We start from the raw sequence: 55654 nt of genomic DNA, 5'->3' as shown, positions 1-55654 counted from the left end.
TTTTTGTTGGTCAGTCAGGGGTAGGAAAATCCTCTTTAGTAAATAACCTGTTGCCGGATATTTCCGCCGAAACCCGCGAAGTGTCGGAGAATTCTGGTTTAGGCCAACATACCACCACTACGGCTCGTTTGTACCACCTGCCTGACGGCGGCGATCTGATTGATTCGCCCGGTATCCGCGAATTTGCCTTGTGGCATTTGGAGCCTGAGCAAATAGCTTTAGGTTATCCTGAGTTTAAAGACTGGCTTGGCCGCTGCAAATTCCGTGATTGTAAGCATTTAAACGATCCGGGCTGTGCCTTACAGCACGCTGTCAGTATCGGTGAAATTCACCCGGAACGTTTTGCTAATTACCATAAAATCTTGCTGAGTATGGCGCAGGATAAACCGAATTATTTTCAACCCTGAGGTTTAAATCCACTATGGATCAAGTCAAAATCGCATTGCAATACGTAATGCCAAAGCATTTACTGTCCCGTCTTGTTGGCTATTTGGCAGCAGCACGTTTAGGTTTTATCAGCCATGCGCTGATTAATCTGTTTATCAAAGCCTATAAAATTAATATGGCTGAAGCTAAATTTGAAAAGGCTTCGGATTACGCCAGCTTTAACGAGTTTTTTACCCGTCCGTTAAAAGATGGCTTACGTCCTGTCGATACCGACGATGATGTGGTTTGCCAGCCGGTAGACGGTGCGATCAGTCAGTTAGGTGATATCGTCGATGGTAAGTTAATTCAGGCGAAGAACCACAATTATTCATTGCAAGCCTTATTAGGCGGTGATGCGGCGACGTCAGCGCCTTACGCCGGCGGTAAATTCGCTACTATTTATTTAGCCCCTAAAGATTATCACCGTATTCATATGCCTATCAAAGGCACCTTACGTGAAATGATTTATGTACCGGGAGAGTTGTTTTCAGTGAATCCGCTGACAGCCGAAAACGTGCCGGATTTATTCGCTCGCAACGAACGAGTAGTCACGATTTTTGATACTGAACTGGGCCCTATGGCTTTGGTATTAGTAGGCGCGACTATAGTGGCCAGTATTGAAACCGTCTGGGCCGGCACTGTAACTCCACCTGCTGGTAAAGATGTCTTCCGCTGGATTTATCCCGCCGCAGGACCACAAGCTGTTACTTTAGACAAAGGTGCTGAAATGGGTCGCTTTAAATTAGGATCCACAGTGATCCTGGCGTTCCAGGCCGGTCAAATTGAGTTTACAGACAAGCAATACCCAACAGCGGTGACACGCATGGGCGAGCCTTTTGCCGAGATAGTCTCTAAAGGTTAGATGATAGAAAGCAGAGCCCGGTCTCTGCTTTTTTTATTCCTCAGAGTTTTGTGTCTGGCGACGGAGAATATTAATGCAAATTTTTGCCCATCGTGGGGCCAGTGGCTCTTATCCGGAAAATACCTTGCTGGCGATAGAGCAAGCTCTGTTGGCAAAAGCGGATGGCATTGAAATTGACGTGTTTTGTGTCGAAAACGAGCTGGTGGTGATCCACGACGAAGATGTCAGCCGCACCACCAATGGTACAGGCTTACTGCACAATTTTACGTTGCAACAATTACAACAACTGGATGCTGGTTCAGGCCAACAAGTTCCTACCTTATGGCAGGTACTGCAACTAGTGAACAACCAGGCCTTATTGAATATTGAGCTGAAAGGTGCAGACACAGCTGAGCCATTAGTAGCCCTGCTTAAAAAAGCGGAAACAGAACTTGGCACAAAGCCGGACAAACTGCTGATTTCTTCTTTTAACCATCATCTGCTGAAACAGATTCAAAACCACAGACCAGATTTAAAACTTGGCGCCTTAACGGCCTCATTACCTCTGGATTATGCCGCCTTTGCATCAGAGCTCGGTGCCTGGTCAGTGCATTGTGATAAAGGTTTTATCAACCAGCAGATGGTACAGGATGCGCATCAACGTGGCTTAAAAGTGCTGGTCTATACAGTGAACGACGCCTGCACAGCGAAAAAACTGCAGCAGTTGGGTGTAGACGGGATTTTTTGTAACTATCCACTGCAAGCCAGAAACTGGTAGCAGGTGATTAAGCTTAATGCTTGTGGCTGTCGCAGCTATGGCATTTATTGCACAGGCGGATATTTAAGATATGCGCCAGTACAACAAAAGAGGCCCCCACAATCAAAATATAGTGCTCGTAGTCGTGGCCAAAAATGTCTTTTTGCCAGTAAATAAAACCACCTAAAAACAGCGAATAAAAAGGGTAAATCTTTTTATGGTAGCGATGAAAACCGGCAAATAGAGTAATAAAACCCAACACCATAGTGATCAATAAAATAATCCGCTCAAAGGCATGGTTGTGCCAGGCACTCAATCCCAATAAAGGCAACACAGGCAATAACACAGGTAGCATAATGCAATGAATAGCACACAAAGACGTGATGGCTATACCTACTTTATCTAATGTATTACGAACCTGACTCAGCACGAATTAACACTCCGATTTTAAAGGAGTGAGATAATATAACAAATCAAAACAAAAACAAACCGCTCTGAGTAATCTTTTCGAACCCTAAGTAAAAAGCTCAGCGACTCAATCGGCATCAGGCGTTGGCTGTGGCATAATGCGGAAAATTTTGGGGAGACACAATCATGGATCAATTACTGGAACAACTGGATCAAAACTTAAAAGATCTGTATCGCCAAGCTTTGGACGCAGACGCGATTTTGGATGACATCCAGCAACAAGGTCATGGCAAGTATCAGACCATTTTTGTTAACGACAAAAGCTTTCAGGTCAGCAGTAACAGATTTATGCCTTATTTAAGTGAAGCAGCTGAGCAAGTAGCAGCTATGCGCCAAACACAGCAGTTTAATACAGCCACTTTACAACGTGTGGTCAAACAAATTCAGTTGCTACACAAAACTCTGGCAGAGTTTCGTCAAGCAATCACAAAATAGCCTGTTTTTTAACTCGCTTATAAAAAATTATTCTAACGACACCAGGCCATTGCACTACTCTAACTTGGTAGAAGGAGTACGCCATGGCCAGCTTAACCACTTCAGTAGACAATATAAAACTGGAAGCACGACAATTTGCGCTTTCCGGCGGTCAAACTCGTTCTAATCCAGGCACTGCTTTAGCCAGACAATTAGAACCCTCGGTACAACAACTTAAACAGCAACAGCTGGCAGAAATTTTGCCTGAGCCACAGCAGCAAAAAGAAGAACCTCGGCAAGACTCAATACGGGTAAGCAGCACGCTGGGAAAAGCGGCTTCCAGTGGTCAATTAAGTCGTGAGGAAGCCATCGCTATTTACAGAGAAATAGCTAACCTTTTGTAGTCGTATTTTGTTGATAAGAAGCAACTACAGGCATTAGAGTCTCTTTAAACCAACGTTCCAGCATCACCCTTTCATGTTCCAACGGACGATCGGCACGTACATTGCTGATCCGGTTCATAAAGCCCATGTCTTTGAGCTTTACATCTTTTTCTTCTGCCACTACAACCTTGTTTTGGTCAAGCAATGTGTAGCTAAAATTGACTCTTGGGATAAAAATATCCTTGATCACGCGGATCTGTTGCCCTGTCTGAGTCATCATATGATTCACGTCTCCCGCCAAATCTATATCGGTGACCACGACAGTCCAGCTGAAACCTTCAGGTAATTGTTTAGCCAAATCAGCAAATATTTTATCGAAGCTAGCCATAGTGCGTTTTTCATAGCTACCCCGAGGTTCGTTGGCTGGTTTCATGTCCGTAAACTTTTTATAGTCCTTGTATTCAACCTTTACTTCTGCGGCTGCAGCGGCTGTGATAACCAGCATAGAAAGCATCAATACACCAGATTTAATAAAACGCATAACTCACCTCTTTTCGTTTCTGGCAACCACTGATCAATCCCACCTATTGCGAGAGGGCAGTGACGCTAAATCTACTGCTACCAATATAGCTCAGTATCTTAGTTTGCCGAAGTGATTAATTGTGCGTAAAAGTGTTCAGATGTAACAGCTTACTGACATCAGCTGAGGTTCAACGTCCGCTTCCCCTCAAACAAAAAAACCGCCTTGTGGCGGTTTTTTTACTCTTAAACGACGTTATTAACCGGCACGGCCAGCACGTTTACGGTCGTTTTCCGTTAAGTGACGTTTACGGATACGAATAGATAATGGCGTTACTTCCACCAGTTCATCGTCATCAATAAATTCCAGAGCCTGTTCCAAAGCGTAACGGATTGGTGGAACCAGGTTGATGGCTTCGTCAGTACCAGAAGCACGTACGTTAGTTAACTGTTTGCCTTTTAAGCAGTTTACAGTTAAATCGTTGCTACGGCTGTGGATACCAATGACCTGACCTTCGTACACTTCTTCGGCGTGACCGATAAACATACGACCACGTTCCTGCAAAGAGAAAATGGCGTAACCAGCAGCTTTACCCGTCGCGTTAGAAATCAACACGCCGTTCATACGCTGGCCGATAGTACCGCCTTTGTATGGACCGTAGCAGTCGAAGCTGTGGTACATCAGACCAGTACCAGAAGTTAAAGTCATAAATTCTGTACGGAAACCAATTAAACCGCGGCTTGGCATATTAAAGTCCATACGGATACGGCCTTTACCATCCGGTTGCATATTGGTCAGGTCAGCTTTACGCTCACCCATTTTTTCCATGATAGAACCCTGGTGCTGTTCTTCCACGTCAATGGTGACGTTTTCCATTGGTTCGGTTTTCACACCGTCTTCGACGCGCATGATCACTTCTGGACGAGATACGGCCAGTTCAAAACCTTCACGACGCATGTTTTCGATTAACACGCCTAAGTGCAATTCACCACGGCCTGATACTTTGAACTTGTCACCGTCTTCTGTTTCTTCAACACGTAAAGCTACGTTGTGTTTCAGTTCAGCATTCAAGCGATCCAAAATCTGACGTGAAGTAACAAACTTACCTTCTTTACCTGCAAATGGAGAGGTATTGACCTGGAAGGTCATAGTCACTGTCGGCTCGTCAACTTGCAGCGCTGGTAATGGTTCCAGATTGTTTGGAGCACAAATGGTATCGGAGATTTTTAACTCGCCTAAACCAGTGAACGCAACTATGTCACCCGCGTTGGCTTCAGTGGCTTCAATACGCTCCAGTCCTAAGTAACCAAAAACCTGACCTACTTTCGCATTACGCTTAGTACCATCGGCACCCAAAACTGTCACTTGCTGGTTTGGCTTTAAAGTACCGCGCTTGATACGACCGATACCGATGATGCCTAAGTAGCTTGAGTAATCCAGCTGAGAGACCTGAATTTGAGTATCACCATCCAGCTCAACAGCTGGTGGAGCTACGTGCTCAACAATAGCGGCGAACAAATCGTTGATATCTGTTTTTGGCTCGTTGTAATCAAGAGTCGCCCAACCATTGATAGCTGATGCGTAAACGATAGGGAAATCTAACTGCTCGTCAGTTGCGCCTAAGTTGTCAAACAGGTCAAATACCTGGTCAATAACCCAATCAGGACGTGCACCCGGACGGTCAATTTTATTCACAACTACAATAGGCTTTAAACCGTGAGCGAAGGCTTTTTGAGTAACGAAACGCGTTTGTGGCATCGGGCCTTCAACAGCGTCAACTAATAACAATACAGAGTCAGCCATAGACAATACACGCTCAACCTCACCACCGAAATCGGCGTGGCCCGGTGTGTCCAGAATGTTGATGTGGTAGCCATTCCAGCGTACTGAGGTATTTTTTGCCAAAATGGTTATTCCACGCTCAGATTCCTGGGCGTTGGAGTCCATCACGCGTTCTTGTAATTTAGCTCTGGAGTCAAAAGTGCCTGATTGTTGTAGTAACTTGTCAACTAAAGTTGTTTTACCATGGTCAACGTGCGCGATAATGGCGATATTACGCAGTTTTTCTATTGCTGAAGCGGTTCCGCTCATTGATATTTCCTCTGTGGCACTAGCTGACCATAAACCTGATTACTAGGCATTGACTAAAAGTTGTTCGAATTCAAGGGCGCGTATTCTACTCTGTTTTTGTACAGAAAGAAAAAAATAACTTTGATCTTCGGTAGCTTTTTTTAAAACTATGTAACCAAACGAGTTATTTCAACGCTTTTAGGTGACAGTGCGATGAAACTTGCTATTTTAAGTCAAAGCACCAAGCTGGGGCTCTTGCTTCACAATGAGGCAACATTGCACCAAATTAATGCAAACCCTAATTTAGGCCTGAACAAAAAATAATAAAAGACTATAAAAATCAACACCATAAATATATGGCACAAGAATAGCATCTCATTATGCAAAGCTTTGGCCTAAGCCAGCATTATAAAAACAGGTGCTCGATCGCACCCGTCAACAGCACAAACCGGAGGAATGCATGTCTGCATCTAAAGTACTGAGTTTTATCAAAGAGAACGACGTAAGATTTGTTGATTTACGCTTTACAGATACCAAAGGTAAAGAGCAACACGTTACTATTCCTGCCAGCCAGATCAACGAAGATTTCTTTGAAGACGGCAAAATGTTTGACGGCTCTTCCATTGCAGGCTGGAAAGGCATTAATGACTCAGACATGATCCTGATGCCTCAGGCAGACACCATGTTACTGGACCCGTTCTCTGAAGAAACCACAATAAACATTACCTGTGACGTGATCGAACCAAGCACTATGCAAGGTTACGAACGCTGCCCGCGTTCTATTGCTAAACGTGCCGAAGAGTACCTGAAGTCTACCGGTATTGCTGACACTGTCTTGTTTGGACCTGAACCAGAATGGTTTATGTTTGACGACGTACGTTTCAAAAATACGATGTCTACAGCTTTCTTCGCTATCGATTCTGCTGAAGCTGCATGGAACTCGGATAAAGTATACGAAGGCGGTAACAAAGCGCACCGTCCTGGCGTAAAAGGCGGTTACTTCCCGGTACCACCAGTAGACCAACACCACGATATCCGTAGCGCCATGTGTGTGGTACTGGAAGAAATGGGCCAGACTGTTGAAGCACACCACCATGAAGTTGCTACTGCTGGTCAGAACGAAATCGCAACTCGTTTCAATACGTTAACTAAAAAAGCTGACGAAACTCAGGTTTTAAAATACGTGATTCACAACGTTGCTAACCTGTACGGTAAAACTGTGACCTTTATGCCAAAACCTCTGGTTGGTGATAACGGTTCAGGTATGCACTGCCACCAGTCATTAGCAAAAGACGGTGTAAACCTGTTTGCTGGTGATAAATATGCGGGTTTATCAGAAACTGCCCTGTACTACATTGGCGGTATCATCAAGCACGCGAAAGCAATCAATGCCTTCACTAACCCTTCTACGAACTCGTACAAGCGTTTAGTGCCACATTTCGAAGCACCAGTAATGCTGGCTTACTCAGCCCGTAACCGTTCAGCGTCCATCCGTATTCCACTGGTACCAAGTGCGAAAGCACGTCGTATTGAAGTGCGTTTCCCGGATCCGGCGGCTAACCCGTACCTGGCATTTGTTGCTCAGTTAATGGCTGGTTTAGATGGTATTCAGAACAAGATCCACCCAGGCGATGCCATGGATAAAGACTTGTATGACCTGCCACCAGAAGAAGAAGCACTGATCCCTCAGGTCTGTGGTTCTTTAGACGAAGCTCTGGATGCACTGGATGCAAACCGCGCTATCTTCACTAAAGGCGGCGTCATGTCTGACGCAATGATCGATGCGTACATCGAACTGAAACGCGCTGAAGCTAAACGTGTTTCTGTCGCAGTTCACCCACTGGAATACGAACTGTACTACAGCGTTTAATACCGCTTGTAAGATGCCTGAAAACCCGCGCCTGTCGCGGGTTTTTCTTTTTCAGCTATTTGAGATCCTATTAAGGACAGATTAGAGTGAAGAAAGGCCTCTCTATCACTCTAAGGTAGATATGAACAAGCTGATGTGTTGTTTTGTGTTTTTCTGCAGCTCGCTGCAGGCACAGCAGGTGTATCTCAGCGTCGATAAAAACGGAGTACCGCTGTACTCAGACCAAGCAGTGGCCGGCTCCAAAAAGCTGGAGCTGAAAGTATCATTGCCAAGTCAACCTACGCAACCAGTCGCTCAAATTACTCCTCTAGCCTCGTTAACCGAGAACGTAGCCTCTTATCAACTGACTATACTAACCCCAGCCATGGAAGCGACTGTGATCTCCAATCAAGGTGAAGTGCTAGTGCAAACAGAAGTACAGCCAACCTTAGCGGATCAGCATAAGTTACGGTTAGTACTGGATAACATTCAACACAGTCCACTGCAACAAAGTAGTAATTTCCGAATGCTCGGGGTGGAGCGAGGAGAACATCAGCTTCAGTTACAAGCAATCGATCAAAACGGCAAGCTAATTGCAGAAAGTACTATCACAACCTTTTATTTACGTAAAACAACAATAGCGTCACCAAAATAGTGCATTTTGACGGTTAGCCGTCCTATTTTACAGTACACTGTGAAATCAGAGCACCATTTTGGTGCAAAAGGTAAACACAGTGACCCAAGAACAAAAGACGATGGATTTTTCCACCACCGACTTTACCGACCAGCTCAGCACCGCCATTTTGGTGCTCGATAGCCAGCTACAGGTGCAGTATTTTAATACCGCCAGTTCGGCTATGTTTGGTGTGGGCGAAAAACGGCTGGCGCAGCAGTATTTTTTTACCTTATTTCAGTACACGGATCTAACCTCCAGTTTCTTTTTAACCGCATTGCAAAACCGGCAAGGTTTTGGCATCAGTGATGTACAGGCCGTATTACTGGATGGCCGACATATTTTGCTGGACGTGACAGTCAATCTGATTGAACAGCCCCATTTAGCCTTGATGCTGGAATTACGTCAGGTCGATCAACAGCGCAAAATCAGCCTGGAAAGTTTGCAACAGCACCAGCATTTAGCTGCGCGAGAGCTGATCCGCGGTTTGGCTCACGAAATTAAAAACCCTTTAGGCGGTTTACGTGGCGCAGCTCAGTTGCTGGAAGAGTCATTAAATGACGATCAGAAAGAATACACTCAGCTGATTATTGCCCAGGCAGACCGACTGCGAAATTTGGTAGACCGTTTACTCGGCCCCTACAAAGCTCCGAATAAAAAGCCATCCAACGTACATCAGGTGCTGGAACGAGTCAGCCAGCTGGCGCAAATGGACAACCCTACTCATGTGCAATTTCAGCGGGATTATGATCCCAGCATTCCGGATTTTTCCTTCGACCCTGAACTGATAGAGCAAGCTCTGCTAAACATAGTGGGTAATGCACAGCAGGTGTTGACTGAAGGCGGGCAAATCACCTTACAAACCCGGATCCTCAATCAGCATACCATTCACGGCCGCCGCCACCGTTTAGTCGCAGCCGTTAAAGTGATAGACAACGGCCCTGGTATTCCCGCTGAAATTAAAGACACTTTATTTTTCCCTATGGTCACAGGCAAACCCGGCGGTACAGGCTTAGGTTTGTCGATCGCTCAAACCTTAATTCACCAGCACGGTGGCTGGATTGATTGCGAAAGCTGGCCGGGGCAAACCGCTTTTACTTTGTATTTACCGCTCAATAACTCTGGAGAAGAACAATGCAGCAAGTAGTCTGGATTATTGATGATGACAATTCGATCCGCTGGGTGTTAGAGAAGGCACTGGCCAGGGCTGATATTGCCTGTGAAAGTTATGCGTCGGCCGATTTAATGTTGCAACGCTTGCAGTATGAACAACCTACCGTAGTGGTATCCGACATTCGGATGCCGGGCACAGATGGCATGGCATTACTGACTAAATTGCAGGAGTTATCGCCTGAACTGCCCGTCATTATTATGACGGCGCATTCGGATCTGGACAGCGCCGTCAATGCCTTTAAAAAAGGCGCCTTTGAGTACCTGCCTAAACCTTTTGATGTCAACGAAGCTGTGTCGCTGATACAACGCGCTTTGGCTCATAGCCAGGCCAAACAGCCAAAACAGCAGGCTGTGGCACAAACTGAAGTACCGGAAATTATCGGCGAAGCTCCGGCTATGCAGGAAGTATTTCGCGCTATAGGCCGCTTATCACGCTCCAGTATCAGTGTACTGATCAACGGTCAGTCAGGTACGGGTAAAGAGTTAGTGGCTCATGCGCTACATAAACATAGCCCACGAGCGGAGCAGCCTTTTATCGCATTGAACATGGCCGCTATTCCAAAAGATTTAATAGAGTCTGAGCTGTTTGGTCATGAAAAAGGCGCTTTTACCGGCGCAGCCAATTTGCGCAAGGGCCGTTTTGAACAGGCCGATGGCGGCACTTTATTCCTCGATGAAATTGGTGATATGCCATTGGATGTGCAAACCCGTTTGTTGAGGGTTTTAGCAGATGGCCAGTTTTATCGGGTCGGTGGTCATCAGGGCATTAGTGTGGATGTGCGTATTATCGCGGCAACGCACCAGAATCTGGAGATTTTAGTGGCTGAAGGCAAATTCCGTGAGGATTTGTTTCACCGCCTGAACGTGATCCGTATTCAAATTCCGGCATTGAAGGACCGCAAACAGGATATCCCGAAACTGGCACAGCATTTCCTGCAGCAGGCGGCCCGCGAACTGAATGTCGAAGCGAAAAATCTCGCTCCTGAGACCGAAAAATTTTTAGCTCAGCTCGACTGGCCAGGTAACGTACGTCAACTGGAAAATAGCTGTCGTTGGCTGACAGTTATGGCCAGCGGTAAGCAGGTGTTGTTATCCGACTTACCGCCCGAGCTGACTACTGCACCTAAAGTGGTGGTTAACTCTACGGCTGGTGGTCAACAAAGCTGGCAAGATGCCTTAGCGGCCTGGGTTAGTCAAAAGCTCAATGCAGGTGAAGAAAATATACTGGCAGAAGCAGGACCGGAGTTTGAAAAGATTGTGCTGCAACAAGCACTGCATTACACCCACGGTCATAAACAGGACGCGGCTAAACGTTTAGGCTGGGGTCGTAATACGCTGACCCGTAAGCTGAAAGAGTTGAATATGGAATAGGGATGAGTTGTTCATCCCTTGTTCGACTGGATAAAAAACCGGTCAAATGCCACATCAATACATCTGACCGGCAGGAAATTGGTCTTTCGCGTTAAAAAGGCTCGAGCGCAATTTCTATGCTGGTGTAATACAACGAAGTTAAGCCTTCATAGCCAGAATCTGTACCCACAAAAACCCAAACCCGCCCCTGCCCGTCACTGTACAAAGGAATTCGTTCCTTGGTGGTGGTTTGTACTGTCTTTGCAGCAAATGTCGAGCCATCACAAGCCGCATCTTTGGCTGCCACATTACCTATAACTTTGGCGTGACTGCCAGACTGTGATTGCTGTCCTTTATCCAAATTCAGGTAATAACCTTCCTGCCTGGGCTCTTTATCACCATAACCAAACTTCAGGTACACGCTTTCGCCAGGTGCGCCTCCTACTCCGGCGCAGTCCACACCAGCATTGGATAAAAATGTCAGCCGTACTCTGGCGTAATATTTAGTTGAAGGTTCGAGTCCGGAAAACTGATTCTTTAAATACATAAACAGATCGTCGCTGCGATTCATGCCTGACAGGTAAAATCCCTTTTTAGCCGACTCGCCCGGTAAAGCGCGAAGCCCGGACTCCAACTGATAAATTGTTGCGTTATCCGCAGGATAATCTGAAAAGCCGGCAGTCCAGCCATGACTGCCTGTATTGAAATCAAAATTAAAAGCCTTGTCTGCGCCGAGCAATTCCATATTGCATCCAGACAGCTTCAAACAACCCAAACCTACCAGTAAAGCCCAGTGCTTCATCACAGATCTCCTTCAGTTAGCTCTAGTCTAAGAACAACCAGGAAAAACCCTGTGACCATTTGTAATGGTTCGGTTGGCAAAAGTTACTGAATATCAGCAAAAGGTAAAACCAGCCACTCAAAGCAGCTGGTTCGAATACGACTGAGCCGCGCTGAATTAAAGCGGAAAAGGTTGCTCAATACTGATGGCTGGTTCAGTAAACCAACGTGGACCTGAGGCTGTCATATAAAAATGATCTTCAAGCCGTACGCCAAATTCACCTGGTACGCAGATCATAGGTTCGTTACTAAAGCACATCCCTACAGCCAGTGGCGTGTGTTCATTGCGCACCAGATAAGGCCCTTCGTGAATGTCCATGCCGATACCATGACCTGTTCTGTGTGGTAAACCGGGTAAAGCATAATCCGGTCCTAAGCCATGAGACTCCAATACTTCACGGGCTGCGGCATCCACCAGCCCACAAGCCAAACCCAACTTTGCCGCCGCAAAAGCTGCCGCCTGAGCAGCCTTTTCTGCAGACCAGATATCACGCTGACGAGCTGTAGGCTGACCAAAGACATAACTGCGGGTGATGTCAGAGACATAGCCCAATAAACGACAGCCTGTATCAATCAATACCATATCGCCCTTTTCAAGGTTTTTTGGCGTTTTCACCCCATGCGGGTACGCCGAATCTGGCCCAAATAACACGATGCAAAAGTACGAACCACTGGCCCCGACTTTACGGTGGGCGTCATCGATAAAAGCTTCCACTTCCGCTGTACTGATGCCTTCATACAAAATACTGGCCACAGCTTTGTGTACAGCTAAGGTCATATCCATAGCTCGCTGCATAATGGCTATTTCTGCTGCCGACTTCTGCGCTCTGCAACCTTGTGTAATGGCTTTAGCACTGACGACCTGCTGCTTTGGATCAGCCTGACGTAAACCTTCGAAGATAAAAAACGCACTGCTGTCATCCAGCGCCAGCACTGGTTCAGCTTTAGCACAGCGTTGCTTTAAGGTGCTCAGCAACAGCTCGTACGGATTTTCATGCTCATGCCAACCCAAAACCTCGCCTTTCATCACCTGAAAACCTGCCAGAGTCGGAATTTCAAATACAGGACTGATGTAGACCAGCTCCCCACTAGCTGGCAGCAAAGCACCAACCAAACGCTCACTGGCGTACCAAAGGGTACCAGTAAAGTAACTTAAATTAGTACCCGCATTCAGGAATAAAGCATCTATACCCTGCTGCTGCATTAGCTGCTGTGCCTTGTGAATACGGGCCTTATACTCAGCGGCGCTGATGGCTTCGACGCCCACGATCATAGGTTCTAAGCTGTCCAGCGCTTGTTGTTTGGTTTTCCCGCCTATCTGACTCATTCTCTGCTCCGCTATTCTGTTGATAGTTCAAAGTATGCAGCTGTGATTACATGAATTAAAATGATATAAATTCAACATATCATGAATTGGATTCATCCATGTTACCTCCACTGAAAGCACTGCAAGCCTTTGAAGCCACAGCACGACTAAAAAGTTTTAGCAAAGCGGCAGAACAACTTTATGTTACTCAAAGTGCAGTCAGTCATCAGGTGAAACTGTTGGAAGACTTTATTGGCCAGCCTTTGCTGCTGAGGCAAAATAAGAGTGTCGAGCTGACCCAGTCCGGCGATATGTTGTATTCAGTGGTGCGGGACTGTTTTGTCCGGCTAAATTCTGTGACTCAGCATTTACTCAATCAGCCGCCTGTCCAACTCAAAATTCTGGCACAAACCTCCATAGCTGTAGAGTGGCTGGCTCCCCGTCTGGAGTTGTTTAAACAACAACATCCGGAGTTGGATACCTTGTTGGATATGGCTTCGATGGCAAATAACGCCGATCCTGAGCTATACGATATTATCCTGGGCACCTGGCCTGCTCCGGCTGGTTTCGTCAGCCGGCAACTACGAACTGAGTTCTGGTATCCGGTGTGTGCTCCGGCTCAGTTTCAACTATTAAAGACGGACAACGCAGCTGAATTACTGCATTACCCGCTTTACAGTTCAGAAACCGGGGAAGACTGGCAATTATGGTGTCAACATCAGCAGCTACGCAGCCCAGCGGCTATGCAACTGCGTTATGTCAATCTGGCATTATTGGCGACAAAAGCTGTCACAGCGGGTAGTGGCTTTGCCTTGTCGAATGACTTTATCGCTGGCACAGCTTTAGCCAGCGGTCAGTTGGTGGCATTACGCCAGTTCAGCTATCAGCTGCCCTGGGGCCAATATCAGTTGCATTACAAAACCGACAGCATACAAAGCACCGCTGTAGCTCACTTTATTCAGTGGCTGACAGAACAACTACGGCCAGTAGCTGCTTAAAACTCAGTACGCTGCGCATAAGCTCGCCAAAACATCACGCCACAGACAAAGAAGACGAATGCCAGTACCAGCGGCAGACTGTTCCACTTGTTCATTACGATGATGTTGTTTTCCGGCCACAGCAGTTTTTTGTTGGTCGCCGAAGTGCGCACACCGTGAATTAAGAAGTCTCCGACTTTGTTTTCAATAAAAAATATCAGCTGATTTTCCCTGTTTAAAAAGCCATACAACTGCTGGGTATTGTCACAATCCTGTCGGCCTTGCAGCGGTAACCACTCCGTCGACAAGCTGCTTTTTAGATAAATAATGCCTTTACCAGCTAAATCAGCATCACAGTTCATGCCGCTGAGCACCGCGGGTACCTGCAATAAATCTGAGCCATCACTTTGCACTGTGTATTTTGGAAAAAAAACAAACACAGCCACTGCAGCCGCCGCCAACACAAAACTGCCCAGGCTGGTACACTTTAACTGCGCAAGGCTCCAGTTCAAATACGACAGACTTTTTTTCATAACTCACCCCAAAACGCAAAAAGCGATAAGTTAGCAGTGTCAAGCTGGTAAGGAAAGCACGGTGTGATGATCGTGAAAGAGTAAGTGCAGCTTTATCAATAAAAAAACGGCAGCCTGCATCAGCAGACCGCCGTTTCTCAGCTGTTTAAATTAAGACTTAGCTTCTGCTCTGGCCTTAGCTTTTTCCTGCCATTTTTGCTGACGCTCTGCTAATTTAGCTTTTTGCTCCACTGTCAGCACCTTATTGATCTCAAACTGTAATTTAGCGCGGGCCACTTCGTGATCCAGTTTGTCTTTCTGCCTGGACTCCAATAAAGCCCGCACCGCCGCCTCGTCAAAAGTATCTGCCTGCACCAGGGCTTTGAGCTGCTCCATTTCTGGTTTTAGTTCATCGCGTTTTGGCATGCTAGCGCGGTGTTGTTCCATTAGAGTTTTAATCTGATCTTTTTGTGCCTCTGTTAAATCCAGCCCTTTAGCTTTCATATGAAAACCAGCTGCCGGGCCGTGGCCTTCATGACCACGGTCAGGGCCTGCAAAACTGCTGATGCTGGTGGCAGCTAATAAACCACTGAATACCAATGCAATCACTGTAGAATGTTTCATAGTGTCTTTCCTCATTTGCCTTGTTTGGCTCTTATTGCGACAGTGATAGCTTACGATACCCAATGCAAAGCAGCGCAAAGCCAACGTAAAGGTTGTGTAAAGGACTGCAACAAGTTTACGCTGTCTTTTACACTGGCAAAAAATGCTCTGGAGCCAGAATGACTTCTATATTAATGATTGATGACGATGTAGCGCTGACCCAACTGGTTGCGGAGTATCTGCAACTGGACGGTTATGAGTTTAAAGCTGTGCATCAGGGAGCTGAAGGTCTGGAACTGGCCAGATCCAACGCTTTTCAATTGGTGCTGCTGGATATTATGTTACCGGGTATGGATGGCCTGACGGTATTAAAACAGCTACGCCAATATAGTTATTGTCCTGTACTGATGCTGACCGCTCGGGGGGATGAAATAGACAGGGTGGTTGGGCTTGAACTCGGTGCAGATGATTATCTGGCCAAACCTTTTAGTCCCCGTGAGCTGGTGGCACGCATCAAGGCGATTTTGCGCCGGGTTGAACTGATCCAGCAACAGCAGCAACCTCAACTGGCGTCATTGCAAGTGAATAGTCTTAGACTGGATAGCGCCAAACGCCAGATTTTTGTGGAGGACAATGTGCTGGTACTGACCGCCACTGAATACCAAATTCTTGAACTGTTGATGCGCCATGCAGGCGATGTAGTCAGTAAAGAAGATTTAAGTCAGCTGGCTCTGGGGAAAAGATTGCAACTGTACGATCGCAGTCTGGACATGCATATCAGTAATATCCGCAAAAAAATTGCTCACTACGATGAGGCTGAGAAAATTCAGACCTTAAGAGGCTTAGGTTATGTCTTGCTGGAAGGCGAATAGCGATGAACTGGTCCCGCTGTAATCCGGTGAACTATCTGGCTGGCCGAATTTTTTTGTGGTTTTGGCTGGTGCTGTCTGTAGCCGTGGCTGGCGCAATTTTACTCGCCAGAGGCTGGCCTGAACAAACTGAAATACGGCGTTTACCTCACCCTGTCGCAGAGCAATTCAGGCACCTGAAAGAACACTTTCAGCCTTTTGCCAACCTGACGACCTTACAACGCGATTTGGAACGTAAATACAAAGGGCGTTGGCTGATGGTCGATGTGGACAGCAATCAGTTACTCAATCCGGACGCTTTGCCCTCAAACTTTGATCCGAATTGGCTGACTGAACTGTCGCAACTGAACCGTCCGCGTTTACTGGTGCACAAAAATACCTATGTGGCCGGTCCCTTACTGACCGTAATTTCAGACAAAAATATTGCGTTGTTTCAGTTAAAACAACGACCTGAACAAGCCTGGTGGCAACTGCATGCACTGCCGGAAGGCTCATTACTGACCTTGCTGCTGGCCGTATCGGCGGTGGCCAGCCTCATTCTGGCCTTGTCGATCACCCGGCCTTTGCGTGAACTCAGCAGCAGCCATTTAAAGTTTGCTCAAGGAGAACTGGATAACAGGGTGACCGCCCTGGCTGCCCGTAAAGATGAACTGGGTGATTTAGGTCGGGGCTTTAATACCATGGCGGCCCAGATAGAGAACCTGATCCACAATCAGCAGCGCTTACTGCGGGATGTGTCGCATGAATTACGTTCTCCACTGACCCGCTCGCAATTAGCCCTGGCATTGCAACAACGTCAAGGTGACCATCCGCAATTGCAGCGTATAGAAATGGAGTTGAAACTTTTGGATCAACTGCTGGATGAGTTATTAACCTTCAGTCGCCTCGATGCAGGTCAGTACCCGTTGGAAAAACAGCAGTTGGACTTAACAGAACTGCTCAGCGCTATTATTGAGTTAAATCAACTGGAGGCCGACGCAAAACAACAACAGGTACAGCTCAATGCGCCTGAACAGTGCTGGTTGGCCGCAGATCAACGTTTATTGGGCCGTGCTATTGAAAATGTGCTGCGAAACGCTATTAAATACAGCCCAGCAGAAAGCTTGATTTTATGCACGCTGAAGCAACACGAACAACAGCTCGAATTGCTGATACAGGATCAGGGGCCTGGTGTACCGGAAGAAAGTTTATCGCAAATTTTTGCGCCTTTCTATCGGGTATCGACAGTACGCGAACATCAAAATGGTACGGGCCTTGGCCTGGCGATCGCGGCCTCAGCCATACGGCAACATCAGGGCAGTATCGAAGCTTCTGTACCTGCAACCGGCGGTTTATTAATACGGATTCTGTTACCTCTGAGCCATTAAGGATCTTTGATTGTCTGCACCATCACATAAACCTTTGACTGCCAGTTTTACCGAACAGCAACTGGCACAGGCTCAGCCTGAATTACAAAAGTTCTGGCAACAAGGTCTGCATCAATCCTTTTTAAGTGTTGACCAGACGCAGATTTGTTACAGCTGCTTCCGTCACCCTGCGCCACGCGCTGAAATAGTGCTGTCTCCCGGCCGTATTGAGGCAGCTCAGAAGTATCAGGAATTTTGCTTTGATTTGTATCAGGCAGGTTTTACTGTGCATTTGATTGATCACAGAGGCCAGGGGTTGTCGGACAGGATCAATGCAGATAGGCATTTAGGTGATGTGGCTGATTTTCAGCATTATGTGCAGGACTTCGCACTGTGGCTAGAGCAGCACATAGTGCCAACACAACAAGCTCCGCTCCTGGGATTAGCGCACTCCATGGGTAGTGCCATTTTGTGCCGTTATTTGCAGCAATACCGTCAGCATGGTTTTATCGGGGCAGTATATTGTTCCCCAATGTTTGGCATTCAAAGCAAGCCGTTGCCAAAAACAGTAGCAACAATACTGGTGAGCCTTATTACAACACTGAATAATTTATGCGGCAGACAAAGCAGCTACTTTCCGGGGCAAAAGCCTTATCAGGATAAAGCTTTTGCCGGCAATCATCTGACTCACAGCCCTGTGCGTTATCAGCTGTTTCGCCAGCTGTATCAGGCACAGCCACAATTACAACTAGGCGGAGTATCCTGTCAATGGTTACAACAATCCCTGCTTGCCATCAAGGCGTTGCAACAGGCGGCCGCTCTGACCTTGCCTCAATTGATCCTGCAGGCAACAGAGGATCCTGTGGTAGACAATCAAATGCAGCAGCTGTATCAGCAGAAACACTCAGAGCAAGGCCAGCCTTGTGAATTGGTGCAAATTCAGGGCGCTTTGCATGAAATTATTTTTGAAACCGACCCGCTACGTAACCAGTTATTTGCGGCTCTGAACCGTTTTGTGCTTCAGCTCGGACTCTGAATAAGGCTCTGCATGAATAATAACTTCGGCTTGTTTGTATAAAGCCATCAGCTGCTGCTCGGCCTTATCCACTATGCTATGAGAGGCCAATAAAGATAAATCATCCTTAAGCACCAGACGTAATTGAATAAATACATGGGGCCCAGCCTGACGGGTTTTTAGTTGCTCTACAGCAAGCACTTCAGGCTGAGTCATTAAAGATTGCTCTATTAGTAACAACTGCTCTTCAGGTAATTGTTCGTCCAGTAAATGCTGTAGCGCCTCTTTTGCCAGTTCGTATGCGCTGTAGAGTAAATAACCACAGATCAGTATGGCCACCAGGTTATCCACCCAAAGTAAGTTCTGACTGGCGAAAAACAGCGCCACTATGACCAGCAGATTCATTAATAAATCACTGCGATAATGCAGTAGATCAGCCTTGACCGCTAAAGAGCCAGTGCGCTGAATGATCCAGCGCTGAGCCATAACCAGAGTCAGGGTTAACAATGCACAAAGCAGTGTTATGCCCATCCCAAATTCCAATTGCTGTACAACTTCTGTCTGGTGAAAACGACTGAACGCCTGAGTTAACAACAACACCGCTGCGCCAGTTAAAAAAGCAGCCTGTAACAAGGCCATCACAGCCTCCGCTTTGCCATGACCAAAACCATGATTGTCATCGGCAGGACGCAGCGCATACCTGAGCACAGCGAAATTCAATACTGAGACCAACAAATCCATAGAAGCATCGGTAAAAGAGGCCAGCACCGAACTGGAATTGGTTGCCAGTACTGCGCTGAACTTCAGCAACAGAATAGTAAGAGCTATGATTAACGTTAGGTAGCCTGAACGTTTTACCCACAGTTGGTAATCTGTAGTCCTTGTTTTCTTCGTATTTAAACTATCCATATACGCCTCTTTCGTCATCAGCATCCATAGGCATTGTACGCCAATTTTGTTACACTCACAGCGCTTAAGAATTTGGAAATCATCATGCTGGACATAGTGTTATATGAACCTGAAATCCCGCCTAATACAGGCAACATTATTCGTCTTTGTGCCAACACTGGCTTTCGTCTGCATTTAATTGAGCCATTAGGGTTTGCCTGGGATGATAAACGTATTAAAAGAGCGGGTCTTGATTATCACGAATTTGCGGATGTGAAACGTCATGCAAACTTTGCGGCATTTTTAACGGACGTTCAACCAGCCCGGGTCTTTGCCTGCACTACTAAAGGCAGTCATCACCATAGTGATGCGGTTTATCAACTAGGTGATGCCTTGGTCTTTGGCCCTGAGAGCCGTGGTTTGCCTGCGGATCTGCTGGCGACCTTACCTAAAGAACAGTGGCTGCGCATTCCAATGACGCCTGATAGTCGTTCGATGAATCTTTCCAATGCAGTGTCAGTATTTGTCTATGAATCCTGGCGTCAATTGGGTTATCCAGGCGCAAGGCCTTGAGTTTGCCAGGCTGAAAAGCATCAAGCTATAGTGTGACTTAGCTTGCTGGTGTATCAATATAGTTAATAAAGATGATCCGGAGAATGAATTCAGATGCTGCTGCGTTGCTTTAAATTTTATCTGGCACTTTGGTTAATCTTTTGCAGCAGCGGTCTTCAAGCCTATTTGCAAGTGCAACCCGTGGTGAACTCCCGTCAATCACAGCATCTGGCCATAGAGCTGTTTACTCAGGATAACTCTGGTTTGTTATGGTGGAGTACCAGTACTCAGCTGCATCGTTTTGATGGCCATGAGCACCAGTCTTATAACTTACCCAAGGAACTACAGACTCAGGCTTTAGTGCAATTATTGACGCTGAATCAACAGCAGTTATGGCTGGCGAGTATGGATCAACTCTGGCTGTTTGAACAAAACACAAGTCAGTTCCGTCAAATTTGGCAAAGCAAGCAGCCTATTAAAGCTTTATTTCTATCCGACAGTGCCGTACCGCTGATTTTAACTGAGCAGGAAATCTGGCAATGGTCTGCAGCGACTGATCATGCAACTCTGCTGTGGCGCAACAGCTCAGCATCAGCTTGGGTGCAAGGTGTCAGTGATGGTCGCTCGTTGTGGTTATGGTCCAAAGACGCCCAATTAACCCGTTATGACCTGGCTAACCAAAGCTGGCAACAATATCCGCTGAAGCTGCCACAGCAAACAGATTTAGCTTTAGGTCCGGATCAGCAGCTCTGGTTATTGGTACAGAACAAGCAACTCTATCAGTTAAAAGACCAACAACTTCAGGAGCTTACCCCGCCAGATCATTTTTATGCGACAGATCTGGAAGTCGATCCATTGGGACAAGTCTGGCTGCTGTCTCCTCAACATTTGTATTTGTACCAGCCAGCTGAAAAAACCTGGCAGACCCAACCATTGGTCCAAGCCTGGACTGAGTTATTTGCCGACCGCCATCAGAATATTTGGCTGGCTGACACGGCCGGAACTTTAGCTTTAGCGCACGTTTCAACTCTGAGCATGCAGGCGATTGAAAAAGTACAAATCTGGGATAATAAAAACCAACTCTGGCAGATAGCACAGCACCAATTAACTTTGCAGTCAGCAGGTTCTGATCCAGCACTCAGTCTGATTTTTCCTTTCGCTCCTGAACAGGTCAGAAAGTTCTGGCAGCAACAGCAGCAGTATTTTGTCTGGGTAGACCGGCAAATCTGGCGTTATGATGCAAAAACGGCAAACTGGATTGCTCTGGTCCAGCAGCCTGTAGTGGATATGACACTTGCTGAAGAAAAATTCTGGTATCTGACGGAGCAGGGCTTGTGGCAGTGGGAACACTCAGGCCAAAGCGCTGCGTTACTCAGCGCGGAAACAAATTGGTCATTTGTGCGCTATCAATCCGGACAACTCTGGTTATCTGGCCATGAAGGCCTCTACTCTTATCAACTGACAGAACAGCGCTTGCGTAGCTACGAATTTGCGCCTTGTAGCGCTACACCTTGTCTAGATCCCCGTCAGATCACGGATCTGCAGTCTGAACCACAAGGATTATGGCTGCTAACCCCGGATCAACTGTATTTTTATCAACCTCAGCACGACCATAAGCTGAAGTTAGCCCTCCAAAAGCAGTGGCAAGTTCCCTGGCAGCAACAGCATATGCTCAAACAGGATCAACAACTCTGGCTTTGGTCCAGACAACAGCTGAGTTTGTTGGATCTGAACAACAGCTCGGTGGCACAATGGCAATTGAATCAAGGTGAATACCTGCTGCCCTTTCAGCCTCAAGTCATCGAGCAACAACTACTGCTCAACAGTTCCATTAATCACTATAGGTTACCGCTGCGGCAATACAAAAACTCTGAGGTAATCAATCCACTACGCCTCGACCTCATCACTGAAAACGGACAACATCTGAAGCAAAAAGAGCATCAGCTGTTTATTGACAGCTGGGGACCTGAACTGGAATTTCGTCTGAGCCATTATCCGGCTTCAGGCCAGCAATGGAATTACTTCCGCTATAGTCTGGATAAAGCTTCGGCAGTACAACTGAGCTATCCTCAACGTCATTTTAAACTGCAGCTGGAAAATAGTGGTAGCTATCAGTTATCTATAGAAGCGAGCCGGGACGGCCTGAATTGGCAACAGGCTGGTGACTATCAATTACAGTTTAATCGTTACTGGTGGGTCCAACAGAGCTGGCTCTGGTTGATGTTGTTTGTATCCGTGTTGATGCTGGCATTATTGTTATGGCGTTATCGTGCGCATCAAAAACGTTTGCATCAGCAGCTTGAGCAACAATTGATGATCAGTTCCCTGTTTGACAATACTCAGGATGCGGTCTGGCTCGGTGACGAACAACTGCGGATTGAAAAAGTAAATCAGGCCTTTTGTCAGATCACAGGTTTTGACGCTAAACAAATAGAGGGCCAAATTCTGCAACTCTACACAGCTCAGGGTCACCAGACTGAGCTACTGAAGACCATAGCGCAACAGCTACAGCAATTTAGCTTCTGGCGGGGAGAAGTCTGGAGTAAAAAAGCCAATGGCGATAGCTTTGCCTTATCTCTGGCTATTACCTTGTTATCAGGTAAGGGGACACAGGAACCAAAACTTTATCTGGCTATCTTCTCTGATGTGACCAACCGTAAACTGAATGAACGGGAACTGCGTAAGCTCAGCACCAGAGATCCGCTCACCCAATTACCGAACCGGGCTTTATTTCTGGAACATCTGGATAGAGCCTTTTTTAGTTGCAGCAGCCGCTTTCCTCACTTTGCAGTGTTATTAGTTGATTTAGATCGTTTCGCTAAAATTAATGACTCCTTAGGCCACGATAGCGGTAATCAGTTGCTGAAAATGGTGGCAGAACGTTTACAAAAACAATTACCTGCGGGTTACATTCTGGCGAAATTAGGGATCGACGAGTTCGCTATTCTGGTGCCGTCTCATTTTAGTGTTGAGCAATTTGACCTGTTGTTAAACCGCCTGAGCCTGCAATTACTGATGCATATCCGTCAGCCTCTGGTGCTTGGTGATCTGGAAATTACTCTAACCGCCAGTATCGGTATAGCGGTTTATCCCGATGATGGCCGTTCTTCAGATATATTGTTACGAAGTGCCGATACAGCCTTGCACCATGCCAAGCAAATGGGCCGTAATAATGCGCAGTTTTTTAATGACAAGATGCTGCAACGCACCCCTGAATATCTGGCGCTGGAGAGCGATTTATGGCGTGGTATCAATCAAGGTGAATTTAAGGTGGTGTACCAGCCTAAATACAACGTAGGCAGCAACACCATAGTAGGTTATGAAGCTTTATGCCGCTGGCATAACCCAGTCAGAGGCATAGTGTCTCCTTTGATGTTTATCCCTATTGCTGAAGAAAATGGCGTAATTATTCAACTGGACCGGCTGGTCTTCAGCCAGGTCTGTGCGCAGATCCAACAATGGCAACAGCAAGGCCGGATGCGGGGCCGGGTTGCGGTGAATTTATCAGTGCAACAACTGCAACAACCTGACTTACTCGACTTCTTACAGCAGGAGTTACAGCACTATCAACTGGATGCCAGTGTACTGGAACTGGAAATCACCGAAACCGCTATGATGCGTGACGCAGAACATTGTCTTGAAGTCATGCATCAACTCAAGGCTATGGGCTTTACCCTGGCATTGGATGATTTTGGTACCGGCTATTCGTCTTTGGGTTACCTGAAACGTTTCCCTATCGATACTCTGAAAATTGACCGGGCCTTTATCAAGGATATGGATACGTCCGAACAAGACCGTAATATCACCGCTACTATTATCCGGTTAGCAGGCTATCTGAAAATTGCAGTAGTGGCTGAAGGTGTAGAAACTGAAATGCAGGCTTATTTACTGCACGTGATGGGCTGTCAGGTCGTACAAGGTTATCTGTTTAGCCCACCAGTGCAGCCAGAACAAATAGCAGCGTTACTGGATAAAGAGCCAAAGACAGAGAGTCCATCTTAGAAGCCAAACAGCAAAGGAGCGAGCCCCCAGGAACATAGCTTACTATGTGACTGGGGCGAGAGAGTGCAGGCAACAACGCTGAGGCACCAAATACGACGGGTATTTTAGTCTAAGTCATTGGAGTTGCAGAGAGGCGGCAAGAGATTGAGACCCCAACAGCATAGATCACTATGCGACTGGGGCGAAAGCGCGCAGCCAACGAAGCTGCGGCTTCAAGGACGACGGCTAAATTATTCGTCGCGTTTTTCGCGGCCGAGTAAGTCCATCGCCGCTAACCGGGCATCTTTCCCCTGATACAACACCTGATAGATTTGCTCGGTAATAGGCATCTCTACACCAACACGTTGTGCCAGATTAAAGACTTCTTTGGCATTGCGATAGCCTTCCACCACCTGACCTATGGTCGTCATGGCTTCGTCTACGCCTTTGCCTTCACCTAACAACAAACCGAAACGTCTGTTGCGGGATTGATTATCTGTACAGGTTAAAACCAGATCGCCTAAACCAGCCATGCCCATAAAGGTTTCTTTTTTTGCGCCCAAAGCACAACCTAAACGGCACATTTCTGTTAAACCACGAGTGATCAACGCTGTACGGGCATTGGCGCCGAAACCTATACCGTCGGCCATACCAGCGCCTATAGCAATGACATTTTTCACTGCACCACCGAGCTGTACGCCGATAAAGTCAGGATTGGTATAAACCCTGAAGGTTTTAGTGCAATGCAATAAATCGGATAAAGCGGCGATAAATTCGGGGTCGGTAGAGGACAAAGAAATCGCTGTTGGTAAACCTTTAGCCAGCTCTTTGGCAAAAGTCGGGCCTGACAGCACAGCTAAAGAGATGTCTTCACCCAGAATTTCTTTGGCGACATCCTGCAGTAAACGACCGGTTTCTGGTTCAAGCCCCTTAGTCGCCCAAGCCACACGAGCTGCAGGCTGCAAATAAGGTTTTATTTGCTTTAAGGTGTCTGCAAAAGCATGGCTTGGCACGGACAATAAGATATCCCGGCAAGAGCTTACGGCATACGCCAAATCGTCAGTCACAGCCAGAGAATCAGGCAGGCGGATATCAGGCAAATAACGTTGATTAACCCGTTGCCCGGCCATGACGCGGATATCATCCGCGTTGCGTCCCCACAACAGAGTTGGATTACCATTACGAGCCAGTGAAATGGCAAGGGCGGTCCCATACGAGCCCGCCCCTAACACAGCAATTGCAGCGTTCATCTTAAGACTGTAGTTCTACGCCTTGCTGGGCCTGAGCTTCAGCCTGACGTTTTTGCACGTATTGAGCAAATAAGGCATCAAAATTCACAGGTGCCAGATTCAGTTGCGGGAAAGTACCACGGTTTACCAGATTAGACACTGCTTCACGGGCATATGGGAACAGGATATTTGGGCAGAAAGAAGCTAACATATGCGCCATTTGAGCATCTTCCAGCACAGGCACGCTGAAAATACCAGCCTGCTGAACTTCACATAAAAACGCCACTTCTTCCTCAATACGAGCTGTCACAGTCAGAGATAACACCACTTCGAAGGTATTTTCGTCTAACTTTTCACTGCGGGTATCTAAATCTAATTGAATAGCTGGCTGCCACTCTTTACGGAATATTGCCGGCGCATTAGGCGACTCATAAGAAATGTCTTTGACGTAAATACGCTGGATAGCAAATTGTTCAGCGGCTTGTTGTTCGGCCATGATAAATCCTAGTTTTAATAATAATGAGTGAAAGCTGAAACCCCTCTGCGATTAAGCAGAGAGCATCGAATTCAAAGTACCGGCACTTTCCAATGCAAAAAGATCGTCACAACCACCTACATGAGTATCGCCGATAAAAATTTGCGGCACTGTGGTACGGCCATTGGCACGTTCAATCATAGCGGGACGCAGTTCTGGCTGCTCGTCGATTTTAATCTCGTCAAACTGCACACCTTTTTGGCCTAATAACGCCTTAGCGCGAACACAATAAGGACAATAGGCCTTAGTGTAAATAGTGACTTGTGCCATCTTTGCTCCGACTTACTTTTTAACCACCGGCAGGTTTGCACCTGTCCAGGTATTCATGCCACCTTGCAGAACAAAAACCTTGGCAAAGCCTTGTTTGTTCAGCTTAGCAGCGACGCCTTGTGCAGACATACCCGCCTGACACACTACTATGATGGGTGCGTCTTTTTTGTTTTCAAGCCCAGTTGTAGCCTGAGTGTTAATTTGTTCCGCACTCAGGTGACGGGCACCAGTGATATGGCCTTTCTTAAAATCAGCCTCAGCACGAATGTCGATGACAGTCGCATCTTCTCTGTTCACCAGTAACGTGAGCTGAGTGGGAGTAATTTGTTTTACCGAAGAGGTTAACGACTTCACCCAACTCACAATTAAAGCTAAAAACAATGCCACCCACGCGGCAGTCAGGTAAGGATGATTACTTAAAAAATCAATATATTGCTGCATAAACACCATTCTGTTTCATTTCAGGAGCAAAACTTTGCGGCCGAGTATACCTAGTTTGATAAAAGAATGCAGCATTGAAGCCCTATCCGTACTATTTCGTCACTGTTTTCACAGCGAAAACAAGGTAAGATAGGTTATCAAAGCATCTTTAAATGACAAAGCACGGAGCCATGAGTATGCAGCCGAAAAAGCCGTTAGTCTTACTGATATTGGACGGATGGGGATACAGAGAAGAACGTGAATCCAATGCCATTTTACAAGCCAATACCCCGGTCATGGACAAACTATGGGCAGAGTATCCTCATACGCTGATTTCTGGCTCTGGTCTGGACGTCGGTTTGCCGGATGGTCAGATGGGTAACTCTGAAGTCGGCCATGTTAATTTAGGTTCTGGCCGGGTGGTTTATCAGGACTTTACCCGCATCACCAAAGCCATTGCTGACGGTGATTTTTTTACAAACCCTGTGTTGGTTGAGGCGACACAAGCCGCAGTGCGCCATGGCAAAGCCGTGCATTTGATGGGCCTGCTCTCTCCGGGTGGCGTGCACAGTCACGAAGACCATATTATTGCGATGATTGATTTAGCCAAACAACAAGGTGCCACAGAGATTTACCTGCACGCCTTCTTAGATGGCCGCGATACCCCACCCCGCAGCGCTGAAGCGTCATTACAACGAGTGGAAGAGCACTTTAAAGCTATAGGCGTAGGTCAGGTGGCTTCTGTGATAGGCCGTTATTATGCGATGGACCGCGATAAACGCTGGGACCGTGTACAAGCCGCTTACGATTTACTGACGCAGGGCAAAGCCGAATACACTGCAACCACAGCGGTAGAGGCATTAAAAGCCGCCTACAGCCGCGATGAAAATGATGAGTTTGTTAAGGCCACCGCCGTTAAAAATGCAAGTGGTGATGTCATTAAAATGCAGCAGGGCGATAGCCTGATTTTTATGAACTTCCGAGCCGACCGCGCCCGTCAATTCAGCCGTGCTTTTATTGATAGCGACTTCACAGGCTTTCAACGTGACTATCAACCAGAGCTGGCCAGCTTTGTGATGCTGACTGAATACGCTGCTGATATCAAAGCGCCTTGCGCTTATCCACCAGAGAGCCTGGACAATGTTCTGGGTGAATGGCTGGCCAAACACAACAAAACTCAATTACGTATTTCCGAAACCGAAAAATACGCTCACGTCACCTTCTTTTTTAGTGGAGGTCGTGAAGATGTATTTAACGGTGAGCAACGTATTCTGGTGCCATCGCCGAATGTGGCCACTTACGATTTGCAGCCAGAAATGAATTCCACCGAACTGACCAACAAACTGGTGGACGCCATTCACAGTGGCGACTTTGATGTGATCATTTGTAACTATCCAAATGGCGATATGGTCGGCCACACTGGTATTTTATCTGCCGCTATCAAAGCAGTGGAAGCTGTGGATCACTGTATTGGCCGCGTAGTCGAAGCCTTACAGCAAGTGGGCGGCGAATGTTTAATTACCGCCGATCATGGTAACGCTGAACAAATGATGGATCCCGAATCAGGGCAGGCTCACACCGCCCATACCAGCGATCCTGTGCCACTGATTTATGTTGGCCGCCCCGCTACAGTGACACCTGGCGGTATTTTAAGTGATATAGCACCAACTATGCTGCACTTGATGGGCATGCCTGTACCTGATGAAATGACAGGTAAAATTCTGATGAAGACAAATTAATGCCGGCAAGACGTTTGAAGTACAGAGTAAAGATGCAGCAGAGCTTAGCTCTGCTGCTCTGTTTAGGCACAGCCAATGTCGCAGCTCAGGATCAGAAAGAGGTGCAGCAAGAACTGTCGCAGCTCAAAGGACAAATTAAGAAAACAGAAAAAGAACTGCAGCAGCAACAAAAAGCTTTTAGTAAAGCTCAGGATTTATTGAAATCTGCCGACCAATCACTGGCTAAACTAGCCCGGCAAATTCGGCAAAGCAATGAAGAACTTGCCAAAGTACAGCAACAACAACAGCAGCTGGAATTAGAACAACAGCAACTGCAACAAAGTTTTGAGTTGCAAAAATCCTTGTTGGCGCAGCAGCTTAAAGGCGCTTTCATTACGGGCGAACACGATTACACCAAGATGCTACTCAACCAGCAAGACAGCAACAAGCTGGAACGGGTGCTGACTTATTATCAGTACCTGAATCAGGCTCGCATGCAGCAAATCACCAAAATAGAACAAACGGCTGAAGCGTTAAAGCAAGTGGAACTGGACTTGCAGCACAAAGTAGAACAACAACAAGAATTGCAGGCCCAGCTGAAAGAGCAGCAGCAGGAACTGATGGAAGCCAAAACCAGTCAGTTGGCGTCAGTGAAAAAGATAAAGAGCTTTTTGACGGATCAGGAACAGCAACTGGACTACCTGAAACAAAACGAACAAAGCTTGCAAAACACCTTAGGTAAATTAAAAGCTGCCGCTATCGCAGCCAAAAAACGGATCAATTTGCCGAAAACCAAAGGCAAATTGCCCTGGCCCGTACAAGGCGACATTCTGCAGGGATATGGCGAAAAACGTCTGGCAGGGGTCAGCTCGCGTGGTATTTTAATAGCGGCAGCCGAAGGCTCCAAAGTAAAAGCTGTAGCTGATGGTCAGGTGATTTATGCTGACTGGCTCAAAGGTTATGGCTGGGTCATAGTGCTGGACCACGGCAATGGCGTTATGAGCCTGTATGGCCACAACCAAACTTTATTAAAGAAACCTGGGGAGTCGGTCAACGCCAGTGAAGCCGTGGCTTTAGTCGGTGCCAGTGGTGGTCAGGCTCAGGCTGGATTGTATTTTGAGATCCGGCAAAAGGGTGCAGCCATTAACCCTATTACCTGGTTACAAAAACGCGCAGGATCTTAGTGAATGAAGTATGTACTGAGCTTAGCCTTTGCGCTTTGCAGTTTGCCAGTTCTCGCAGCCAAAGTGGCCATAGTGATAGACGATATTGGTTACCACCAAATTGACTACAAGCTGTTGGACTTGCCTTATGAGCTGACCTTTGCTGTCATTCCTCATACCCCCCATAGCCATGCAGTAGCCAAAGCTGCCTATCAAAAGCGTCGGGATGTAATTTTGCATATGCCGATGGAGTCAGCCCGTCGCGCTGATTTGAGCAAAAACGCGTTAAAAGTGACGATGAACCGCAGCCAAATCGAGCAAAAACTGCAGGCAGCTTTTGCTGATGTTCCTTACGCCATAGGTGTCAACAACCATATGGGTAGTTACTTTACAGAACAAGCTGATGTTATGGATTGGACCTTAGGCTACATTGCGAAACGTCAGCTATTTTTCCTCGACAGCAAAACAACAGCCCGTAGTCAGGCGGGTATCTATGCCCAAAAGCATCAGATGCCACTACTGACCCGGCAGATATTTCTGGATAATGATCGCTCTTATCAGGCCTTAGATAAACAATTTAAGCTGATGATCAAATTAGCCAAGCAGCATCAGTCTGCAATAGCCATTGGTCATCCTTATCCCGAAACCTACGCTTATCTGAAAAAAAACTTAGCCAGCTTAACAACACAAGGTCTTGAAGTTGTGAAGTTATCGGCCTTACTACCTGCCGATTATCCGGTGACAACTGCAGCACAAACTGCTGACGTACCTTTATCTTTACCCGAACAGCATCCTGTTCAACTCGCGCAGCTGAGTAAGACACAGAACAGCGCCACACATAGCCCAAAAGCGGACATGACAGAGCCAGTCTTTGTTCCCGCCATCGAAGAGCCTGCAGCTATTATTGCCATGTACAGCCAGCAATGGGACATACCCGAGCTACTGAATCCGTTGACTTTAGCTGAGATTAAACCAACTACGGTATTCATTCCAAAACACTGGATTTTATCAAAACCCGCTATAACACCAGTGCGGTCTGTGCCCTTCTATCAGTTAGGAAGCAGCTTTTAGTGAATCGACACCAAAAGCAAAAAGCCCTGACTAGTCAGGGCTTTCTTTTACTGCAGAAGTAACCATTAAGCAGCCATTGCAGACTGCAGTTTCTTCATCGCATTTTTCTCTAACTGACGCACACGTTCAGCAGACACCTGATAACGGTCAGCTAATTCCTGCAATGTCAGTTTCTGATCATCTAACCAACGTGCACGGATAATATCCTGACTACGCTCATCCAGAGTACGAACTGCAGCTTGCAGGCGGTCCACTGAAGCGTTATCCCATTGGTCTTCTTCAATACGGTTAGCTAAATCAGAGCCTTTATCCTGCAAGTAAAATACTGGTGCAGTGTAATTGCTTTCGTCTTCATCGTCAGAAGCATCAAAAGGCATATCATGATTGCTCATGCGGGATTCCATTTCCAACACTTCGTGCACAGGAACGCCTAAGGAATCAGCAACGTTTTGCACTTCCTCTTTACTAAACCAACCTAAATGTTTTTTAGCTTTACGCAGATTAAAGAACAACTTACGTTGCGCTTTAGTGGTCGCGACTTTGACAATGCGCCAGTTCTTCAGCACAAACTCATGAATTTCGGCCTTGATCCAATGTACGGCAAAAGAGACCAAACGTACGCCCACAGAGGGATCAAAACGTTTCACAGCCTTCATCAGGCCGATATTGCCTTCCTGGATCAGGTCACTGATAGGTAAACCATAACCTGAATAGCTGCGGGCGATATGCACCACGAATCGAAGGTGAGACATAATCAGCACACGGGCTGCTTCCAAATCACCGTCTTGTTGTAATTTTTCAGCTAAAGAACGTTCTTCTTCCGCTGTGAGCATAGGAATGGTACTTACCGCATGAGTATATGCTTCAAGGCTGCCACTTCCAGCCACTGTCAGAGTCTTCATGTGAGAAGTCTGAATCATGTAATTACCCCTTAATCGCTTGATTGGGTCAAATCTTAGCACTCTTTGAGTGAGAGTGCTAAAAGAAATTTACTTCTTTTAAGATCCTAATTGTATAAGCCCTACTTTTTAATAATATCAATTCATATATAAAGCTTCATTTTTCTTATATGATAAATTTAGAACTTAAAGCCTAGACTAATGAAAAAAACAATAACCAGCTAAGGTCTTTTTTATGTACTGTTATGTTGCTCGTCAGCCTATTTTCGACCGCCAAAAAGCCGTAACAGGCTATGAACTGTTATTTAGAGATGGTGTAAATAACAGCTTTCCGAACGTGAATGCTGATGAAGCAACATCTAAGTTGATTACCCAACACCATTTGTTATTGGGAGTTGAAAAAATCACTAGTGGCAAACAGGCTTTTATTAACTTTTCCGCAGACACTTTAATTCACCACTTTCCTACTTCTATCGATCCAAAGAGCATGGTGATCGAAATTCTCGAAACAGTGCCTATCAGTGATGAACTACTGACCGCCTGTAAAGAATTGCATAAAATGGGCTATCGGCTGGCATTGGACGACCACGATTTTGACGCCAAGTGGGACGTATTCTTGCCTTATGTCAGTATTATTAAAGTCGATGTACGGATGTTTAATATGCTGCAAATCAGTAAATATCTGCGTCGCATCGCCAAATACCCTGTCACCTTGCTAGCGGAAAAAGTAGAAACCGCCGATGAATACGAGCAACTAAAGCAACTGGGCTTTGATTTGTATCAGGGCTATTTTTTTGCTCGCCCTGAGATGCTGAAACACAAACAACTAGGCAGTAATAAACTGAACCTGCTGGCGCTCATCAGCGAATCCAGTAAGGTAAGGCTGAATTTTGATGGTCTGGCAGCTATTGTCGAACGCGATTTGGATTTGTCCTATAAGTTGCTGCGTTTTATCAACAGCGCCAACTTTGCCCTTAAACAATGCATAGGCTCACTAAAACACGCCATGGTGTATATAGGCGAAGCTGAACTAAAAAAGTTTATTTCCCTACTGGCGTTGGCCAATCTGGCCGAAGGCCAATCCGATGAGCTTTTAGTGATGTCTCTGATCCGTGCACGATTTTGTGATCGCCTTGCAAATATTCGCGGCGATTCAGAAAATCCGCCAGCAGCCTTTTTAACAGGTTTATTTTCCTTGGTGGATGCTCTGTTGGAACAACCGCTGGAAGAGTTGTTGGCACAGCTACCTTTGTTGCCTGAAATAAAAGCCGCACTGCTTGAACACAGAGGGGTGCTGGCAGATTACCTCAAAGTAGAACGTACTTTTGAACAGGGTTTGTGGCAACAACAAACTGAACTATCGTCCAGCATGGTGCCGGAGACAGTGGATTTAAATCTGGTGTATTTTGAGGCGGTGGAATGGGGGCAACGCTTACTGACAGTGCAACAGCATTAACCCCGCCACTCCACCCAGTTAAAGGCCTGTTGCTTCAATCTGGCTGATATTGCGACGTACGGCCAAAAAGGAACCAACAAAACCTAAGGCTACAGCAACCAATAACAAATAGCCGAGCTCTGACAGGCTCAAAGGTTGCAGAGTAAAAGTGCTTTCATACAATTGAGTCACATTGGCTATGCCCTGCTTTAACCACCACAGCAGTACTTCCTCGATTAAAAACGTCAGAATGCCGCCGAAAAAACCCAACCAAATTCCTGTATATAAAAAAGGCCGTTGGATATAGCTGTTGGTCGCACCGACCAGTTTCATCACTTCGATTTCATCCTTTTTATTCAGGATCATCAATCGAATGGTATTACCCACGACCAAAAGTACAGCCACCATCAGCAGCAAAGCGACAGCAATAGCCACCTGACGTACCAAACTGACAATAGCATCCAGTCGTTCTAACCAGCCTATATCCAGCTTGGCCAACTCGACATAGCGCTCTTGTTGCAGGGAAGCTAATAAAGTTGAAGCTGCCACACTGGAGGTATTTCTGGGACTGACCAGCATCACATGAGGTAAAGGATTGTCTTCGATATAACTTAATGCGTCACCAAAACCTGACTCCGCGGTGAATTCAGCCAACGCCTGACTTTTATCAATAAACTGCACATCAGCTACTTCAGGGTTGGCTTGCAACAAGGCTATCAGTTCAGCTATCTGAGTTTCATTGGTGTCCGCTTTTAAAAACAAACTGATTTGTGCTGCCTGATCGACACTGGTGCTGACCTGTTGCAGGTTTTTCACCATCAAATGTAAAGTCACAGGTAAAGTTAAACTGACCCCAAGCACAGCCACTGTTAATAAAGACGACGCCGGAGTCAGCCAGATTTCACCTAAACTGGTTAGTGCCTGGCGCAGATGATGTATCCAAAACATCACAAATTTATTCCACAGACTTTGTTTCACTGCAGTGGCGCCTGTAGCCCGGCCTTGAAATAAAATACTCATTCGTCGGCTCCAGAGGACGTTAAGCCATCGTTGATCATGCGGCCATTTTTTAAAGTCAGAGTCCGGTAACGCATCCGGGCTAATAAACTTAAATCGTGGCTGGCAATCAATACAGAAACCCCGACCTGATTAAAGGCTTCAAATACGTTCATAATGTCTTTCGATAACTCTGGATCCAAGTTACCTGTGGGTTCATCTGCCAGCAATAAAGGTGGACGATTGACCACAGCACGGGCTATACCTACCCGTTGTTGTTCACCACCAGATAAAGTGTGAGGCAGGCAACGCACCTTGTCCAAAAGACCGACTTTATCTAAAGCCGCATGCACACGTTTGGTCATGTCTTTGCCGCTGAAACCTTCAATCACCAGAGGCAAGGCCACATTGTCGAACACGCTATGGTTCATCAACAATTTATGGTTTTGGAAGATCATACCAATATCGCGGCGAACATAAGGCACCTGACCTTTATTCACCCGACTTAAATCCACACCATTGATAAAGACTTTACCCGTAGTCGGACGCTCAATCAGGCTAATCAGTTTTAATAAGGTACTTTTACCCGCACCTGAATGGCCTGTTAAAAAAGCCATTTCGCCTTTTTCCAGATGAAAACTCACTCTGTCCAGCGCAACAAAACCACCGCTATAACTTTTTGTGACTTGCTCAAAACGCAACATAATCAGAGATCCCTGGCGAACAACGCCTTAATAAAATCTTTACTGTCGAAAACCCGTAAGTCGTCGATCCCCTCCCCTACACCTATGTAGCGGATAGGTAATTGAAACTGATCAGCGATTGCGAAAATCACACCGCCTTTGGCCGTGCCATCGAGTTTGGTCAAGCTGATGCCGGTAATATCCACAGCTTCTTTAAATAAACGCGCCTGACTTAATGCATTTTGTCCTGTGCCAGCATCCAGCGTCAGCATCACTTCATGCGGTGCATTGGCATCGATTTTTTTCATCACCCGGACTATTTTTTTCAACTCTTCCATTAAGTGCGCTTTGTTTTGCAAACGACCTGCGGTGTCAGCAATCAATACATCCACACCACGGGCTTTGGCAGCCTGATAGGCATCAAAAATCACCGAAGCACTGTCTGCACCGCTATGCTGAGCTATCACCGGAATGGCATTACGCTCGCCCCACACCTGCAACTGCTCTACGGCTGCAGCTCTGAAGGTATCACCAGCGGCTAACATCACAGACTTGCCTTGTTGCTTAAACTGCTGTGCCATTTTGCCAATAGTGGTGGTTTTACCAACACCATTAACCCCTACCATCAGAATCACAAAAGGACCGTCCGCCCCGTTGAGCTGCAAGGGTTGTTCAACATCATCCAGCAACAACGCCATTTCTTGCTGCAACTTATCAAATAGACTATCGGCATCTTTTAGCTGTTTACGATCCGCATGTTGCACCAGCTGTTTAATCAGCTTCTGACTGGTATCTACCCCAACATCGGCCATCAGCAACTGGGTTTCTAATTCTTCGTATAAATCTTCATCAATTTTTTTACCTAAAAACAGACTGGCTAAACCATTACCTAAATTCTGGCTGGTTTTAGTTAAACCTTGTTTTAAGCGGGCAAAAAAACCAGGTCGTTCCGCTGGCTGTGGCTGCAAGCCGCTGACTGGCGCTATAGCAGCCGCTGTTGCAGCTTCAGGCTTCACTTCTGCCATTTCTGCAGCAACCTGCTCCTTGGCAGGAGGAGGCAGTGTTTCGGGCTGACTTTCTGTCACCGGGATCTGCTGTTCTGCTGAGGAATCTGCCGTATCAGCCTCTGTTTTTTTACCAAAACCAAGCCAGGAGAAGAGTTTATTTTGCTTTGTCATAAAGGTCGCTGCCAGAAGATCCGAAAACTAAGGTAAAATTGGCTCATATAGTATCATCTTTAAGATGCAGGACAAAAATACTCAATGAAAACAGCAAAGGGGCGCAGTACTGCTCCGACACATCAGGGGCCTGGCTTTGTCAGGCTGATCAGTGGCAAATGGAAAGGTCGGCGTTTACCCGTCCTGGATGCACAAGGGTTAAGACCAACCTCAGACAGAGTCAAAGAAACGCTGTTCAACTGGTTAATGCAGGATGTCGCTGGCAGCACTGTGCTGGACTGTTTTGCCGGTAGCGGCAGTTTGGGGTTAGAAGCTTTATCGCGCTATGCTGATTTTGTGCTCTTACTGGAAAAAGATGCCAAAGCAGCCACCTTATTGAAACAACATCTGAACACTCTGGGCAGCGATCAAGCCGAAGTTCTGCAAACAGATACCTTGCTGTGGTTGCAAAAGCCGGCACAGCGTCAGTTTGATCTGGTTTTTATTGACCCGCCCTTTCGGCAAAATATGGCTCTAGCTTGCTGCAAAGCTTTGGCAGAACAAGGCTGGCTCAAGTCAGGGGCTCTGGTTTATCTGGAAACAGAAAAAGAATTGGCTATGGATCAACTGCCCGCAGATTGGGTGTTAATAAAAGAAAAGGTAGCAGGGCAACTGGCTTACAGGCTCTGGCAACAACCTTAAAGCCGAAAGCAGAAAAGGCGCCATCAGGCGCCTTTTCTGTATGCAAATTCGATTAGCTGGCGCTACGTGCTTTGATCGCTTCCAGAATAGGAGAAGAAGCGAAACCATTGCTCGTTGCCCACTCGATATCACCTGATTGAGCAACCTGGCTGCCTGGTAACTGCTTGATAATAAATTCAGCAGTATCCGCCGCATTGTGTTTGATAGCATGACGCACTAAAGGTAAGCCGTTACAAACGATACCGTCATAAATGCTTTTTAAACGCAAACGGTTATCTGATAAAGCTTTACGCAGGTTGTTTTTGTTGTTATCAGCTACGTATGCGCAAATAGACTGAACCATTTGGTCATTAGCTGAAGCAGTTGGTGCAACAAATTGAGCGGCGGCGATAGCGATTAAAGCAACAAATTTAAATTTCATAACAAGCTCCGGTGTTGGCTAACACTGATCCATCGATCAGGCTGATTGGTCTGTGTAAACAGGCTGAAACTTCAACAACAGCGTGATGCTGTTATTTATCAGCGAACACGAAAGGAGGAGCTTTGATACCAGCGAACTGGTTTAGATGCGTCCTACGTAATCATCGGATTACGGCAGCCCAGCCATCATAGGTTACCCCTTAGATCTGAAGCTTTGCGTGTACTCCCTTTCGGGAGACTTGCCTTTCGAGCGCGCGCATTTTAAGCAGTGAGTGAACTTTATGCAAGAGAAATTTAAAGGCATCTGCACAAAGTTAAAGTATTGACTGTAAAAGAACTATTTATACAGACAGCAAGACTTTTAGCCGTCTGAGTTTTGAATATCAGGAACAAGCTCCATGCCCAGATTGCTCAAACCTTGTTCACGCACCCACGCCTTCAGCATTTGTACTTGCTCACGCTGAAAACCATCAGTTAAAGGGGTGACTAACTCGATGAGTTCTGCCAGACAATCCATTTCATACTCCATCAGTTCATGATCACGCACCCACTTTTTCAATTCAGCTTCGGTCGTGATATCGATGTCTTCGGCCTGATATTCAATGAGACGTGCAACTGAAGCCTGAGAAATTTTGGCGACGTTAACAAACTCGGTTGCATCCTGCGACAGAATACCATTGAGCATCGAATCCAGTGCTGTAGCTGTATCAATAGCAGGATAGACACCAAACATATCAAACTGACTCTGGTCCGGAGTCGCTAATTCTAACTCGTTGCATAAACGCTCAAAGTTTATTTTCACCTTTTTAACGAACAACCATTCCCACACCAGGTTAAGAATATCGCGACACAACTTCGTATCACCAAAACCTGTGACTTCACTAAAGAGCTGATAATTAGGCAACATACGTTCCAGCAAGGTCGCAGCTATAGCGGCTTGCTGATAAAAGCCCAGTTCACGCATCTTTTGGAAGTTGTTTGCTTTTTGTTTCATGGTTGGTCCATTCCGGTCTGACAGCTGTGGCTGCGCATCATACACAAGCACAGGCTGACAGAAAACACTGTTATTTTTATTCAGTCTACTATCGGCACAGTGCTAATGCGAATATGATCGCAAACTGAGTCAGTCTCTCTTTTTATGAATACAGGTGATTTTATGTCGATGACCATGACCACCCCCGCTTTATTGTTTCCGGCGATTTCTTTGTTGTTACTGGCCTATACCAACAGGTTTTTAGTGCTGGCTCAGCTTATTCGTCAACTGAATACCCGCGAAGGTGGACAAGTGCGTGATCTTGCAAAACGGCAAATAGAGAATCTACGGCAGCGGATGTTTTTAATACGATCGATGCAGCGCTGGGGAGTCATCAGTTTTGTACTTTGTACCTTGTCGATGTTTTTTCTGTTTATGCAATGGGGCTTAGCGGGCCAAATAGCTTTTGGCACCAGCCTCGCCAGTCTGATGTTGAGCTTACTGGTGTCTTTGTATGAAATTCAGATTTCCTGCAATGCGATAAAAATAGAGCTGGAAAGCATGGAGCAAGAGCAGGTTTAACCTGCTCTTAACGTCGCCAGTTGCTGCTCTAACGCGCTGCAATCTGCAGTAGCATCCTGCTGCTGAATAGATAAAATAATTTCACCGACTGGCAAACCAAACTTATATAAAGTCGACTGATTCATCAGTTGTTTGGGTGTAACCAGATAAAGCCAGTCTTCCACTTTAACCTCTATCACGCCATCGCCGTCCGGGATTTGCAATACATATTCCCAATACAAGCTATTACCTGCCTGTTGGCCTTTTGCCTGCCCGGTGACATCTGCAGCTGAACCTGTCACTTTTCCTTCATTGTCCACCGCAAGTTGCCAAATGCGCTGCTCAACTCTGCCATCACTGAACTGGAACAACTCAAATAGAGTTCCTTTATTGCCTTGCCATTGGCCACAAAGCTGAGCTTCAAAGCGCACGCTTTGTTTACCTTGCCAGTTTTTGACCACACCATAAGCGTTCAGTGAACCATTAAAGTAGTCGGGCAGATTAAAAATCGGAGTTTGTTGTTGATAATCCTGAACCTGATGGCTACATCCCCACAACAACAGAGGGGCAAACAAAGCAATAAAACGCATAACTGAAACTCCTGGCATGATATGAAACTGTATACGCATGCTTTGCGACTCTGGCTCAGTCTTATCGCATAGCAAAGGAATAGTCCGGTGTGGAATAAAACCGATTTAATGGATCAACCCAAGCTCTAAGGCTAACAGCACAGCTCTGGTTCTGTCACGAACGCCTAATTTAGCCAGAATGCTGGAGATCTGATTTTTTATAGTGCCTTCTGATTTGTAAAGCGCACTGGCAATCTCTTTATTGGCATAACCAGAGGCCATCAGTTGCAAAATTTGCAGCTCTTTTTCTGATAATTCTTCAATTGCAGCCGGACGGGGAAAATGACTGACCGGGCTCAGACCAGACAATAAACGTTCGGTAATAGTGCTTTGAAAGCAGGTGCCGCCTTGCTGCAGCGTTTGAATGGCTGAAACTAAGCTGTCCAGAGAGACATCTTTGAGTAAATAACCTTTAGCCCCAAGCTGAATGCTCTTTAATACCAGATCATGTTCTTCAAAAGTAGTCAGGATAAGCACAGGAGTTTTTAGTTGCTGCTGCTTTAATAACTCCAACGTAGCTACTCCATCCACTTTGGGCATAGACAAATCGAGTAAAATCACATCTGGCTGATGCTGTTGCACCAGCTCCACCACAGTGGAGCCATCCTGAGCTTCTGCGACCACTTCCACTACACCAGATAGCTGTAATAAACTTTTTATGCCTTGGCGGATCAGCATTTGATCGTCAACCAGCATTACTCGTAACGTCATAAAGGCAATCCTGCAGGTAAAGTCAGCTGTAATTGAAAATGACTATCTTTGACCAGCCATTGTAAAGTTCCGGCGCAAGAGGCAACCCGCTCTTTCATGCCTGTTAAACCATTGCCGGGTTTCCAGTCTGAGGCGACTTTGCCATTGTCATAGATCACTAACTGAACAAAGTGCCCAGCAGGCGTTACTGACAAATAGAACTCACTGGCATGACTGTGTCTTAGCGTATTGGTCAGGGCTTCGCGCACTATTAATAGCAACTGCTGCGCTACTTTTACATCGGCCAGTTCCACATCCACAGGGCAATCCCAGTGAACTTTCACTCCTGGAACATCTGTCAACAAAGTCTCTAACGCTTGATAAACGGAAAAATGCTGCTGCTCTCTTAATGCACTGACAGCTTCACGCACATCGGACAGCAGCAGTTTAGCAATCTGATGGCATTGCTCCACTTTAGTTTTCGCTTCACCTTGCGTTAAATGGCCAGCGACCTGCAAATTAATAGTTAAAGCCGTTAAATGATGCCCCAATACGTCATGTAAATCCCGCGCAATCCGGGTTCGCTCCTGCTGTTGTGATGCCATCATCAATAAATCCTGAGTGGCCAACAAGTGCTGATGAGTTTGCTGTAATTCTTGTTTAGCTTTTTGTTCGGAGCGGGCCTGATGTTTCATCAGCAAAGCAAAAAAGTGAAAGCTGCTGAATAACAGCCCTGTGATCCACATGGAGCGCTGTTCCAGTGCTGCATCCACGCCATACCACATCGCCAACAGAGCAAGCGTTATCAGTACAGCAGTCCGCATCGAAACCAGATAAGGCAACACTGAGACCCAGATAATGCTCAGAATAGCCAGATAATCCAGCGGTAGCATCCAGTTCAGTGCCAAGGCTGACAAAAGCTGCAGTATGTAACAAATTAAGGCAGAAGGAGCCAGGGGCTCATTGCGCTCGTCACTGCGGGTAACCCAATAAAAGCAAGCACCATTGAGAGCAAACAAAGGCACAACCCAGGGCCATAACGGCCAGAGTGTGTCATTAGGCCACATCAGCCAAAGACTGAGCATAAAGACCAAAAACCAGGTCAGTAACCCAGCCAATACATCCCATGCTATTGAGTTTTTAAGTTTCATTTGGTTGAACTGATTTACAGGTCTCAGTTTTGCAGTATGCCTGATTTCAAAAATGGCTCAATAGGCCAAAAGTCATAGTGAAAAATCCTGACTTCTGGCACCTGCGAAAACACAGCTGAAGCTTTAGTCTGGCGGCATCTGATTAAGGGAGAATAATGATGTTTATGCTGCATAGCCTGTTATTAAAATTTCATATCCTGCTGGGTGTGATTGCGCTTTTACTATTCTGGTTGCCTATGTTTAGCCGCAAAGGTAGCGCATTGCATCGCCGATTAGGTCGTTATTATGCCTATCTGATGAAAGCTGTGGCTTTGAGTGGTCTGGTGATGACTTGCATGGTCTGGTTTGACCCAATAGAAATTAAAGGCGCAGGCTTGATGGTTGATGGCCAGATCCCACAGCGCAAATTAGAATTTTTGATGCTGATTAATCTGTTTTTGTTTTTACTCAGCCTGCTGAGCTGGGTCACTATCCGTCATGCGACAGGCAGCCTGTTATGCAAACAAAACCGCGAGCCATTAAAACACTGGAGTTATCAGGCTCCCGTCTGGTTATTGGTCGTAGTAGCTCCTTATGCAGCATGGCAAGGTTTTCAGTTTAGTATGCCACTGGTGATGGTCTTTGCCGGCATATCATTAGTCACCTGCTTTAGCATCCTGAGTTATTTACACACGAAGACAGTCACACCCAATCGTTGGCTGATAGAACATGCCTCAGCCATGATAGGTTCTGGTATAGCCGCCTACACCGCATTTTTTGCCTTTGGCGGGCGCGCTTTATTTGCAGAGTTATTAACAGGCCACTGGATGATGTTGCCCTGGCTGCTGCCCAGCTTGATTGGTGTGCCAGCGACTATCTGGTTTAAACGCCGCTTAGCACAGCCGTTAAGAAACTCAGCGCCATAGCCTGAAAGAGCCAAGGAGAATTTCATCAGAAATTCTCCTTTATATTTATATACTTAAAAATATTTCTTAAATATTCCTGCTTTTTTGTCAAATCAGGCAAACTATTTTCAATGCCTATACGACTTATCATCAATACAACTTCACAACAGACTAAAAGTGTTTAAACGCAGCGACGAGAGCTTAATAGAAAAAGCCATAGGCGGCGATGCCAAAGCCTGGCAACAATTGGTGTCGAGATATCAGGCGCCCCTGTATTATTTTGGCCTGCGTTTATTGGGCTCACCCGACGACGCCCGCGATTTATTGCAGGATGTATTGATTGTACTGTGCCGAAATCTTGCGCAGTACAGAGGCGACAGCTCGTTTAAAAGCTGGTTGTTTGGCATCGCCAACTACAGAGCTATGGATATGCTCCGCAAGCGTAAAACAACCACAGAGTTTACCGAAGAGCACGATTTTTACGATGATGAAGCACCGAGTTTTGAGCAACAACTCTATGGTCAGCATACGCAGCGACTGGTGCAGCAACAGTTACGATCCTTGCCGCCAGAACAACGTCTGGTTGTAGAGCTGAGGTTTTATCAACAGTTTACTTTTGACGAAATTGCCGATCAGCTGGCGCTGTCGAGTAATACCATCAAATCCAGATTTTACGCGGCCTTAGATAAACTGCGTACGCAGTTGGAGTTAGCAAATGTCGAACAGTCAGCAAATTTTTGAAGCCTGGCTGGCCGGAAAAATAACGGCCAGCGAATGCGAACAGCAACTGGATCCGCAGAGTGAATGGCTTGAGCGTTTTCATACAGCACAGATAGTACAGCGTCAGGCGAAAGCACCTTTTTTTGCCCCAGTGCCAGAGATCGACACCATGTCCATCTTTGCACAGCAATGGCAGCGACCAGCCAAAAGCAGCAACTGGTGGCCCAAATTAAGCGTGGCATTTTCGGTGCTGGCGCTCGTGGTCAGCTTGTCTCCGCTGGAGCTGCAAATGCAGGACAGCGGTCTGACCTTAAGCTGGCGCGGCGGACAACAAATGCAACAGCAGCAACTGGAAACGCTGTTAGCCAGCTATCGTAAGGAGCAACAGGATTATCTTCAGACCCAGTTGCAGAATACGCAGCAGCAACAGGCGTCACAGCTGATTTTGCTGAAGGATTACTTAACCGAACAACAAACCAAAGAAAGGCGTACCGACATGCTGGAACTGGTGGAATACCTCAATCAGCAACGTCAATCAGACTGGCACTACTGGCAGGAAAATTATCAGCCAAGCCAGGCCAGACTAGAACTTGGCGCGTCACCGAACACTCAGAACAGATAACCTAGTGGAGTAACAGCATCATGAAGACATTCAGTAAAGTCTCTTTGTTAGCAGGCCTTATCATCGCAAGCCATAGTTTTGCCGCCACAGAGGTGAATGCAAAACTCGGCCAGAACCTGAAAATTATGCAGGATATACTGCAAAGTTCATTAGGCGGCCAGGAGCATTCCAGCATAGGCAGGGTCCAGCACAGCTATTTGTACGGACAAGGCGTAGCCTTCCGGGTAGACAGTAACAGCGGCTGGTTACGACATTTTGTTATGCCTCCAATGCCTCCTGTAGCGCCGGCTGCGCCTGGGGCTGCGGTGGCTGTTTCAGCCAATATTGCAAACTCCATTAGCATTTCGGAAAACGGCAACAGCTTTAGCTTTAATTTTGATGAAGAAGCTATGGATGCCATGGTGGAGTCGGCTGAAGCCTGGGCAGAGCAAATACAAGATCAGAATGAAAAGCTGCGGGATTTGCGGGAAGAGCGCCGGGATATAGAGCGAGACTTGCGCGATTATGAACGGGAAAAACGGGATATCGAATTCTCTTCTAAAGTCAGCAAACTCGATGCTGAGCAACAAAAGAAACTAAAAGAAATTAACCAGAAGTCCGAGCAATTAAAAACACAGTTAGCAGATTTACAAAAGACACTGTCTGCTGAAGAAGCTTTATACAACAAACAAAAGGCAGAGCAGGAGAAACTGGCGAAGCAGCGTCAGACTGAATTGGTGACTAAAGTAGGTCAGGTATTCAGTGCGACCTTGTGTGATTATGGCGCCAGTTTAAGAGACTTAATAGAACAGGAATTTGTCTCTTTTCAACTCAGCTTGTCAGGCCGTGACAATGCCAGGGATCACTACTGGGTAGTGAAAAAGTCCGATATTAACCAATGTGTTACTGGCAAAATTGACGCACCGGCCCTGCTGAAAAAAGCCAGCTACTATCAGTATTAATCTCTCTTTACTCAAGACAATACAGCACACTCCCGCTGTGTTGTCTTGACAGTGGTTCAGCTTCTGGCGTACAAAGCCGCAATTTCAACCTGCAACAAAGCGGAACAGTTGTGATGCACTACCAATGGCCTACCTTAACAAACTGGCTGGAACAGATAGCACAACCCTTTTATCAGCAGGGTTATGTGGTGCTGGAGCAGGCTATACCGGCAGATTTATGCTGGAGCCTGTATCAGGATGTACAACACCAACAGCTAACCGCAGCCGGAGTCGGACGCCAGGGGCAACATCAGCTTAATCAACAAATAAGGCGCGATCACACCGCCTGGCTTAGCCAGGATAACCCAGTGCAGCAGCAGTATTTACAATTGATGGCCCAGCTGCAACAAGATATGAATCAACGCTGTTTTTTAGGGCTGATCGATTTCGAAGCGCACTACGCCCGTTATCAACAGGGTGATTTTTATCAAAAACATCTGGATGCTTTTGTTGGTCGTTCGAACCGGGTACTCTCCAGCGTTTGTTACCTGAATACTGTCGATCAAGGTGGTGAGCTGCTGATCTACAACGAGCAGGATCAGTTGGTAACCCAAGTTCAGCCGAAAGCCGGTACTTTAGTGATCTTTGAAAGTTGCCGTTTTCCGCATGAAGTTTTACCTGCAACACAAAGCCGTTACAGCATAGCCGGCTGGTTCAGACAGAACAGCAGTATTCAGGGCCGGGTTGACCCGCAACAGTAACTCTTATAAACCATACAATGCAGATCGTGATTTATCGTTCTGTGAGTGGGCGGCGCAATGGCTTTCGCTGGTATTTGTTAGTCCAGTGATTCGACTGACTAGTTTTCACGCCTCAGTTGCATTCTATTTTGCCAGAGCCCCCCTTCTCTTATGGTCGCCATGGCGACAAAAAATATCCTCCGAATCATTACAGTTGGAGTTTTAACTCTCAACCTCAGATCCAGGCGAAAAATTTCGTCATCTCAGTCAGAAATTAGCATTCTTTTTTTTACCACAGTAAGCGCTCTGAACTCTAAAATTTTTTGTCAAAAAAACATCAATGAATACAAAAATAAATTTACATTAAAAAATGTTCAAAAGCCTTAATCTGCTTAGCTTCCAAGGCCAACCAACAAGTAAAAAAAAGACGAAACAACGACATTTTCAGTTGAAGGAGTTTTTTTAGAAGATGAGTGCGCTTATCGCAAAAATTTGTGTCGGTACAACAATCATTTCATTTAGTTCAATAAATTTAATTGACCCTGTTAAAAAATACGATTACTATTCGGTCGGTGTCTTTAAAAAATCATTTTTTTGGCACAGTTTGTAACCATAATAATCAGCATAACCAGGGTTGATTCTTGTAAAAATAAAAATCACCGATGAGTGATTCAGGGAGAGAACATGTTTACCAATAATAAGTTGTCAAAAGCAGTCAGTATTGCAATTGCTTTTGGTGCAAGTGCGTTAAGCAGCAACATCGTAATGGCCCAAGAAGCCGGCGCGGATAAGATCGAACGAGTTTCAGTAACTGGCTCTCGTATTAAAAGAACAGATCTTGAAACTGCCAGCCCAGTTTCAGTATTTGATATTAAAGATATAGCGAACTCAGGCTCAGTCACAGTAGCAGAATTCCTTCGTACTAATGCTTCAACTGGCGGTTTTAACGAATCTCAGGGTTTAAACCAGGCAGGTGGTGCATCTTCTGTTGGTGTCAAAGGCCTGAGTCCTGAATACACACTGATCCTGTTAAACGGACGTCGTGTTCCGAAGAACTCAGCTGGCGGTATTTTTGCCGACGTCAACCAATTACCAATGGCAGCTGTTGAGCGTATTGAAGTGTTAGGTGATGGCGCATCAGCGGTATACGGCTCCGACGCTGTGGCAGGTGTAATCAACGTAATCACTAAAAAAGACTTTGACGGCGTTCAACTGACCGGTCGGTCTGGTTTTGGTCTAGAACACAAAGATGGCCGCGAAAATACGTTTTCAATAGTGGCAGGTACACAATCTGGCAAAACCAATATATTGTTCGCAGCAGATTACTTCTCTCGTGAAGCGACCCCTTTCACTAATCGTGAACTGGGTAATACTGCAGTATTACGTGATAGCGAAGGCAACGTCATTCCTGGCGGTGAAGGTCGCAGTCCATCAGGTACTCCAGGATATACAGCCTTAAGTGCAACAGCCGCAGCTGGTTTACCTGCATCGGCTTTAGGAAACAAAGCATGGGCAGACTGTCCGGAAGAGCAGATTAACAGTGCAGGCCAATGTTTATATGACATAGCTCCATTGTATTTCTCACAACCAGACAGTGATCGTCAAACCCTGTTTACTCAAATTCAACACCAAGCGACTGACGATCTGAGTTTAAATGCTCAGTTCCGTTATAACCGTGCCTATACGTTGAACTCGAATGGTGCAGCTCCTGGCGGTATTATTGTTGCTGGTGGTGCAAACAAAGTTGCGTTGTCTCCTTTTGTTACTGACTACTTATACAATGACAGATTTGCAGGCAACGCAGCTTTAGCTGATCAGGCGGTTGCAGCATTAAACGCAGGTACAGCCACACTGCAGGTTGTAAGACGTTATCTTGATTTTGGTAACCGTGAAAAAGATATTACCAACCAAACTTATGAAGCTATCACTGGTTTTAACTACCAAATCAATGATGACTTCGAGTTAACAGGTGATTTAGGTTTCTCGCGTCTATCTAACCAGCAGGTTGGTACCAAGGGTAACCTGATATCAAGCGCTACTACAGCGGCTTTCTCTGGTGCTAATGCCAGATTAAACCCATTTAAACTGAACGACTGTTCTTCTGATTCATTAAAAGCATTGTGTGATTCTTTAAACGCAGCGATCCACAGAACAAGTAACTATGAAATCGGTTTTGGCTCTTTAGTTATGAGTGGTATGTTGCCATTTGAACTGCCAGGTGGAGCAGTAGGTATTGCAACAGGTTTAGATGCACGTAATGAAACGTACAAAGATGCTTCAGACCCAGCGACAGTTCGTGGCGAAGTGTTAGGTGGCGCCGGTTCGATAGGTGGCGGTTCTTATAGTAATGAAGCTGCATTTGTTGAATTGTCTTTACCTGTGCTTGATGAAGTCGACGTAACCTTAGCTGGTCGTCATGATAAAGCGGACTGGGACTTGTCTGATGACTCTCAGACCACTTATTCAGGTAAAATCACGTACCGTCCAACTGATATTCTGATGTTCCGTGCATCCGTAGGTAGTGGCTTTAAAGCGCCAAACTTAGGTAACCTATTCTTGGGAGCATCTCAAGGTGTAACCCGTGCTATTGACAGAAAGTTGTGTAACGAAGCTATCGCAGCCGGTGGCAACCCTCAGACACATCCTAACTGTATACAAAAAGAATTAGGTTCACGCTCTGGTGGTAATCCAGAATTGACGTCTGAGCGTTCAAAATCAGCTACTGTTGGTGTTGTTTACGAACCTATTGATAACCTGTCTGTTACTTTAGACTACTGGAAACTGGACATAGACAACATTGTAGGTAGCTTAGCTATTCAGGAAATTCTGAATGAAGAAGCTGAAGGTCGTCTGACCGAGTTAGTAGTGCGTGCTCCGGACGGTACTTTAAACGACCCGTTAAGAGAAGGTTATGTCCGTACTAACTTACAAAACCTGAACGAACGTAAAACTCAGGGTTTGTTGTTAGATCTGACAGACACTTCAGACGTAGGTTTTGGCACATTGAAAACTACCTTGAAAGGTGAATACATCTTAAAAGATATGGCTCAATCGTCAAAAACTCAGCCACTGTGTGATATCACTGACACAGGCGGCAACTGGAATGCTAACGTTCAGTTCACTTTAGATGTAGACAAAGTATCAACTGCTTTAGCTATACGTCATATTCCAGGCTACGATCTGTATCAGTCTCGTAATTCCGCAGCCAAAACCTGTGAAAACGTAGGTCACTTTGGTGTAGTACGTCAGGGTACAACAATCACTGACTTTGGTAAGCCATTGTCTGTAGCTTCTTACACTGAAATGAACTTATCAAGTACGTACAACTGGACTACGGATACGTCTTTCAATGTTGGTTTACGTAACTTGTTTGATCGCAACCCACCAGTCTCTCAAGTAGACGCATGGCCGTTCTATAACCAACAAGTGTACCCTAACATGGGCCGTCACTTGTACTTTGGTTTCGACACCAAGTTCTGATAATAACCAGAGTTAAGGTTAACTAAGAATTTGTGCTCAATGCCAGTCAGTTTTACTGACTGGCATTTTTTTAATCATCCTATCTGAAGCAAGTTACTGAACATAACAAAGCTCTTCATTGGTCTGGCTTAGCTGTTATATGTTTGCTTACAAATTAACTATTTGCTTTGCTCGACATATCGCTTTAAATATCAGAACCATCATTTTTTCAACACGAATGCAACATTCGGATACCAGAAAAACTATATGTATTTAAAAGGGAGTTATCTATGAAAAAGTTATTGGGTTTTATGCTGCTTATTTTTCTGTCGCGCGCAGAGGCGAACGTTACCGAGTGGATCAGCTTTACAGTTGATAATGGAGCAGTGGTAGTCCCTGTGACTATTAATGGTGAAAAAGCCAAAGCGGTGATTGATAGTACCGCCAGAGCAAACCTTCTATCGTCGGACTTCATTGCAAAAAACAAATCCAAGCTTCGTCAATCTGGTGTAACACTTTTTAAAGATGAAAAGGGCGAAAGAAATGCCGAGGTATTCAAGGATGTGAAAGTAGGTGTTTTTGGCACTGAGCTGGAGTTTTCTGAATTAATTGCCACTCCCGAATCTCAGGGGGAGCTCGTGCTGGGTATTCCTTTTTTCCGTCAGAATATTGTGCAATTTGATTTCCCAAATAAGAGAATGCGCTTAATTGGACATGGCAGCATAGATATGCAAAAGATATCTAATATAGAAATGAAATCCGTGCAGGACAGCCGCTCAGCCAGCACTCCAGGTAAACAGTCGATTAAAAAGAATGACCTCTCTAGCCGGGCTCTGAATATAGCCATTAATGGTAAGTCCAGCTGGTTGGTGTTTGATACAGCAGATGTGACAGGTGTAAGCCTGTCCAGGGAATATGCAAAATCAGTGAACGCTATGGACAAGCCATACAGTGGTGATAGTGGTTATTTTACCGCGCAATTTAATAGCAACATCGAAGTATTCTCGCTCGCGAGCCTTAAAATTGGGCCATATGAACTGGAAGATGTGCCTGCCCTGGTAGAAGCTGAGGGCGCTGAGCGAATCATTCCTGCTGTATCCAGAAAAGTATCTACAGGAACATACCTGAACAAAGCCATACTTCCAGATGGTGTCATAGGAACAGATGTAATGCAGCATTTTGTAGTGACATTTGACTATTCAAATAGTCTGGTTTCTTTTGTGGTGATGTAACAACATCAGGCAACAATGCCTGTCAGTATTTTATTTCCTGAGTTCACCCGTTCAACTGCGGCTTAGTCCGCAGTTTTTTCTCAAATGTATAACCAGAGTCAGGAGCAAAGCCTTTAAAGCAAATCCAAACCTATACCGGCAAATAACAGCAAGCCACTGTAATGATTGTTTAAAAACGCCTGAAAACACCCCGCCCTGCCCTGAGTTTTTGCCTGCCAGTGCTGATGGACAAAACTCAGTAGCACAAGTAGCAACGCCATATAAAAAAATAAACCCAGGCCATTTTGTTGCCCTACCCAAGCCATCAAACTTAAGAACAACAACTGCAGAGCAGCAATCACTGGATGGCAGTACCGGCCAAACAATAACGCAGTGGATTTGACGCCTATCTTCAGATCGTCATCCCTGTCGACCATGGCATAAAACGTATCATAAGCCACAGTCCAGACTAAATTCGCCAAATACAAAGCCCACATCCATAAAGGAATTGAACCCGTGACAGCCATAGCCGCCATAGGAATACCCCAACTATAGGCTGCCCCCAACACAAATTGTGGCAGGTAAGTAAAGCGCTTCATAAAGGGATATAGAGTAGCAAGTAGTACAGCCACTAAGGACAACAACTGCGTGGCCGGATTTAAAAACAATAACAAACAGGCGCTACAGACCAACAACAGCACAAAAAGCTGCAAAGCTTCACTACTACTGACCAAACCTACAGCCAAAGGTCGCGCTTTGGTTCTCTCCACATGACCATCAAAATGACGGTCAGCATAGTCGTTGATCACACAACCTGCCGAACGCATCAGCACCACACCGGCACTGAAGACGACAAGCAGAGTCAAATCTGGCAAACCAGACGACACCAGCCATAAAGCCCACCAGGTTGGCCAGAGCAGCAAATAAATACCTATAGGCCTGTCCAACCGCATTAACTGCCGGTAATAAGGCCACTGCCGCCACTCTAACTGCCATATCATAGTTCAAGCACTCCGGGTAAAAAGATTTCCTGCACTAGCAATGGCTGCTGTTGTACTGAAAAGATTGAGCGTCTGGCCCATAGCTGTTTTTGCTCCCCCAACACAGGCAACACCAGACCAGCCTGCAGCAAAGCTACTTCTATAGGTCCGCGCTCTAAACTGTCATGCTGGAAAATATACTCGCCTAAAGGTTGCGCCCCTAAACGGGCTAAAGGTTCCATCTGCTCCAGAGTTGATTCTGGTAACCAGCTTTGTGCATAGATACAGGCTTTAGCATCACACCAGAGGATCACATCCCGTTTTAATCCCTGACTTTGTTGCCATTGCTGTTGCAAAGGTTCTGGCAACTTTTGCCAATGCTCGGTCACTAGTTCCAGCCTGAACTCCTGACAGCGTTTTTTCAGCAGAGCCGTGAGCGAACCCTGACTCAATAACCAGGGCTCGAGCCTCTGAGGTAGCGGCAACTGCTGGGTGCTTTGCCATAAAGCATGGAGTTGAAAAAGACTGTCTGTGCTGTGCATAAAATCAAACTGCATCCAAGTTGCTGCGCATCATAACAATTTTGCCATCATATTGGTACGCGAGCTGATCTGATGATCTTCTACCACCTCAGGTGAGCTAATGCCTTTATGCGGAAAATTGATTACCATAGCGGCATATTTTCGTCAGATTGCCTTCAGTGATGATCCATTACCATACCTTAATTATCGGAGCCGGTTACGCCGGTTACAGCCTGGCTAAAGAACTGCGTAAGTTAGATCCGAACCGAACTATTATGCTTATCAGCAGCGATAGCGCAGATTATTACTCTAAACCTTTGTTATCAAATGGCTTTAGTAAACAAAAAAGCGCAGCTGCGCTTATCCAAAAAACAGCAGAACAGATGGCTGCCGAGCTGAACATCAGCATTTGGTCGTTTTGTCATGCACAGCGTATTGATGCGGCACAGCATCAGCTACATACGGATAAAGGCCTGTTGCATTATCAACAATTGGTACTGGCAACAGGAGCCAGCCCCGTCAAACTACCACTGCCTGCTGCGACTGAAGGCCTGGTCTGGTCTGTGAATGACTTAACAGATTACCAAAAGTTTTTAGAGCTAAGTCAGGGGAAGAGAAAAATCACCGTGTTAGGAGCAGGCTTGGTTGGCATTGAATACGCTAATGATTTAGCCCTCGCAGGTTTTCAGGTTGACGTGATAGCACTGGAACAGCAACCTTTAGCACAACTGCTGCCGCCTGAATTAGGCCAGGTGTTACAACAACAATTAAAAGCGGCAGGCGTCCAGTTTTATTGGGGCAGCGCCATAGCGGAAGCGAAACGGGTTGAACAGCAGCTCCAGTTAGTTTTGGCCGATGGCCGTCATCTGGAAACAGAGCTGATCCTCAGCGCAGTAGGTTTAAAGCCAAAACTGGAACTGGCCGCAGCAGCGGGGCTCGACTGTGGAAAAGGCATCAAGGTTAATCAAAATCTGGCAACTTCGGTGGCTGATATCTATGCTTTGGGCGATTGTGCTGAGGTTTGTGGTTATAACCTGATGTATATTCAGCCTATCGGTTTGTCGGCCAAAGCTTTGGCTTTGACTTTGACCGGACAACAGACTGCGGTGCAATTTCCTGTTATGCCTGTGATAGTGAAATCACCAGCTTTAGCTGTGGTCAGTTGGCCAGCGCCATCACAACAACAAGGGGAATGGACTTTTGAAGGACAAGGACTAGATTGGATTGCCAGGTTTCAAGACCGGTCCGGTGTGTTACTGGGTTTTGCCTTAACCGGAAAAATGGTGGCACAACGCTTACGATTGGCAAAAGAAATGCCTGCTTTGATAGCTTAACGCCTGACCTTCGGGTAAGATCCTTTTCTGGATGTTTGATAAAAATGAAAGAGTAAACCGGATGAAAAAAGCGCTGACTTGTTTTGTTTTTTTATTGTTGAGTCAAAATCTTTGGGCTCAGGATGCAGCCAATACGCCGATGAAGGCGAATTATGCTTATTATGGTTTTGACCCAGATATAGTAACCAACTATGTCACGCCTACGACGGAAGAATTAGGTTATGTGCGGGTGACTATGGAATTAATGATTATGGATAAAAAGTATCTGGACGTGGTGACCCACCATGAGCCATTGATCCTGGATAAAATTGTCGCCATTTTTGGTCGGGAAAATGCTGACACTATTAAATCATTAACAGGTCGTGAAGAAATTCGATTAAAAATTCTGAATCAACTGCGTGATACGCTGAAAAAAGAGACAGGCCAGGATATTTTAAAAGACGTATTGTTTACTAAGTACCTGTACCACTAACAGCCCAGACTCACCGTACTGTCAGCGCTGTATGGTGAGAACTTTACTTGCAGTAACTAACACTACAGCACAAAGCATTCCAGATAATAAACCAGCCAGATGCGCCCAATTTGCCATCGAAATCCATAACAGATCAAAAAAGCCAATCAAAAGCCAAATCAGCATAAAGCCAACTAAAGCATGGCTGATGTGCAGACCCCAATTTGGTCTGACTAAACCGCATATCCAATAAAAACCAAAGAGTCCGTACACCAGGCCAGACATACCGCCAAAGTTAGCATCGACCACAACAAACTGCAGCAGATTGGAAGCCAACAATACAATAAGAGTCAGACTGATAGCGGTAATACGGCCTAATTTCAGCTCCAGCGGTCCAAGTAAATACCAAACCCAAATCAGGTTAAAGACCAAATGGGACGCTGAAAAATGCAGCCAGCCCGGCGTGAACCAGCGCCAACCTTGCTCCAGACTTAACCCCAGTTGTGGCTGAAGCTGTAGCGCTGCCAACGCCGACCAGGGGTCCAGTTGTTGCCAGCTATACACTAACAAAACGGATAACCAAATCAGATGGGTGAACCAGCCACCTTGAGCCCATAACTGTTGCCAATACCCGGAGAACGCGGCAGAGCCGGCACCAGAGGCTACGACTTGAGCTCTATCCCAGGCTGCAGCCTGATAACGAGCTGCGTAAGGATCCATTAAAAAACGCTCTAACTCAGCCATCACCTGCTCTGCATGCTCTGGTGCACACCAAAGCTCAGCCTGCGCTGCAGAATGCACCACCACACTGACATCCAGTTGTTGATTTTTGCAATAATCTGCCAGACTCAAAGCCGCAGCAGAAGAAGCAAACTCACCAATTTTAATCATGAGATTCGGTGACAAAAGGCAGTTGCGAACGCCAGGCCTCAAAGCCACCATCCATACTAAAGACGGTTTCAAAACCCTGTTGTGCCAGATACTGGGCAGCGCCCTGACTGGAATTGCCGTGATAACAGACTACGACCACCGGAGTTTCAAACTCAGTTTGTTGCATAAACTGATTCAAACTGCCGTTAGTTAAATGAAAAGAACCGGCAATATGACCAGAGGCATAACTTTGCTCGTCACGAATATCCACCACCACAGCTTTATGCTGCTCTATTTGCTCCAGCGCTGTAGCGACTGAAATACGACTGAACTCACTCATAGGGCACTCCCTTTACAACTTCAGATCCACATCAATATCGCGATTGTAGCCCAGCCAAGCCAGCTTGAGTACCGCAGACTACTCAGGATCCGCTGAACAGCGGATAACTGGCGAAGAAACAACCAGCCAAACCGGCTAAATAACGCATTAAAACACCAAGTTAACAATTACAGCTTTAGCTATAGCCCAAGCTTAGGTAAAATAGCGCGCCTTGTTGGTTTGGAAACAGAGTACTCATGTCAGATAGTCCCTTGTATTTAATTTACGATCCTGCCTTTGATGATATGGATGCTGAGGGCTGCCCGGGATTTGGTTTTATACTGGTGTTTGACGAGCAGGATCTGGACAGCTATCAATCTGGTGAAAATCCACCTTTTCCCGCTGTGTCCATGTTATTTACTGACCACGCCGATGGCAGTATCAGCGGAGATTTATTAGGTTGGGCGCAACTGGACGCGGAAATATTCCAGCAGTTTCCATTAGGCCAATTTTTCCAGCTAATGGAGCAAGCAGCTCAGGTGGCGATTAACGCGTATCGTCAGGTCGGTCAGGTGCCGGACAAACTGATAGCGCAATTGTTACCTGACGATGATTTAATTCAGTTTGATGTGCAATTTGCGACGTTAGAACTGAACGACGCCGAAGCAGAGTCGCAACTGGCCAAACAAATGATGTCAGGCCGTCCTTATTTAGATTCTTAAGCGATCTTTTTCCCTGCGGGCTCCGTATTTTGCTCAAACGGAGCCTGTATGACCCATCATAAACTTCATCTTCCACAAAAAATCTGTGCCTGCTGTGGCTTGGCCTTCAGCTGGCGAAAAAAATGGCAAAAAAACTGGCCTGAAGTGAAATATTGCTCAGAGCGTTGCCGCCGGAAAAAGTGACCTTCGGCCTATTGTGAGTCGTAGTACAACTCCTGTTCAATAAGGGTTAACCCAGAGCACAGGAACCATGATGAAAACTTTGTATCTTTTCGCTGCTGTCAGCAGTTTCTCCTTAGTTGCCAGCGACTTAAGCACCTATGATTTATTACTCGAGCAAGATAAATTCCGTCAGCTACAGCAGCAACTTGAGCAGGACACTCAACTGCCTGCCCGAGACATCTTAGTGCTGCAGTTAAAAAGTATGCTGGGGTTGGGCCAGGTTGAGCAAGCCGAGCTACTGGCAGAGAAGGCGTTGCAACAGTATCCGCAAGATGCAGAACTGCTGCGCCTTGCCGCATTAAATCAGTTCAATCTGGCACAACAGAGTAGTATTTTCTCTGCGGGATCTTATGCCAGGGCCGGTTTGGCTTTATTGAAACAGGCCATGGCAGCAGACCCTAGCGATTTGGAAACTCAACACAGCTTGATTGGGTTTTATCTGCAAGCTCCTGCTATTGCAGGTGGCGACACGGAAGAAGCAACAAGACTGGCCAAAGCTATGGCAGAAAAACATCAGCCAGAAGGCACCTTAGCGACCATTGATCTGTTGATGGACGATGACAAACTAGCAGAGGCTATTGGCCTTGCAGAGCAGCAGCTGCAACAGCATCCAAAGCACCCTGCTCTGTTGGGCACTTATGCCAACTTGCTAAGTTTAAATAATCAAGCTTCAAAGGCTTTTCTGCAGTACCAAAAAGCCGCAGCTGCTGCGACAGATTTGTCAGAGCAGCAAAGCTATTACTATCAACTGGGCCGCCTGGCTGCGACAGCTGAACAAAACGCCAAAGAAGGCCAGCAAGCGCTGCTGAACTATTTAGCCTTTTATCAGGATAGTGACAACGCCAGATTCAGCTGGGCACAATTGCGCCTGGCTCAGATCTATTCGTTACAACAGCAACAGGATAAAGCCAGAGACTTGTTGCAACAGATCAAAAACCAGCAGCAGGATGATGACAAACTGCAAACTGAGCTGAAAAAACTGGAAAAACAACTGAAAAAGGCCTGAAACCTCGGTTGTATGCACGGGATCGTCGGATCCCGTTTTGCTTTTTCAGCGCAGGCCTTTTACTATAGGCACTTTATTTCATCACTCAGTTCGCCGGAATAGCAGCATGGCAAAAGCAATTAATATGGCCGAGGTAGAAAAAGCATTAAGTGGCTTTA

At 46.1% G+C, this 55654-nt stretch carries 59 protein-coding genes and 1 riboswitch (2 of these 60 only partly in view); of the genes, 34 read left to right on the top strand and 25 right to left on the bottom strand.

What is annotated here, in order from left to right:
* The 3 genes from rsgA to WH43_RS06815 all read left to right on the top strand — a co-directional run.
* Positions 1 to 407, top strand: partial view of a small ribosomal subunit biogenesis GTPase RsgA gene (gene rsgA / locus WH43_RS06825; RefSeq protein ID WP_053423883.1) — the 3' portion only. Its footprint begins 637 nt before the window's first position; the window shows 407 of its 1044 coding nt (coding positions 638–1044); its start codon lies beyond the left edge, outside the window; its stop codon occupies positions 405 to 407.
* A 14-nt stretch (positions 408 to 421) separates the two neighbouring features.
* Positions 422 to 1288 (top strand): archaetidylserine decarboxylase, encoded by an 867-nt coding sequence (gene asd, locus WH43_RS06820; RefSeq protein WP_053423882.1) that lies wholly within the window; start codon positions 422 to 424, stop codon positions 1286 to 1288.
* A gap of 73 nt (positions 1289 to 1361) precedes the next feature.
* Positions 1362 to 2045 carry a glycerophosphodiester phosphodiesterase gene (locus WH43_RS06815; RefSeq protein WP_053423881.1) on the top strand — a complete coding sequence of 228 codons (684 nt, stop codon included), beginning with the start codon at positions 1362 to 1364 and terminating at the stop codon, positions 2043 to 2045.
* Positions 2046 to 2058: 13 nt separating this feature from the next.
* Here WH43_RS06815 and WH43_RS06810 read toward each other — a convergent pair whose 3' ends face one another.
* Positions 2059 to 2454 (bottom strand): MerC domain-containing protein, encoded by a 396-nt coding sequence (locus WH43_RS06810; protein ID WP_053423880.1) that lies wholly within the window; start codon positions 2452 to 2454, stop codon positions 2059 to 2061.
* A 164-nt stretch (positions 2455 to 2618) separates the two neighbouring features.
* Here WH43_RS06810 and WH43_RS06805 point away from each other — a divergent pair, with 164 nt between their 5' ends.
* Positions 2619 to 2927: a hypothetical protein gene (locus WH43_RS06805; RefSeq protein ID WP_053423879.1), complete on the top strand. Its 309-nt coding sequence runs from the start codon at positions 2619 to 2621 to the stop codon at positions 2925 to 2927.
* A gap of 83 nt (positions 2928 to 3010) precedes the next feature.
* Positions 3011 to 3310, top strand: coding sequence for a hypothetical protein (locus WH43_RS06800; protein ID WP_053423878.1), 300 nt, complete (start codon positions 3011 to 3013; stop codon positions 3308 to 3310).
* On the opposite strand, the gene WH43_RS06795 is transcribed toward WH43_RS06800, so the two are convergent.
* Both WH43_RS06795 and typA read right to left on the bottom strand, forming a co-directional pair.
* On the bottom strand, positions 3297 to 3830 hold the full coding sequence (locus WH43_RS06795) for a DUF3016 domain-containing protein (protein ID WP_053423877.1): 534 nt from the start codon (positions 3828 to 3830) through the stop codon (positions 3297 to 3299). The two genes, WH43_RS06800 and WH43_RS06795, sit on opposite strands and share 14 nt — an antisense overlap.
* Positions 3831 to 4067: 237 nt before the next feature.
* Positions 4068 to 5900, bottom strand: coding sequence for a translational GTPase TypA (gene typA, locus WH43_RS06790; protein ID WP_053423876.1), 1833 nt, complete (start codon positions 5898 to 5900; stop codon positions 4068 to 4070).
* A gap of 439 nt (positions 5901 to 6339) precedes the next feature.
* Here typA and glnA point away from each other — a divergent pair, with 439 nt between their 5' ends.
* The 4 genes from glnA (at position 6340) to glnG (ending at position 10945) form a co-directional block, all read left to right on the top strand.
* Positions 6340 to 7749 carry a glutamate--ammonia ligase gene (gene glnA / locus WH43_RS06785; RefSeq protein WP_053423875.1) on the top strand — a complete coding sequence of 470 codons (1410 nt, stop codon included), beginning with the start codon at positions 6340 to 6342 and terminating at the stop codon, positions 7747 to 7749.
* 121 nt (positions 7750 to 7870) lie between these two features.
* Complete coding sequence (locus WH43_RS06780; RefSeq protein ID WP_053423874.1) at positions 7871 to 8383, top strand: DUF4124 domain-containing protein; 513 nt, start codon at positions 7871 to 7873, stop codon at positions 8381 to 8383.
* 79 nt (positions 8384 to 8462) lie between these two features.
* On the top strand, positions 8463 to 9548 hold the full coding sequence (glnL, locus tag WH43_RS06775) for a nitrogen regulation protein NR(II) (RefSeq protein ID WP_229670235.1): 1086 nt from the start codon (positions 8463 to 8465) through the stop codon (positions 9546 to 9548).
* Positions 9536 to 10945, top strand: coding sequence for a nitrogen regulation protein NR(I) (gene glnG / locus WH43_RS06770; protein WP_053423872.1), 1410 nt, complete (start codon positions 9536 to 9538; stop codon positions 10943 to 10945). Before glnL ends, glnG begins: the two co-directional genes overlap by 13 nt.
* 91 nt (positions 10946 to 11036) lie before the next feature.
* Here glnG and WH43_RS06765 read toward each other — a convergent pair whose 3' ends face one another.
* Both WH43_RS06765 and WH43_RS06760 read right to left on the bottom strand, forming a co-directional pair.
* Positions 11037 to 11726 (bottom strand): hypothetical protein, encoded by a 690-nt coding sequence (locus WH43_RS06765; protein ID WP_053423871.1) that lies wholly within the window; start codon positions 11724 to 11726, stop codon positions 11037 to 11039.
* Positions 11727 to 11882: 156 nt separating this feature from the next.
* A complete protein-coding gene (locus WH43_RS06760; RefSeq protein WP_053423870.1) occupies positions 11883 to 13091 on the bottom strand; it encodes a M24 family metallopeptidase in 1209 nt (402 codons plus the stop codon).
* A 98-nt stretch (positions 13092 to 13189) separates the two neighbouring features.
* Here WH43_RS06760 and WH43_RS06755 point away from each other — a divergent pair, with 98 nt between their 5' ends.
* The gene (locus tag WH43_RS06755) at positions 13190 to 14068 is read left to right on the top strand and encodes a LysR substrate-binding domain-containing protein (protein WP_053423869.1); all 879 of its coding nucleotides are present in this window, start codon (positions 13190 to 13192) and stop codon (positions 14066 to 14068) included.
* On the opposite strand, the gene WH43_RS06750 is transcribed toward WH43_RS06755, so the two are convergent.
* Complete coding sequence (locus WH43_RS06750; protein ID WP_053423868.1) at positions 14065 to 14580, bottom strand: hypothetical protein; 516 nt, start codon at positions 14578 to 14580, stop codon at positions 14065 to 14067. The genes WH43_RS06755 and WH43_RS06750 overlap by 4 nt on opposite strands.
* Positions 14581 to 14730: 150 nt before the next feature.
* Positions 14731 to 15183 (bottom strand): Spy/CpxP family protein refolding chaperone, encoded by a 453-nt coding sequence (locus tag WH43_RS06745; RefSeq protein WP_053423867.1) that lies wholly within the window; start codon positions 15181 to 15183, stop codon positions 14731 to 14733.
* A gap of 158 nt (positions 15184 to 15341) precedes the next feature.
* On the opposite strand from WH43_RS06745, the gene WH43_RS06740 reads away from it, so the two are divergent.
* Genes WH43_RS06740 through WH43_RS06730 form a run of 3 tightly spaced genes read left to right on the top strand, consistent with a single transcriptional unit; the run spans position 15342 to position 18413 of the window.
* Positions 15342 to 16034, top strand: coding sequence for a response regulator transcription factor (locus WH43_RS06740; protein WP_053423866.1), 693 nt, complete (start codon positions 15342 to 15344; stop codon positions 16032 to 16034).
* Between the two features lie 2 nt (positions 16035 to 16036).
* On the top strand, positions 16037 to 17398 hold the full coding sequence (locus WH43_RS06735) for an ATP-binding protein (protein WP_053423865.1): 1362 nt from the start codon (positions 16037 to 16039) through the stop codon (positions 17396 to 17398).
* 10 nt (positions 17399 to 17408) lie between these two features.
* Positions 17409 to 18413 carry an alpha/beta fold hydrolase gene (locus tag WH43_RS06730; RefSeq protein WP_053423864.1) on the top strand — a complete coding sequence of 335 codons (1005 nt, stop codon included), beginning with the start codon at positions 17409 to 17411 and terminating at the stop codon, positions 18411 to 18413.
* Here the strand turns inward: WH43_RS06730 and WH43_RS06725 are convergent.
* Complete coding sequence (locus WH43_RS06725) at positions 18369 to 19301, bottom strand: cation diffusion facilitator family transporter (RefSeq protein WP_053423863.1); 933 nt, start codon at positions 19299 to 19301, stop codon at positions 18369 to 18371. The genes WH43_RS06730 and WH43_RS06725 overlap by 45 nt on opposite strands.
* Before the next feature lie 84 nt (positions 19302 to 19385).
* On the opposite strand from WH43_RS06725, the gene trmL reads away from it, so the two are divergent.
* Entirely contained in the window at positions 19386 to 19853 is a 468-nt protein-coding gene (gene trmL, locus WH43_RS06720; protein WP_053423862.1) for a tRNA (uridine(34)/cytosine(34)/5-carboxymethylaminomethyluridine(34)-2'-O)-methyltransferase TrmL, read from the top strand.
* A 180-nt stretch (positions 19854 to 20033) separates the two neighbouring features.
* A complete protein-coding gene (locus tag WH43_RS06715; RefSeq protein WP_286049547.1) occupies positions 20034 to 23834 on the top strand; it encodes an EAL domain-containing protein in 3801 nt (1266 codons plus the stop codon).
* A gap of 230 nt (positions 23835 to 24064) precedes the next feature.
* On the opposite strand, the gene gpsA is transcribed toward WH43_RS06715, so the two are convergent.
* The 4 genes from gpsA to WH43_RS06695 are packed head-to-tail and all read right to left on the bottom strand — an operon-like array spanning position 24065 to position 26288.
* Positions 24065 to 25063 (bottom strand): NAD(P)H-dependent glycerol-3-phosphate dehydrogenase, encoded by a 999-nt coding sequence (gene gpsA, locus WH43_RS06710; RefSeq protein WP_053423860.1) that lies wholly within the window; start codon positions 25061 to 25063, stop codon positions 24065 to 24067.
* Between the two features lies 1 nt (position 25064).
* Positions 25065 to 25538 carry a protein-export chaperone SecB gene (gene secB / locus WH43_RS06705; RefSeq protein ID WP_053423859.1) on the bottom strand — a complete coding sequence of 158 codons (474 nt, stop codon included), beginning with the start codon at positions 25536 to 25538 and terminating at the stop codon, positions 25065 to 25067.
* Positions 25539 to 25589: 51 nt separating this feature from the next.
* Entirely contained in the window at positions 25590 to 25847 is a 258-nt protein-coding gene (grxC, locus tag WH43_RS06700; protein WP_053423858.1) for a glutaredoxin 3, read from the bottom strand.
* A 12-nt stretch (positions 25848 to 25859) separates the two neighbouring features.
* Complete coding sequence (locus WH43_RS06695; protein ID WP_053423933.1) at positions 25860 to 26288, bottom strand: rhodanese-like domain-containing protein; 429 nt, start codon at positions 26286 to 26288, stop codon at positions 25860 to 25862.
* 152 nt (positions 26289 to 26440) lie between these two features.
* Here WH43_RS06695 and gpmM point away from each other — a divergent pair, with 152 nt between their 5' ends.
* From gpmM to WH43_RS06680, 3 genes are read left to right on the top strand one after another with little or no spacing between them, the layout of a single operon-like run.
* On the top strand, positions 26441 to 28006 hold the full coding sequence (gene gpmM, locus WH43_RS06690; RefSeq protein WP_286049546.1) for a 2,3-bisphosphoglycerate-independent phosphoglycerate mutase: 1566 nt from the start codon (positions 26441 to 26443) through the stop codon (positions 28004 to 28006).
* On the top strand, positions 28006 to 29169 hold the full coding sequence (locus tag WH43_RS06685) for a murein hydrolase activator EnvC family protein (RefSeq protein ID WP_286049545.1): 1164 nt from the start codon (positions 28006 to 28008) through the stop codon (positions 29167 to 29169). Before gpmM ends, WH43_RS06685 begins: the two co-directional genes overlap by 1 nt.
* Positions 29170 to 29172: 3 nt before the next feature.
* On the top strand, positions 29173 to 30219 hold the full coding sequence (locus WH43_RS06680; protein WP_053423856.1) for a divergent polysaccharide deacetylase family protein: 1047 nt from the start codon (positions 29173 to 29175) through the stop codon (positions 30217 to 30219).
* A 65-nt stretch (positions 30220 to 30284) separates the two neighbouring features.
* Here the strand turns inward: WH43_RS06680 and rpoH are convergent, their stop codons facing one another.
* Positions 30285 to 31139, bottom strand: coding sequence for an RNA polymerase sigma factor RpoH (gene rpoH, locus WH43_RS06675; protein WP_053423855.1), 855 nt, complete (start codon positions 31137 to 31139; stop codon positions 30285 to 30287).
* 214 nt (positions 31140 to 31353) lie between these two features.
* Here rpoH and WH43_RS06670 point away from each other — a divergent pair, with 214 nt between their 5' ends.
* Entirely contained in the window at positions 31354 to 32574 is a 1221-nt protein-coding gene (locus WH43_RS06670; RefSeq protein ID WP_053423854.1) for an EAL and HDOD domain-containing protein, read from the top strand.
* A gap of 18 nt (positions 32575 to 32592) precedes the next feature.
* Here the strand turns inward: WH43_RS06670 and ftsX are convergent, their stop codons facing one another.
* The 3 genes from ftsX to ftsY are packed head-to-tail and all read right to left on the bottom strand — an operon-like array spanning position 32593 to position 35410.
* Positions 32593 to 33573, bottom strand: a complete 981-nt coding sequence (gene ftsX / locus WH43_RS06665) for a permease-like cell division protein FtsX (RefSeq protein WP_053423853.1) — start codon at positions 33571 to 33573, stop codon at positions 32593 to 32595.
* On the bottom strand, positions 33570 to 34253 hold the full coding sequence (gene ftsE / locus WH43_RS06660; RefSeq protein ID WP_053423852.1) for a cell division ATP-binding protein FtsE: 684 nt from the start codon (positions 34251 to 34253) through the stop codon (positions 33570 to 33572). The genes ftsX and ftsE overlap by 4 nt, the downstream gene beginning before the upstream one ends.
* 2 nt (positions 34254 to 34255) lie before the next feature.
* Positions 34256 to 35410 carry a signal recognition particle-docking protein FtsY gene (gene ftsY / locus WH43_RS06655; protein WP_053423851.1) on the bottom strand — a complete coding sequence of 385 codons (1155 nt, stop codon included), beginning with the start codon at positions 35408 to 35410 and terminating at the stop codon, positions 34256 to 34258.
* Positions 35411 to 35494: 84 nt separating this feature from the next.
* Here ftsY and rsmD point away from each other — a divergent pair, with 84 nt between their 5' ends.
* A complete protein-coding gene (gene rsmD / locus WH43_RS06650; protein WP_053423850.1) occupies positions 35495 to 36091 on the top strand; it encodes a 16S rRNA (guanine(966)-N(2))-methyltransferase RsmD in 597 nt (198 codons plus the stop codon).
* Between the two features lie 52 nt (positions 36092 to 36143).
* Here rsmD and WH43_RS06645 read toward each other — a convergent pair whose 3' ends face one another.
* Together WH43_RS06645 and WH43_RS06640 are read right to left on the bottom strand one after the other, a co-directional pair.
* Positions 36144 to 36512 carry a DUF3718 domain-containing protein gene (locus WH43_RS06645; RefSeq protein WP_053423849.1) on the bottom strand — a complete coding sequence of 123 codons (369 nt, stop codon included), beginning with the start codon at positions 36510 to 36512 and terminating at the stop codon, positions 36144 to 36146.
* Positions 36513 to 36681: 169 nt separating this feature from the next.
* Positions 36682 to 36765, bottom strand: a riboswitch (cyclic di-GMP riboswitch).
* Between the two features lie 107 nt (positions 36766 to 36872).
* A complete protein-coding gene (locus WH43_RS06640) occupies positions 36873 to 37505 on the bottom strand; it encodes a YjaG family protein (RefSeq protein WP_053423931.1) in 633 nt (210 codons plus the stop codon).
* A gap of 162 nt (positions 37506 to 37667) precedes the next feature.
* Here WH43_RS06640 and WH43_RS06635 point away from each other — a divergent pair, with 162 nt between their 5' ends.
* The gene (locus WH43_RS06635) at positions 37668 to 38066 is read left to right on the top strand and encodes a DUF2721 domain-containing protein (RefSeq protein WP_286049544.1); all 399 of its coding nucleotides are present in this window, start codon (positions 37668 to 37670) and stop codon (positions 38064 to 38066) included.
* Here the strand turns inward: WH43_RS06635 and WH43_RS06630 are convergent.
* The 3 genes from WH43_RS06630 to WH43_RS06620 form a co-directional block, all read right to left on the bottom strand.
* Complete coding sequence (locus WH43_RS06630) at positions 38063 to 38635, bottom strand: DUF3833 domain-containing protein (RefSeq protein WP_053423848.1); 573 nt, start codon at positions 38633 to 38635, stop codon at positions 38063 to 38065. The two genes, WH43_RS06635 and WH43_RS06630, sit on opposite strands and share 4 nt — an antisense overlap.
* 105 nt (positions 38636 to 38740) lie before the next feature.
* A complete protein-coding gene (locus WH43_RS06625; RefSeq protein ID WP_053423847.1) occupies positions 38741 to 39385 on the bottom strand; it encodes a response regulator in 645 nt (214 codons plus the stop codon).
* Positions 39382 to 40515, bottom strand: a complete 1134-nt coding sequence (locus WH43_RS06620; RefSeq protein ID WP_053423846.1) for a sensor histidine kinase — start codon at positions 40513 to 40515, stop codon at positions 39382 to 39384. The genes WH43_RS06625 and WH43_RS06620 overlap by 4 nt, the downstream gene beginning before the upstream one ends.
* A 155-nt stretch (positions 40516 to 40670) precedes the next feature.
* Here WH43_RS06620 and WH43_RS06615 point away from each other — a divergent pair, with 155 nt between their 5' ends.
* The 7 genes from WH43_RS06615 (at position 40671) to WH43_RS06585 (ending at position 49092) form a co-directional block, all read left to right on the top strand.
* Positions 40671 to 41420 carry a DUF2306 domain-containing protein gene (locus tag WH43_RS06615; RefSeq protein ID WP_152342797.1) on the top strand — a complete coding sequence of 250 codons (750 nt, stop codon included), beginning with the start codon at positions 40671 to 40673 and terminating at the stop codon, positions 41418 to 41420.
* Positions 41421 to 41576: 156 nt separating this feature from the next.
* Positions 41577 to 42140 carry an RNA polymerase sigma factor gene (locus WH43_RS06610; RefSeq protein ID WP_053423844.1) on the top strand — a complete coding sequence of 188 codons (564 nt, stop codon included), beginning with the start codon at positions 41577 to 41579 and terminating at the stop codon, positions 42138 to 42140.
* A complete protein-coding gene (locus WH43_RS06605) occupies positions 42115 to 42741 on the top strand; it encodes a hypothetical protein (RefSeq protein WP_053423843.1) in 627 nt (208 codons plus the stop codon). Before WH43_RS06610 ends, WH43_RS06605 begins: the two co-directional genes overlap by 26 nt.
* Positions 42742 to 42761: 20 nt before the next feature.
* The gene (locus tag WH43_RS06600) at positions 42762 to 43682 is read left to right on the top strand and encodes a hypothetical protein (RefSeq protein ID WP_053423842.1); all 921 of its coding nucleotides are present in this window, start codon (positions 42762 to 42764) and stop codon (positions 43680 to 43682) included.
* 113 nt (positions 43683 to 43795) lie between these two features.
* A complete protein-coding gene (locus WH43_RS06595) occupies positions 43796 to 44422 on the top strand; it encodes a 2OG-Fe(II) oxygenase (protein WP_053423841.1) in 627 nt (208 codons plus the stop codon).
* 663 nt (positions 44423 to 45085) lie between these two features.
* Complete coding sequence (locus WH43_RS06590; RefSeq protein WP_053423840.1) at positions 45086 to 47881, top strand: TonB-dependent receptor domain-containing protein; 2796 nt, start codon at positions 45086 to 45088, stop codon at positions 47879 to 47881.
* Between the two features lie 269 nt (positions 47882 to 48150).
* Complete coding sequence (locus WH43_RS06585; protein WP_053423839.1) at positions 48151 to 49092, top strand: pepsin/retropepsin-like aspartic protease family protein; 942 nt, start codon at positions 48151 to 48153, stop codon at positions 49090 to 49092.
* Between the two features lie 113 nt (positions 49093 to 49205).
* Here WH43_RS06585 and ubiA read toward each other — a convergent pair whose 3' ends face one another.
* Both ubiA and WH43_RS06575 read right to left on the bottom strand, forming a co-directional pair.
* The gene (gene ubiA, locus WH43_RS06580; protein WP_053423838.1) at positions 49206 to 50072 is read right to left on the bottom strand and encodes a 4-hydroxybenzoate octaprenyltransferase; all 867 of its coding nucleotides are present in this window, start codon (positions 50070 to 50072) and stop codon (positions 49206 to 49208) included.
* Positions 50069 to 50608: a chorismate--pyruvate lyase family protein gene (locus WH43_RS06575; RefSeq protein ID WP_053423837.1), complete on the bottom strand. Its 540-nt coding sequence runs from the start codon at positions 50606 to 50608 to the stop codon at positions 50069 to 50071. Before WH43_RS06575 ends, ubiA begins: the two co-directional genes overlap by 4 nt.
* A gap of 146 nt (positions 50609 to 50754) precedes the next feature.
* Here WH43_RS06575 and WH43_RS06570 point away from each other — a divergent pair, with 146 nt between their 5' ends.
* Together WH43_RS06570 and WH43_RS06565 are read left to right on the top strand one after the other, a co-directional pair.
* Positions 50755 to 51906, top strand: coding sequence for an NAD(P)/FAD-dependent oxidoreductase (locus WH43_RS06570; protein WP_053423836.1), 1152 nt, complete (start codon positions 50755 to 50757; stop codon positions 51904 to 51906).
* Between the two features lie 61 nt (positions 51907 to 51967).
* Complete coding sequence (locus WH43_RS06565) at positions 51968 to 52378, top strand: flagellar basal body-associated protein FliL (protein ID WP_082335704.1); 411 nt, start codon at positions 51968 to 51970, stop codon at positions 52376 to 52378.
* A 21-nt stretch (positions 52379 to 52399) separates the two neighbouring features.
* Here the strand turns inward: WH43_RS06565 and WH43_RS06560 are convergent, their stop codons facing one another.
* Both WH43_RS06560 and glpE read right to left on the bottom strand, forming a co-directional pair.
* Positions 52400 to 53248: a rhomboid family intramembrane serine protease gene (locus tag WH43_RS06560; RefSeq protein WP_053423835.1), complete on the bottom strand. Its 849-nt coding sequence runs from the start codon at positions 53246 to 53248 to the stop codon at positions 52400 to 52402.
* Positions 53241 to 53567, bottom strand: a complete 327-nt coding sequence (gene glpE / locus WH43_RS06555; RefSeq protein WP_053423834.1) for a thiosulfate sulfurtransferase GlpE — start codon at positions 53565 to 53567, stop codon at positions 53241 to 53243. The genes WH43_RS06560 and glpE overlap by 8 nt, the downstream gene beginning before the upstream one ends.
* Before the next feature lie 236 nt (positions 53568 to 53803).
* Here glpE and WH43_RS06550 point away from each other — a divergent pair, with 236 nt between their 5' ends.
* The 4 genes from WH43_RS06550 to WH43_RS06540 form a co-directional block, all read left to right on the top strand.
* Positions 53804 to 54268, top strand: coding sequence for a hypothetical protein (locus WH43_RS06550; protein WP_053423833.1), 465 nt, complete (start codon positions 53804 to 53806; stop codon positions 54266 to 54268).
* Between the two features lie 48 nt (positions 54269 to 54316).
* A complete protein-coding gene (locus WH43_RS19770) occupies positions 54317 to 54451 on the top strand; it encodes a DUF2256 domain-containing protein (RefSeq protein WP_082335703.1) in 135 nt (44 codons plus the stop codon).
* A gap of 70 nt (positions 54452 to 54521) precedes the next feature.
* Positions 54522 to 55496 carry a tetratricopeptide repeat protein gene (locus WH43_RS06545; RefSeq protein WP_053423832.1) on the top strand — a complete coding sequence of 325 codons (975 nt, stop codon included), beginning with the start codon at positions 54522 to 54524 and terminating at the stop codon, positions 55494 to 55496.
* A gap of 106 nt (positions 55497 to 55602) precedes the next feature.
* Positions 55603 to 55654, top strand: the start of a protein-coding gene (locus WH43_RS06540; RefSeq protein WP_053423831.1) for an HDOD domain-containing protein. Its footprint extends 821 nt past the window's final position; 52 of the gene's 873 nt are visible here — the first part of the coding sequence; it begins with the start codon at positions 55603 to 55605; the stop codon falls past the right edge of the window.

The sequence above is a fragment of the Rheinheimera sp. KL1 genome (genome assembly GCF_001275035.1).
In the GTDB taxonomy this organism is placed as follows: Bacteria; Pseudomonadota; Gammaproteobacteria; order Enterobacterales; family Alteromonadaceae; genus Pararheinheimera; species Pararheinheimera tangshanensis.
This window is presented reverse-complemented; position numbering and strand designations above follow the sequence as displayed.

Excerpts from the sequence above, each read along its gene's own strand:
- asd (WP_053423882.1), top strand. The coding sequence starts at position 422 with ATGGATCAAGTCAAAATCGCATTGCAATACGTAATGCCAAAGCATTTA.
- WH43_RS06815 (WP_053423881.1), top strand. The coding sequence starts at position 1,362 with ATGCAAATTTTTGCCCATCGTGGGGCCAGTGGCTCTTATCCGGAAAAT.
- WH43_RS06805 (WP_053423879.1), top strand. The coding sequence starts at position 2,619 with ATGGATCAATTACTGGAACAACTGGATCAAAACTTAAAAGATCTGTAT.
- WH43_RS06800 (WP_053423878.1), top strand. The coding sequence starts at position 3,011 with ATGGCCAGCTTAACCACTTCAGTAGACAATATAAAACTGGAAGCACGA.
- WH43_RS06795 (WP_053423877.1), bottom strand. The coding sequence starts at position 3,830 with ATGCGTTTTATTAAATCTGGTGTATTGATGCTTTCTATGCTGGTTATC.
- typA (WP_053423876.1), bottom strand. The coding sequence starts at position 5,900 with ATGAGCGGAACCGCTTCAGCAATAGAAAAACTGCGTAATATCGCCATT.
- glnA (WP_053423875.1), top strand. The coding sequence starts at position 6,340 with ATGTCTGCATCTAAAGTACTGAGTTTTATCAAAGAGAACGACGTAAGA.
- WH43_RS06780 (WP_053423874.1), top strand. The coding sequence starts at position 7,871 with ATGAACAAGCTGATGTGTTGTTTTGTGTTTTTCTGCAGCTCGCTGCAG.
- glnG (WP_053423872.1), top strand. The coding sequence starts at position 9,536 with ATGCAGCAAGTAGTCTGGATTATTGATGATGACAATTCGATCCGCTGG.
- WH43_RS06765 (WP_053423871.1), bottom strand. The coding sequence starts at position 11,726 with ATGAAGCACTGGGCTTTACTGGTAGGTTTGGGTTGTTTGAAGCTGTCT.
- WH43_RS06760 (WP_053423870.1), bottom strand. The coding sequence starts at position 13,091 with ATGAGTCAGATAGGCGGGAAAACCAAACAACAAGCGCTGGACAGCTTA.
- WH43_RS06755 (WP_053423869.1), top strand. The coding sequence starts at position 13,190 with ATGTTACCTCCACTGAAAGCACTGCAAGCCTTTGAAGCCACAGCACGA.
- WH43_RS06750 (WP_053423868.1), bottom strand. The coding sequence starts at position 14,580 with ATGAAAAAAAGTCTGTCGTATTTGAACTGGAGCCTTGCGCAGTTAAAG.
- WH43_RS06745 (WP_053423867.1), bottom strand. The coding sequence starts at position 15,183 with ATGAAACATTCTACAGTGATTGCATTGGTATTCAGTGGTTTATTAGCT.
- WH43_RS06740 (WP_053423866.1), top strand. The coding sequence starts at position 15,342 with ATGACTTCTATATTAATGATTGATGACGATGTAGCGCTGACCCAACTG.
- WH43_RS06735 (WP_053423865.1), top strand. The coding sequence starts at position 16,037 with ATGAACTGGTCCCGCTGTAATCCGGTGAACTATCTGGCTGGCCGAATT.
- WH43_RS06725 (WP_053423863.1), bottom strand. The coding sequence starts at position 19,301 with ATGGATAGTTTAAATACGAAGAAAACAAGGACTACAGATTACCAACTG.
- trmL (WP_053423862.1), top strand. The coding sequence starts at position 19,386 with ATGCTGGACATAGTGTTATATGAACCTGAAATCCCGCCTAATACAGGC.
- gpsA (WP_053423860.1), bottom strand. The coding sequence starts at position 25,063 with ATGAACGCTGCAATTGCTGTGTTAGGGGCGGGCTCGTATGGGACCGCC.
- secB (WP_053423859.1), bottom strand. The coding sequence starts at position 25,538 with ATGGCCGAACAACAAGCCGCTGAACAATTTGCTATCCAGCGTATTTAC.
- grxC (WP_053423858.1), bottom strand. The coding sequence starts at position 25,847 with ATGGCACAAGTCACTATTTACACTAAGGCCTATTGTCCTTATTGTGTT.
- WH43_RS06695 (WP_053423933.1), bottom strand. The coding sequence starts at position 26,288 with ATGCAGCAATATATTGATTTTTTAAGTAATCATCCTTACCTGACTGCC.
- gpmM (WP_286049546.1), top strand. The coding sequence starts at position 26,441 with ATGACAAAGCACGGAGCCATGAGTATGCAGCCGAAAAAGCCGTTAGTC.
- WH43_RS06685 (WP_286049545.1), top strand. The coding sequence starts at position 28,006 with ATGCCGGCAAGACGTTTGAAGTACAGAGTAAAGATGCAGCAGAGCTTA.
- WH43_RS06680 (WP_053423856.1), top strand. The coding sequence starts at position 29,173 with ATGAAGTATGTACTGAGCTTAGCCTTTGCGCTTTGCAGTTTGCCAGTT.
- rpoH (WP_053423855.1), bottom strand. The coding sequence starts at position 31,139 with ATGATTCAGACTTCTCACATGAAGACTCTGACAGTGGCTGGAAGTGGC.
- WH43_RS06670 (WP_053423854.1), top strand. The coding sequence starts at position 31,354 with ATGTACTGTTATGTTGCTCGTCAGCCTATTTTCGACCGCCAAAAAGCC.
- ftsX (WP_053423853.1), bottom strand. The coding sequence starts at position 33,573 with ATGAGTATTTTATTTCAAGGCCGGGCTACAGGCGCCACTGCAGTGAAA.
- ftsE (WP_053423852.1), bottom strand. The coding sequence starts at position 34,253 with ATGTTGCGTTTTGAGCAAGTCACAAAAAGTTATAGCGGTGGTTTTGTT.
- ftsY (WP_053423851.1), bottom strand. The coding sequence starts at position 35,410 with ATGACAAAGCAAAATAAACTCTTCTCCTGGCTTGGTTTTGGTAAAAAA.
- rsmD (WP_053423850.1), top strand. The coding sequence starts at position 35,495 with ATGAAAACAGCAAAGGGGCGCAGTACTGCTCCGACACATCAGGGGCCT.
- WH43_RS06645 (WP_053423849.1), bottom strand. The coding sequence starts at position 36,512 with ATGAAATTTAAATTTGTTGCTTTAATCGCTATCGCCGCCGCTCAATTT.
- WH43_RS06640 (WP_053423931.1), bottom strand. The coding sequence starts at position 37,505 with ATGAAACAAAAAGCAAACAACTTCCAAAAGATGCGTGAACTGGGCTTT.
- WH43_RS06635 (WP_286049544.1), top strand. The coding sequence starts at position 37,668 with ATGTCGATGACCATGACCACCCCCGCTTTATTGTTTCCGGCGATTTCT.
- WH43_RS06630 (WP_053423848.1), bottom strand. The coding sequence starts at position 38,635 with ATGCGTTTTATTGCTTTGTTTGCCCCTCTGTTGTTGTGGGGATGTAGC.
- WH43_RS06625 (WP_053423847.1), bottom strand. The coding sequence starts at position 39,385 with ATGACGTTACGAGTAATGCTGGTTGACGATCAAATGCTGATCCGCCAA.
- WH43_RS06620 (WP_053423846.1), bottom strand. The coding sequence starts at position 40,515 with ATGAAACTTAAAAACTCAATAGCATGGGATGTATTGGCTGGGTTACTG.
- WH43_RS06615 (WP_152342797.1), top strand. The coding sequence starts at position 40,671 with ATGATGTTTATGCTGCATAGCCTGTTATTAAAATTTCATATCCTGCTG.
- WH43_RS06605 (WP_053423843.1), top strand. The coding sequence starts at position 42,115 with ATGTCGAACAGTCAGCAAATTTTTGAAGCCTGGCTGGCCGGAAAAATA.
- WH43_RS06600 (WP_053423842.1), top strand. The coding sequence starts at position 42,762 with ATGAAGACATTCAGTAAAGTCTCTTTGTTAGCAGGCCTTATCATCGCA.
- WH43_RS06595 (WP_053423841.1), top strand. The coding sequence starts at position 43,796 with ATGCACTACCAATGGCCTACCTTAACAAACTGGCTGGAACAGATAGCA.
- WH43_RS06590 (WP_053423840.1), top strand. The coding sequence starts at position 45,086 with ATGTTTACCAATAATAAGTTGTCAAAAGCAGTCAGTATTGCAATTGCT.
- WH43_RS06585 (WP_053423839.1), top strand. The coding sequence starts at position 48,151 with ATGAAAAAGTTATTGGGTTTTATGCTGCTTATTTTTCTGTCGCGCGCA.
- ubiA (WP_053423838.1), bottom strand. The coding sequence starts at position 50,072 with ATGATATGGCAGTTAGAGTGGCGGCAGTGGCCTTATTACCGGCAGTTA.
- WH43_RS06575 (WP_053423837.1), bottom strand. The coding sequence starts at position 50,608 with ATGCAGTTTGATTTTATGCACAGCACAGACAGTCTTTTTCAACTCCAT.
- WH43_RS06570 (WP_053423836.1), top strand. The coding sequence starts at position 50,755 with ATGATCCATTACCATACCTTAATTATCGGAGCCGGTTACGCCGGTTAC.
- WH43_RS06565 (WP_082335704.1), top strand. The coding sequence starts at position 51,968 with ATGAAAAAAGCGCTGACTTGTTTTGTTTTTTTATTGTTGAGTCAAAAT.
- WH43_RS06560 (WP_053423835.1), bottom strand. The coding sequence starts at position 53,248 with ATGATTAAAATTGGTGAGTTTGCTTCTTCTGCTGCGGCTTTGAGTCTG.
- glpE (WP_053423834.1), bottom strand. The coding sequence starts at position 53,567 with ATGAGTGAGTTCAGTCGTATTTCAGTCGCTACAGCGCTGGAGCAAATA.
- WH43_RS06550 (WP_053423833.1), top strand. The coding sequence starts at position 53,804 with ATGTCAGATAGTCCCTTGTATTTAATTTACGATCCTGCCTTTGATGAT.
- WH43_RS19770 (WP_082335703.1), top strand. The coding sequence starts at position 54,317 with ATGACCCATCATAAACTTCATCTTCCACAAAAAATCTGTGCCTGCTGT.
- WH43_RS06545 (WP_053423832.1), top strand. The coding sequence starts at position 54,522 with ATGAAAACTTTGTATCTTTTCGCTGCTGTCAGCAGTTTCTCCTTAGTT.